56 protein-coding genes and 1 pseudogene (2 of these 57 cut by a window edge) are annotated in these 57671 nt (G+C 29.5%); 36 read left to right on the top strand and 21 right to left on the bottom strand.

All coding sequences use genetic code 11. From position 1 onward, the window contains the following. Positions 1–224, bottom strand: partial view of a protein-disulfide reductase DsbD gene (gene dsbD, locus ACOTU8_RS03140; protein WP_422341760.1) — the 5' portion only. 1480 nt of this gene lie to the left of the window's left edge; the window shows 224 of its 1704 coding nt (coding positions 1–224); it begins with the start codon at positions 222–224; its stop codon lies off the left edge, out of view. A 321-nt stretch (positions 225–545) separates the two neighbouring features. Here dsbD and ACOTU8_RS03135 point away from each other — a divergent pair, with 321 nt between their 5' ends. The 3 genes from ACOTU8_RS03135 to ACOTU8_RS03125 are packed head-to-tail and all read left to right on the top strand — an operon-like array spanning position 546 to position 5000. Continuing rightward, positions 546–1718, top strand: coding sequence for an efflux RND transporter periplasmic adaptor subunit (locus ACOTU8_RS03135; RefSeq protein ID WP_422341759.1), 1173 nt, complete (start codon positions 546–548; stop codon positions 1716–1718). Continuing rightward, complete coding sequence (locus ACOTU8_RS03130; RefSeq protein ID WP_422341809.1) at positions 1718–3646, top strand: ABC transporter permease; 1929 nt, start codon at positions 1718–1720, stop codon at positions 3644–3646. Before ACOTU8_RS03135 ends, ACOTU8_RS03130 begins: the two co-directional genes overlap by 1 nt. A gap of 1 nt (position 3647) precedes the next feature. Next, the gene (locus ACOTU8_RS03125) at positions 3648–5000 is read left to right on the top strand and encodes a TolC family protein (protein WP_422341758.1); all 1353 of its coding nucleotides are present in this window, start codon (positions 3648–3650) and stop codon (positions 4998–5000) included. 11 nt (positions 5001–5011) lie between these two features. On the opposite strand, the gene ACOTU8_RS03120 is transcribed toward ACOTU8_RS03125, so the two are convergent. From ACOTU8_RS03120 to ctf, 4 genes are read right to left on the bottom strand one after another with little or no spacing between them, the layout of a single operon-like run. Further along, positions 5012–6190, bottom strand: a complete 1179-nt coding sequence (locus tag ACOTU8_RS03120; protein ID WP_422341757.1) for an SGNH/GDSL hydrolase family protein — start codon at positions 6188–6190, stop codon at positions 5012–5014. Beyond that, entirely contained in the window at positions 6177–7187 is a 1011-nt protein-coding gene (locus tag ACOTU8_RS03115) for a GDSL-type esterase/lipase family protein (protein ID WP_422341756.1), read from the bottom strand. Before ACOTU8_RS03115 ends, ACOTU8_RS03120 begins: the two co-directional genes overlap by 14 nt. Next, entirely contained in the window at positions 7188–8564 is a 1377-nt protein-coding gene (locus ACOTU8_RS03110) for an MBOAT family O-acyltransferase (protein WP_422341755.1), read from the bottom strand. 42 nt (positions 8565–8606) lie between these two features. Further along, positions 8607–9110, bottom strand: a complete 504-nt coding sequence (gene ctf / locus ACOTU8_RS03105; RefSeq protein WP_422341754.1) for a non-heme ferritin — start codon at positions 9108–9110, stop codon at positions 8607–8609. A 252-nt stretch (positions 9111–9362) separates the two neighbouring features. On the opposite strand from ctf, the gene pstS reads away from it, so the two are divergent. The 14 genes from pstS (at position 9363) to hypA (ending at position 24781) form a co-directional block, all read left to right on the top strand. Beyond that, on the top strand, positions 9363–10358 hold the full coding sequence (gene pstS / locus ACOTU8_RS03100; RefSeq protein ID WP_422341753.1) for a substrate-binding domain-containing protein: 996 nt from the start codon (positions 9363–9365) through the stop codon (positions 10356–10358). 9 nt (positions 10359–10367) lie between these two features. Beyond that, a complete protein-coding gene (pstC, locus tag ACOTU8_RS03095; RefSeq protein WP_422341752.1) occupies positions 10368–11282 on the top strand; it encodes a phosphate ABC transporter permease subunit PstC in 915 nt (304 codons plus the stop codon). Then, positions 11279–12367 (top strand): phosphate ABC transporter permease PstA, encoded by a 1089-nt coding sequence (pstA, locus tag ACOTU8_RS03090; protein WP_422341751.1) that lies wholly within the window; start codon positions 11279–11281, stop codon positions 12365–12367. The genes pstC and pstA overlap by 4 nt, the downstream gene beginning before the upstream one ends. Beyond that, positions 12364–13104 carry a phosphate ABC transporter ATP-binding protein PstB gene (gene pstB, locus ACOTU8_RS03085; protein WP_422341750.1) on the top strand — a complete coding sequence of 247 codons (741 nt, stop codon included), beginning with the start codon at positions 12364–12366 and terminating at the stop codon, positions 13102–13104. Before pstA ends, pstB begins: the two co-directional genes overlap by 4 nt. Before the next feature lie 67 nt (positions 13105–13171). Next, positions 13172–15616, top strand: a complete 2445-nt coding sequence (locus tag ACOTU8_RS03080; protein ID WP_422341749.1) for a hypothetical protein — start codon at positions 13172–13174, stop codon at positions 15614–15616. A gap of 2 nt (positions 15617–15618) precedes the next feature. Continuing rightward, positions 15619–16935 carry an MATE family efflux transporter gene (locus ACOTU8_RS03075; protein WP_422341748.1) on the top strand — a complete coding sequence of 439 codons (1317 nt, stop codon included), beginning with the start codon at positions 15619–15621 and terminating at the stop codon, positions 16933–16935. After that, on the top strand, positions 16911–17558 hold the full coding sequence (locus ACOTU8_RS03070) for a M48 family metallopeptidase (protein ID WP_422341747.1): 648 nt from the start codon (positions 16911–16913) through the stop codon (positions 17556–17558). Before ACOTU8_RS03075 ends, ACOTU8_RS03070 begins: the two co-directional genes overlap by 25 nt. 41 nt (positions 17559–17599) lie before the next feature. Next, a complete protein-coding gene (locus tag ACOTU8_RS03065; protein ID WP_422341746.1) occupies positions 17600–19120 on the top strand; it encodes a hypothetical protein in 1521 nt (506 codons plus the stop codon). After that, positions 19101–21290, top strand: a complete 2190-nt coding sequence (gene hypF, locus ACOTU8_RS03060) for a carbamoyltransferase HypF (protein ID WP_422341745.1) — start codon at positions 19101–19103, stop codon at positions 21288–21290. Before ACOTU8_RS03065 ends, hypF begins: the two co-directional genes overlap by 20 nt. A gap of 76 nt (positions 21291–21366) precedes the next feature. Further along, on the top strand, positions 21367–22110 hold the full coding sequence (gene hypB, locus ACOTU8_RS03055) for a hydrogenase nickel incorporation protein HypB (RefSeq protein ID WP_422341744.1): 744 nt from the start codon (positions 21367–21369) through the stop codon (positions 22108–22110). Continuing rightward, complete coding sequence (hypC, locus tag ACOTU8_RS03050) at positions 22110–22391, top strand: HypC/HybG/HupF family hydrogenase formation chaperone (protein WP_143725807.1); 282 nt, start codon at positions 22110–22112, stop codon at positions 22389–22391. Before hypB ends, hypC begins: the two co-directional genes overlap by 1 nt. Then, the gene (hypD, locus tag ACOTU8_RS03045) at positions 22375–23466 is read left to right on the top strand and encodes a hydrogenase formation protein HypD (protein WP_422341743.1); all 1092 of its coding nucleotides are present in this window, start codon (positions 22375–22377) and stop codon (positions 23464–23466) included. The genes hypC and hypD overlap by 17 nt, the downstream gene beginning before the upstream one ends. Next, positions 23463–24437 (top strand): hydrogenase expression/formation protein HypE, encoded by a 975-nt coding sequence (hypE, locus tag ACOTU8_RS03040; RefSeq protein ID WP_422341742.1) that lies wholly within the window; start codon positions 23463–23465, stop codon positions 24435–24437. Before hypD ends, hypE begins: the two co-directional genes overlap by 4 nt. Next, complete coding sequence (gene hypA / locus ACOTU8_RS03035; RefSeq protein ID WP_422341741.1) at positions 24437–24781, top strand: hydrogenase maturation nickel metallochaperone HypA; 345 nt, start codon at positions 24437–24439, stop codon at positions 24779–24781. The genes hypE and hypA overlap by 1 nt, the downstream gene beginning before the upstream one ends. A 23-nt stretch (positions 24782–24804) precedes the next feature. Here the strand turns inward: hypA and ACOTU8_RS03030 are convergent, their stop codons facing one another. From ACOTU8_RS03030 to ACOTU8_RS03020, 3 genes are all read right to left on the bottom strand, one after another. Beyond that, a complete protein-coding gene (locus tag ACOTU8_RS03030; RefSeq protein ID WP_422341740.1) occupies positions 24805–25848 on the bottom strand; it encodes a type I restriction endonuclease in 1044 nt (347 codons plus the stop codon). A 93-nt stretch (positions 25849–25941) separates the two neighbouring features. Next, positions 25942–26907, bottom strand: coding sequence for a DNA polymerase III subunit delta (gene holA / locus ACOTU8_RS03025; RefSeq protein ID WP_422341739.1), 966 nt, complete (start codon positions 26905–26907; stop codon positions 25942–25944). After that, entirely contained in the window at positions 26900–28834 is a 1935-nt protein-coding gene (locus ACOTU8_RS03020) for an RNB domain-containing ribonuclease (protein ID WP_422341738.1), read from the bottom strand. The genes holA and ACOTU8_RS03020 overlap by 8 nt, the downstream gene beginning before the upstream one ends. A gap of 118 nt (positions 28835–28952) precedes the next feature. Between ACOTU8_RS03020 and ilvC the strand changes: the two genes are divergently transcribed. From ilvC to ACOTU8_RS02995, 5 genes are read left to right on the top strand one after another with little or no spacing between them, the layout of a single operon-like run. Further along, positions 28953–29975 (top strand): ketol-acid reductoisomerase, encoded by a 1023-nt coding sequence (gene ilvC, locus ACOTU8_RS03015; protein WP_422341737.1) that lies wholly within the window; start codon positions 28953–28955, stop codon positions 29973–29975. 3 nt (positions 29976–29978) lie between these two features. Next, on the top strand, positions 29979–31061 hold the full coding sequence (locus ACOTU8_RS03010) for a divergent polysaccharide deacetylase family protein (protein WP_422341736.1): 1083 nt from the start codon (positions 29979–29981) through the stop codon (positions 31059–31061). After that, positions 31051–31824 carry a DNA-processing protein DprA gene (gene dprA, locus ACOTU8_RS03005; protein WP_422341735.1) on the top strand — a complete coding sequence of 258 codons (774 nt, stop codon included), beginning with the start codon at positions 31051–31053 and terminating at the stop codon, positions 31822–31824. Before ACOTU8_RS03010 ends, dprA begins: the two co-directional genes overlap by 11 nt. Beyond that, positions 31821–32204 (top strand): Holliday junction resolvase RuvX, encoded by a 384-nt coding sequence (gene ruvX / locus ACOTU8_RS03000; RefSeq protein WP_422341734.1) that lies wholly within the window; start codon positions 31821–31823, stop codon positions 32202–32204. Before dprA ends, ruvX begins: the two co-directional genes overlap by 4 nt. Positions 32205–32232: 28 nt before the next feature. Then, positions 32233–33072, top strand: a complete 840-nt coding sequence (locus tag ACOTU8_RS02995) for an RsmB/NOP family class I SAM-dependent RNA methyltransferase (RefSeq protein WP_422341808.1) — start codon at positions 32233–32235, stop codon at positions 33070–33072. A 175-nt stretch (positions 33073–33247) separates the two neighbouring features. On the opposite strand, the gene msrA is transcribed toward ACOTU8_RS02995, so the two are convergent. From msrA to aspS, 4 genes are read right to left on the bottom strand one after another with little or no spacing between them, the layout of a single operon-like run. Then, positions 33248–33745, bottom strand: coding sequence for a peptide-methionine (S)-S-oxide reductase MsrA (gene msrA, locus ACOTU8_RS02990; protein ID WP_422341733.1), 498 nt, complete (start codon positions 33743–33745; stop codon positions 33248–33250). A 40-nt stretch (positions 33746–33785) separates the two neighbouring features. Next, entirely contained in the window at positions 33786–34304 is a 519-nt protein-coding gene (gene ppa, locus ACOTU8_RS02985; protein ID WP_002871349.1) for an inorganic diphosphatase, read from the bottom strand. A 9-nt stretch (positions 34305–34313) separates the two neighbouring features. Beyond that, a complete protein-coding gene (adk, locus tag ACOTU8_RS02980; RefSeq protein WP_422341732.1) occupies positions 34314–34892 on the bottom strand; it encodes an adenylate kinase in 579 nt (192 codons plus the stop codon). Continuing rightward, positions 34889–36640 (bottom strand): aspartate--tRNA ligase, encoded by a 1752-nt coding sequence (gene aspS, locus ACOTU8_RS02975; RefSeq protein WP_422341731.1) that lies wholly within the window; start codon positions 36638–36640, stop codon positions 34889–34891. The genes adk and aspS overlap by 4 nt, the downstream gene beginning before the upstream one ends. A 90-nt stretch (positions 36641–36730) precedes the next feature. Between aspS and ACOTU8_RS02970 the strand changes: the two genes are divergently transcribed. The 12 genes from ACOTU8_RS02970 (at position 36731) to mrdA (ending at position 47508) form a co-directional block, all read left to right on the top strand. Beyond that, positions 36731–37591 carry an NAD(+) kinase gene (locus tag ACOTU8_RS02970; protein ID WP_422341730.1) on the top strand — a complete coding sequence of 287 codons (861 nt, stop codon included), beginning with the start codon at positions 36731–36733 and terminating at the stop codon, positions 37589–37591. Further along, positions 37591–39114, top strand: a complete 1524-nt coding sequence (gene recN, locus ACOTU8_RS02965; protein WP_422341729.1) for a DNA recombination protein RecN — start codon at positions 37591–37593, stop codon at positions 39112–39114. The genes ACOTU8_RS02970 and recN overlap by 1 nt, the downstream gene beginning before the upstream one ends. A gap of 105 nt (positions 39115–39219) precedes the next feature. Continuing rightward, positions 39220–40464 (top strand): bile resistance response regulator CbrR, encoded by a 1245-nt coding sequence (cbrR, locus tag ACOTU8_RS02960; RefSeq protein WP_422341728.1) that lies wholly within the window; start codon positions 39220–39222, stop codon positions 40462–40464. Then, a complete protein-coding gene (locus ACOTU8_RS02955) occupies positions 40455–41270 on the top strand; it encodes a TatD family hydrolase (RefSeq protein ID WP_422341727.1) in 816 nt (271 codons plus the stop codon). Before cbrR ends, ACOTU8_RS02955 begins: the two co-directional genes overlap by 10 nt. Beyond that, complete coding sequence (locus tag ACOTU8_RS02950; RefSeq protein ID WP_422341726.1) at positions 41270–42388, top strand: transglycosylase SLT domain-containing protein; 1119 nt, start codon at positions 41270–41272, stop codon at positions 42386–42388. The genes ACOTU8_RS02955 and ACOTU8_RS02950 overlap by 1 nt, the downstream gene beginning before the upstream one ends. After that, positions 42348–43175 (top strand): septal ring lytic transglycosylase RlpA family protein, encoded by an 828-nt coding sequence (locus ACOTU8_RS02945; protein ID WP_002855093.1) that lies wholly within the window; start codon positions 42348–42350, stop codon positions 43173–43175. The genes ACOTU8_RS02950 and ACOTU8_RS02945 overlap by 41 nt, the downstream gene beginning before the upstream one ends. A 5-nt stretch (positions 43176–43180) precedes the next feature. Next, complete coding sequence (locus ACOTU8_RS02940) at positions 43181–43669, top strand: HAD-IIIA family hydrolase (RefSeq protein WP_422341725.1); 489 nt, start codon at positions 43181–43183, stop codon at positions 43667–43669. Continuing rightward, on the top strand, positions 43660–44175 hold the full coding sequence (locus ACOTU8_RS02935) for a hypothetical protein (protein WP_422341724.1): 516 nt from the start codon (positions 43660–43662) through the stop codon (positions 44173–44175). The genes ACOTU8_RS02940 and ACOTU8_RS02935 overlap by 10 nt, the downstream gene beginning before the upstream one ends. After that, positions 44157–44618, top strand: a complete 462-nt coding sequence (locus ACOTU8_RS02930; protein WP_422341723.1) for an LptA/OstA family protein — start codon at positions 44157–44159, stop codon at positions 44616–44618. Before ACOTU8_RS02935 ends, ACOTU8_RS02930 begins: the two co-directional genes overlap by 19 nt. Continuing rightward, positions 44615–45211 carry a ribosome biogenesis GTP-binding protein YihA/YsxC gene (gene yihA, locus ACOTU8_RS02925; protein WP_422341722.1) on the top strand — a complete coding sequence of 199 codons (597 nt, stop codon included), beginning with the start codon at positions 44615–44617 and terminating at the stop codon, positions 45209–45211. Before ACOTU8_RS02930 ends, yihA begins: the two co-directional genes overlap by 4 nt. After that, positions 45208–45702 (top strand): hypothetical protein, encoded by a 495-nt coding sequence (locus ACOTU8_RS02920; RefSeq protein WP_422341721.1) that lies wholly within the window; start codon positions 45208–45210, stop codon positions 45700–45702. The genes yihA and ACOTU8_RS02920 overlap by 4 nt, the downstream gene beginning before the upstream one ends. Next, the gene (gene mrdA / locus ACOTU8_RS02915; protein ID WP_422341720.1) at positions 45703–47508 is read left to right on the top strand and encodes a penicillin-binding protein 2; all 1806 of its coding nucleotides are present in this window, start codon (positions 45703–45705) and stop codon (positions 47506–47508) included. Positions 47509–47629: 121 nt separating this feature from the next. On the opposite strand, the gene ACOTU8_RS02910 is transcribed toward mrdA, so the two are convergent. From ACOTU8_RS02910 to argG, 9 genes and pseudogenes are all read right to left on the bottom strand, one after another. Next, complete coding sequence (locus ACOTU8_RS02910; RefSeq protein WP_422341719.1) at positions 47630–49420, bottom strand: aminopeptidase P family protein; 1791 nt, start codon at positions 49418–49420, stop codon at positions 47630–47632. Next, positions 49417–50916: pseudogene (locus ACOTU8_RS02905) on the bottom strand (peptide MFS transporter). The gene ACOTU8_RS02910 and the pseudogene ACOTU8_RS02905 overlap by 4 nt, the downstream one beginning before the upstream one ends. Before the next feature lie 198 nt (positions 50917–51114). Beyond that, the gene (locus ACOTU8_RS02900; RefSeq protein WP_422341718.1) at positions 51115–51663 is read right to left on the bottom strand and encodes a hypothetical protein; all 549 of its coding nucleotides are present in this window, start codon (positions 51661–51663) and stop codon (positions 51115–51117) included. Beyond that, a complete protein-coding gene (locus tag ACOTU8_RS02895) occupies positions 51656–52762 on the bottom strand; it encodes a hypothetical protein (protein WP_422341717.1) in 1107 nt (368 codons plus the stop codon). Before ACOTU8_RS02895 ends, ACOTU8_RS02900 begins: the two co-directional genes overlap by 8 nt. Further along, positions 52749–53624, bottom strand: coding sequence for a GTPase Era (gene era, locus ACOTU8_RS02890; RefSeq protein ID WP_422341716.1), 876 nt, complete (start codon positions 53622–53624; stop codon positions 52749–52751). The genes ACOTU8_RS02895 and era overlap by 14 nt, the downstream gene beginning before the upstream one ends. Then, positions 53621–54940, bottom strand: a complete 1320-nt coding sequence (gene hslU / locus ACOTU8_RS02885; protein ID WP_084762808.1) for an ATP-dependent protease ATPase subunit HslU — start codon at positions 54938–54940, stop codon at positions 53621–53623. The genes era and hslU overlap by 4 nt, the downstream gene beginning before the upstream one ends. Then, entirely contained in the window at positions 54937–55479 is a 543-nt protein-coding gene (gene hslV, locus ACOTU8_RS02880) for an ATP-dependent protease subunit HslV (protein ID WP_075455880.1), read from the bottom strand. The genes hslU and hslV overlap by 4 nt, the downstream gene beginning before the upstream one ends. Further along, a complete protein-coding gene (rplI, locus tag ACOTU8_RS02875) occupies positions 55479–55922 on the bottom strand; it encodes a 50S ribosomal protein L9 (protein ID WP_422341715.1) in 444 nt (147 codons plus the stop codon). The genes hslV and rplI overlap by 1 nt, the downstream gene beginning before the upstream one ends. A 14-nt stretch (positions 55923–55936) precedes the next feature. Next, complete coding sequence (gene argG / locus ACOTU8_RS02870) at positions 55937–57157, bottom strand: argininosuccinate synthase (RefSeq protein WP_422341714.1); 1221 nt, start codon at positions 57155–57157, stop codon at positions 55937–55939. Positions 57158–57311: 154 nt separating this feature from the next. On the opposite strand from argG, the gene ACOTU8_RS02865 reads away from it, so the two are divergent. Then, on the top strand, positions 57312–57557 hold the full coding sequence (locus ACOTU8_RS02865; protein ID WP_422341807.1) for an RNA-binding S4 domain-containing protein: 246 nt from the start codon (positions 57312–57314) through the stop codon (positions 57555–57557). Beyond that, on the top strand, positions 57554–57671 hold the beginning of the coding sequence (gene tsaE, locus ACOTU8_RS02860) for a tRNA (adenosine(37)-N6)-threonylcarbamoyltransferase complex ATPase subunit type 1 TsaE (RefSeq protein ID WP_422341713.1). The gene runs 290 nt beyond the window's last position; 118 of the gene's 408 nt are visible here — the first part of the coding sequence; the start codon lies at positions 57554–57556; its stop codon lies beyond the right edge, outside the window. Before ACOTU8_RS02865 ends, tsaE begins: the two co-directional genes overlap by 4 nt.

Genomic DNA, 57671 nt, shown 5'->3' with positions numbered 1-57671 from the left:
CCCCTTATAGAGCTTTGAGGTAGATTAATTAATGAGCTTACATCGTTTTCATTTATATATAATTTAAGCTTATTAGAATAAAGATAAATATCTTTTCCAAGTTCAATATCAATCGAGATAGAATCACTATAAGAATTTGATTTTACATTAAAAGCTTCATTTAAGGGTAATACAGAAGCAAAACATAAATAAAAGTTTAATAAAATAATACTAACAATACGCATAAATTTCCCAAAAAGTTGTTTCCCTTTTTTTGTTCTTTGGTTTTAATTATAATTTATTATAGTAAATTTGCTTTAAATATTTTACAGGATAAAAATGTAAAAAATAATTTTTAAAGATATAAATAATTGTAAAAATAAAATTTTGTATTTTTTATCATTATAGAATATGAAAAATTATAAATTGAACTTAAAAAATAATAAAATTGATATTAAGGTAATGATAGCTTTAGAATTTTAAATTTGAAAAGTGAAAAATTCACAAAAAATTCACAAAAAACGAATAGAATTTAATCTTTGATTTTTCCTTAGGATTTGTTATTTATGAAAAAGAAGATGATTTTATTTATTTTAATTGTGATATTTGGAAGTATTGGGGTTTATTTTATTTTTTTTAATAATGATGAAAAAATTAGCTATTTAACTCAAAAAATACAAAAAAAAGATATATTTCAAACTATAGAAGCTGTAGGAAAAGTGTATGCTAAAGATCAAGTAGATGTAGGTGCTCAAGTTAGCGGACAAATTATAAAGCTTTATGTGGATGTAGGTGATTATGTAAAACAAGGTGATTTGATTGCTCAAATTGATAAAGATAAACAACAAAATGATTTAGATATTACAAAAGCACAGCTTGAGAGTGCTAAAGCTAACTTAGAGAGTAAAAAAGTTGCTCTTGATATTGCTAGCAAACAATATCAAAGAGAGCAAAAGCTTTATGCAGCTAAAGCAAGTTCGCTTGAAAATTTAGAAACTCAAAAAAATAATTATTATACTTTAAAAGCTAATGTTGCAGAACTTAATGCTCAAGTAGTTCAGCTTGAGATTACGCTTAAAAATGCACAAAAGGATTTAGGCTATACGACTATTGTCGCACCTATGGATGGCGTTGTGATTAATGTAGCAGTAGATGAAGGACAAACGGTTAATGCTAATCAAAATACGCCTACTATAGTTCGCATAGCTAATTTAGATGAGATGGAAATAAGAATGGAAATAGCAGAAGCTGATGTAAGCAAGATAAAAGTAGGAACGGAGCTTGATTTTTCTTTACTTAATGATCCTCAAAAAACTTATCATGCTACTATTGCAAGTATAGATCCTGCTGATACTGAAGTGAGTGATTCTAGCACAAGTTCAAGTTCTTCAAGTTCAAGTTCTTCAAGTTCAAGTTCATCAAATGCTATTTATTATTATGCAAAATTTTATGTACCTAATAAAGATGATTTTTTGCGTATTGGCATGAGTATACAAAATGAAATTGTTGTAGCTAGTGCAAAAGCTGTCTTAGCTGTGCCAACTTATGCTATTAAAAGTGATTCAAGAGGTTATTATGTTGAAATTTTAGACAATCAAAAAGCAGTTAAAAAGTATGTTAAGCTTGGTATTAAAGATTCTATTAATACTCAAATTTTAGAAGGTGTGAGTGAAAATGAAGAACTAATTGTAAGCTCAAGTGCTGACGCTTTAGCTCCTAAAATGAAGTTGAGATTTTGATGATTTTTCTTAAAAATATTTGCAAAAAGATAGGCGAAAATACCATTTTAAAAAATGTAAGTTTAAGTATTGAAAAAGGTGAATTTGTCGCTATCATAGGACAAAGTGGGAGTGGTAAAACTTCACTTTTAAATATCATAGGAACACTAGATATGCCAAGTAGTGGGACTTATGTTTTTAATGAGTATGAGGTGACAAGGCTTAATCATGATGAAAAAGCAAGACTAAGGCGTGAAAAAATAGGTTTTATATTTCAAAGATATAACCTTTTAAATTTGTTTAGTGCCAAGGAAAATGTTTCTTTACCTGCGGTTTATGCAGGAAAAAATATACAAGAAAGAAATCAAAACGCTAAAAAGCTTTTAGGTGATTTAGAATTAGCTCATAAATTAGATTCTAAGCCTAATGAATTAAGTGGAGGACAACAACAACGCGTTTCTATAGCAAGAGCTTTGATAAATGGTGGTGAACTTATTTTGGCTGATGAGCCAACAGGAGCTTTAGATAGTAAAAGTGGTATTATGGTGCTTGAAATTTTGCAAAAACTTAATGCACAAGGTCATACTATAATTTTAGTAACTCATGATCCAAAAATAGCAGCACAAGCTAAAAGGGTTATAGAGATTAAAGATGGAGAAATTTTAAGCGATACTAAAAAGGAAAAAATACAAGAAGAAAAAAGTATTTTAAAGGCAATGCCTAAAGAAAAGAAAACGCTTGCTTTACTTAAAAATCAAGCCTTTGAGTGTTTTAAGATAGCTTATTCTTCTATACTTGCACATAAACTTCGTTCTATTTTGACTATGTTAGGAATCATCATAGGCATTGCTTCTGTAGTTTGTGTGGTGGCTTTAGGACTTGGTTCTCAAGCTAAAGTGCTCCAGTCTATTGCAAGACTTGGAACAAATACTATTGAAATTCGTCCTGGAAAGGGTTTTGGAGATTTGCGTTCAGGTAAGACAAGGCTTAATTTTAGTGATTTAGAGACATTAAGATCTTTAGAATATTTAGAAGCCGTCGATGCTCACTCAAATACTTCTGGAGTAGCAACTTATACTAATATTTCTTTAAGTGCAAGGGCTGAAGGAGTGGGAGTAAATAATTTTGCTATAGAAGGTTTAAACATAGATGCAGGAAGAATTTTAAACAATGATGATGTTAAAAATAGTGCCAATGTTGCTGTATTGGATTTTAATGCTAAGAAAAATCTTTTTCCTGATGAAAAAAGTGAAAATATATTGGGTCGTGTGGTGCTTTTTAATTCTCAACCTTTTAAGATAATAGGGGTTTTGCAAAAAGATACAGATAAACCTATAGAAGACAATGTAGTGCGTCTTTATATACCTTATACAACGCTTATGAATAAACTTACAGGGGATAGAAAATTGCGTGAAATTATTGTTAAGGTAAAAGATGATGTGAGCTCTACTTTAGCTGAAAATGCTATTATAAGAATTTTAGAAATTAAGCGTGGTCAAAAAGATTTTTTTACTTTTAATTCTGATACTTTTAAACAAGCCATTACAGCAAACAAGCGTACTACAACTATACTTACTGCTTGTGTGGCTGTGATTGCTTTGATTGTTGGAGGCATAGGAGTAATGAATATCATGCTTGTTTCTGTAAGTGAAAGAACAAGAGAGATAGGTATTCGCATGGCTATAGGGGCTAGAAGAGAGGATATTATGATGCAGTTTTTGATCGAAGCAGTTATGATTTGTACTATAGGAGCAATTCTAGGTGTGATTTTGTCGATTTTTGTTATTTTCGCTTTTAATACTTTAAGCACAGATTTTCCTATGGTTTTAAATATTTATTCTGTACTTTTAGGGCTTTTGAGTTCTATATTTATTGGAGTAATTTTTGGTTTTTTTCCTGCAAGAAATGCAGCAAATTTAAATCCTATTAGTGCTTTATCAAAGGAATAAAATGAAATTAATACTTGGTATTTTTTTAGCCTTTTTTTTAAATGCTTGTGGTGTAAAACTTAGCTTACCTAAGGAAGTTGATTTAAAGCAAGAAGAAATTAAAGATTTAAATATTACTTATGATTGGTATAAATTTTATGATAATGCAAAATTAAATGAGTTTTTAAATTTTGTTTTATTGAATAATAGTGATATTAATATTGCTAGAAACGCTTTGCTTTCAGCTTTGGCCAGAGCTGATTTAATTGATTATGATTTCTATCCAAGTTTAAATGCAAATTTAGGTTTTAGTGGGGATAAAAATTTAAATTCAGGTATACAAAGTAAAAGTTTTAATAATACTTTAAATTTAAGTTATGAGCTTGATATTTATGGAAAGTTAAGAGATAGTTCAAGCGCGAGTGAATTTAGTGCAAAAGCAAGTGCTTATGATCTTGAAAATTTAAAAATAAGCATGATTAATACTGCTTTAAATGATATTTTTGAATTAGCTTATTTTAATGATGTAGATAAATTACTTCAAGATTATCTTATAAATTTAAAGCAAATGAAAGAGCTTTATAGTTATAAGTATAAACTTGGAAAAATAGAAGAATTAGATCTTTTAAATATAGATCAAAACTTATTAAGAGCTAAGCAAAATTTATTAAGCAATGATCAAAATCGTAATTTACTTATAAAAAATTTACAAGATTTATTAGGAAAGCAAGAAGGTTTTGCTTATATAGAGTATTTTAAAACCTTATCTTTGAATGATTTTAAAATTTTAAATCCTAATTTTAACATACCTTTAAAAGCCCTTGTGTATCGTGCTGATGTAAGATCTAAATTTAATAGTCTCAAATCAGCCTTTAAAGATTATTCTTCAATGCAAAAATCTATTTTACCTAGTATTTCTTTGGGTGGAGCATTAAGCGGAAATGATAAAAATTTTGATGATAGTTTTAAGTTTGAAATTTTAAGTGGCAATGTTAAGATTTCTTTACCTTTTTTAGACTATGGTAGGGTAAAACAAAATATTAAAATTTCACAATTTACTTATGAACAACTTTTAATTTCTTATGAGCAAGCTTTACAAAGTGCGATGAATGAATTTGTATTAAATTACAAAGATTATCAAAGTAATACTTTGCTTTTGCAAAATTTGCAAAATATCAATGCTAAACAAAAGCTTATTACTAAGGCGTATTATGAAAAATACATTTTAGGAAAAAGTGAATTAAAAGATTATTTAGATGCAAATAATACTTTAAATTCAACTCAGCAAGAATTTTTAAAAGCTAGGTTTAATCTTTTAAAAACAATCAATATCTACTATCAAATCACAACCTTAAGTTTGAATGACGAAAATTAAACCACTTTAGGTTAATAGTTGATGATATTTTTTAAATCTTCAAGCAATTTTTTGGCCATAAGTTCGTAGCCTTTTATAGTAAGGTGTACATCATTGAGTGAAAGTTTTTGTTTTATCCATTTGTTTTTTCCTCCACTATCTTGCATAAATTTATGCATATCAAAGATAAGAGTTTTTTCTTCTTTAGCAACTTCATATAGTGCTTGGCGTATAGTAAAAAAATCAGGAGCAAGCTTATAGTTTTTACCTTGTTTTTGTACTACAGTTGGTGGAGAGATTAGCATGATAACAGCGTTTTTGTTATAAGTTTTTAAAATACTAATCCATTTTTTTAAGTTGTTTTTAAATTTTTGTTTTTCAAAGCCTTTAAAGAGTGCGTCATTAGAGCCATAGGCAAGAATGATTAAATCATTGTGTAAAAGTTGTAATTCTTTTTGAACAACTGCTTGATTCCAAGAAAACCAAAGATTACTTTTAGCACCATTGATTGCAATGGTATCTAAGAAAATATTGTTATTTTTATTTGTAATAAAGTATCCTCCTAGTTCAGCATCTTTTTGTAGGGCTGAAATTTGTAAAGGAAAATCGAGTTCTAGTTCTTTATAAGACCATTTGTTGGTTTGTGTAGTCCTTAATTCATAACTTTGATTTTTTGCATCTTTGATATTAAAAGCATTGGTATTTTGTTTGGCTTTAAATAAAAATCCTATTTTAAAACCCTTTTTATCTAATGTTGTATCAAGGTTGATTTTTGCGTCTTTGATTTTTGCTCTTGCTATAATTCCTCCTAATGGAAAATTATACCCAGTATTAGTAGGATTTCTTGAATTTAAGATTTCAAAGTTTTTATAAGAATAAGTAAGATTAAGATTTTGTTGATATTTAGGTTGCAAAGGAAAAGCAAAACCTATGGAATTAGATCGGATTAAATATCCTCTTATAACACGAGGAAAAAAATCAGCTGCCATATGAGAATCTCCATAAATTCTAATTCCTATATTTTGATTATTTTCTAGTTTTTTTTCTAAAATTTTAAGATCTTTTTTTGATACATAACTTGTTAAAGCAGGATAATTTTTGTTTTGATTAAGTATGGAATCTATTGTATCATTGGTATTTAAATTTTGTGCGTAAGAGTTAGTAAAAATAATAAAAACCAAGAAGATAAATTTAAATTTATTTACTAGCATTTTCTTCCTTAAGTTTTATGTGTTCTAGTAAAAGTTTAGACATTTCTTTTGCACCACTTGGGGTAAAATGAATTCCATCATCTGTTCTTACTTTAACGCTTTTATTGTTTTCATCTTTTATGTAAGCTGAATATTCATCATTGACACTAAAAAATAGCTTAGTGTTGATAAAAATTTCTTTATTTTTAAGAATTTCATCGCTATAAATTTTATTGAGCACTTGTATTTTTTTATTTAAGTCTTCTTTTTTTACAGGAGGAATTTCAAACCAAAAAACTTTAACTTTATGCTTTTTAGCGATTTTAATGATTTCATCTACACGATTTGTGTAAATATCTATCCAAGAAAGGGAGCCAAAACGATGGTAATTTCCTCCTTTTTTAATATCCCAAGGATCGTTAGCACCAAGAAGAACAACAAGATATTTAATATTTGAGTTTTTAACAAAAGCTTCATTAGTTGCTTTTGACCAGTCAAAATAGGATTTGTAAGAAAGTCCTGTATTTTGTTTGCTAAGATCGGTTGCTTTAAGATTTAAATTTCTTAAGTCTTTATTTAAAGCTATTGCAACACCTTGCATTAAAGAATCTCCGATAAATAAAAACTCATCCCCTTTCTGTAGTTCTAATTTGGTATTGTCGATAAAACTAATATTTGCATCTTGGATTAAGGTTAGATTTGTTTCTTTATGAGAAGTGTTTTCATCATTTTCTAAGGTGTTTGAAACTTTATCTATTTTGCTTGAGTTTTCATCTGTTGATTTATTTTCTTGATTTGTAGTTTCTTCATTGGTTTGAGGCAAAGGTTCGTTGCTTAAAATTGCACGGATTTGTTCTAATTTGATTTTAAAACTATTAGCTTCTTTTAAAAGATCGTTATGAGGATAGAATGCAAAGTGATATTTTTGTTCTATATAAGAGCTAATACTCTGATTCATAACTACAACAACCAAGCCAAGCACTATAATCAAAATAAAGAAAAATCTAACTACATTCATCTAAAAACTCGAATAAATAAAATCAGGAATTCCATCTGGCATAAAAGCAAAAACCAAAAGCAAAATAAAAGCTATAATAAAAGGTTTTAATAAAAATGGGGTAAGATTTAAAATCTTAATACAATATTCTTTGAAATTCACAAATAAAGGATAAATCATAAAAAGAATTCCAAAAGCAACTAACATATAAATATCATTATAAGATGGAATTTGGAAAAAATTATAATAACAAGCTTTAAAGTATTCTATTGCATCATCTAAATTTTTACTATAATAAAAGAAAATCCAAGTAAAACATATAAATTGAAAAGTCAAAAATCTTCCTAAGGCTGGAATTTTTTGTAAATTAATTTTGCTTAAGGTTAATAAATGTATAAAAACTATACCAATACCATGCAATAAACCCCAAGCAATAAAAGCAAGTGTATTACCATGCCACATGCCTGATAGTATAAAAGCGATGAGTATATTAAGTATGGTGCGTGGCATCCCTTTTTTGTTACCCCCTAAAGGTATATAAATATAATCTTTTATAAAGGTTGAAAGGCTGATGTGCCATCTAGCCCAAAATTCTTTAAGATTTTTTGCTAAATAAGGCATATTAAAGTTAGGTGGTAAGGTAAATCCTAGCATTAAGGCAAAAGCACAAACTAAATCAACATATCCACTAAAATCACAATATATTTGAATTGCATAGGCATAAATTGCACTTAAAAGTTGTATAAAATTATAAGATTGCGGAAAATCTAAAATACTTTTAGCATAAATTCCAAGATAATTAGCTATTAAAACTTTTTTAACTATACCAAAAACAAGTAAAATGATAATTAAATTTGTATGCTTAAATTCACGTTTTTGATAAGCTTGTTCAAAGAAAAAAGAACTCCGCATGATAGGTCCTGAAAGTAGTGTTGGAAAAAACGATAAAAAAGTTGCTAAATTTAAAAAGCTTTCTAAACGACGTTTTTGATAAACTTCAACAAGGTAAGTAATGGAAGCAAAAGTATAAAAACTAATCCCTATTGGCAATACTAAATCAATATTTAAAAATTCTAAACCGAAAAAATTTAATATCTCATCAATACTTCCTTTGATACTAGGAAAATACTTGAAAAAACATAAATTTAAAACAACAAAAGCCATACAAGTGGCAAAAATATAACATTTGCGACGCACAAAAATCAGTAAGGCAAAATAATGTATAAAAAAAGTATATATAAACAAAACTAAGGCAAAATAAGGATTGATTAAAATATAAACAATATAAGAAAAAATTAAAATTAAAATATTTTGTGTTTTATAACTATTTTTAAAAGTCCAATAAATAGCAAAAAAAGTTATCATTAAAATGCTAAATTCTAGAGAAAAATAAGTCATACCTTTAATCCAAAGCGAGATTTGCCCATAACAGGGCAAAGATTATTTTTTTCTGTTTAATGCAAGATTTTTGATATATTGATCAGCTAGATAAAGTCCGTTTCCATTATCTCCAATTAATTTAATTTTATCAACTATACCACGGAAAAGTGCTTCTTCTTCGTGTTGTTCGCTTACATACCATTGTAAGAAATTAAAAGTAGAATAATCTTTATGTGCTAGCATATGTTCAACCAAGGTATTAATCGATTTTGTGATAAATTGTTCGTGTTCATAAGTTTTTTCAAAAACATCAAGCAAAGATTTGAAATTTTGTTCAGGCTGTTTTACTTCTTGAAGTTCTACATGAGAATCTGTTTCATTAAGATAAGTGATAAGTTTTTTTGCATGATCACTTTCTTCGCTTGCATGTGCAAATAAAAAGGCTCCAGCACCATCAAGGCTGTTTTCATAGCACCAAGAACTCATACTAAGATATAAGTTTGCTGCATACATTTCTTTATTGATTTGTTCATTGAGTAATTTTACAACTTCTTTAGAAAGCATTCCTATCTCCTTATTAAAATTTAAAAAGTATTTTATAATGATATATTATTTTTTTAAAAAGAAGCTAAAACTTTAAAGGATTAAGGTCAAAATGCATGAAATTAAAGATAAAAATAAATTTTTAAATTAAGTTTAAATAGTTTTATTTTTCTTAATATAAAATAGAATTTTTCAATACCAAGCTAAAAATGTTTCTAAAATGTTTCCAAGTTTTTTTAAACTTTCATTATTTTTTAAAGCTAAGGAGAAAAAATGAAAAAAAAATTATCTTTAAGTGCTATAAGTTTTATTCTAGTAGGTATTTTAAATGCAGCCGATTTAAAAATCGCAGGTAGTTCAACTGTGTACCCTTTTACTTCTTTCGTGGCTGAAGAATACGCTTCGATTAAAAATGCAAAAACCCCTATAGTAGAGAGCCTAGGAACAGGGGGTGGATTTAAAGTATTTTGCGAAGGAACTACTGATATTTCTAATGCTTCAAGACCTATGAAATTAAGCGAATTTGAAACTTGTAAAAAAGCAGGAGTGACTGATATAGTAGGGATTATGATAGGTTATGATGGTATAGTTTTAGCTCAAAATAAAACCAATACTCCATTAAATATTACTAAAAAAGAACTTTTTTTAGCATTGGCAAAAGAAATTCCACAAAATGGAAAGCTTATACCAAATCCTTATACAAACTGGAATCAAATCAATAAAAATTTACCAAATCGTAAAATCAGTATTTATGGTCCGCCATCAAGTTCAGGAACAAGAGATGCTATAGAAGAGCTCGTAATGAACGATGTGTCTAAAAAAATTCCTGAGTATAAAGGCAAGTATAAAACCTTGCGTCAAGATGGTGCTTATATCCCAAGTGGTGAAAATGATAATCTAATCGTTTCAAAACTTACTATTGATAAAGATGCTTTTGGAATTTTTGGCTATAGCTTTTTAGTGAGTAATTCAGACAAAATCAACGCTGCTAATATCGATGGTGTTACACCAAGTGAAGAAAGCATCGCAGATGAAAAATACGAACTTGCAAGAAGTTTGTTTATTTATATCAATGCTAAGAAAAACCCAAAAGAAGTTTTTGATTTTGCAAAAATTTATATGAGTGATGATTTGGCAAAAAGTGGTGGAGAGCTTGAAAAAATAGGACTTGTTCCTTTAAGTGATGATAAATTAAAAGCTTCTCAAAAACATGTAGAAGATAGACAAATTTTAAATGATGAACTTGTAAAAGCTGGAAAAGTTTTTTAAGGAAGAACTTTGCTAAAAGAAAAAATAATCAAATTTGCACTTTTCTTATGTGCTTTTGTAAGTGTGATAGTAAGTTTTGCTATTATGCTTACAATTTTAATTGAAGCTTTGAGATTCTTTCAAAAAGAAAGTGTTATTACTTTTTTATTTTCAAGTCAGTGGGCAGCTGATGCAGCTTTTATGAATGCAGATGGAACGAGCAAACAAGGTGTTTTTGGGGTGCTCTCGCTTTTTTGGGGAACTTTTTATATCTCATTAATTGCCATGCTAACAGCTTTGCCTTTGGGGGTTATGTGTGCTATATATTTAGGTGTTTTTGCTGGTAAAAAATCTAAAAATTATTTAAAACCTATTTTAGAAATCATTGCAGGAATTCCTACTGTTGTTTTTGGATTTTTTGCGGCTATAGTTGTAGCACCTTTTATAGTATGGTTTTTTTCTTTATTTGGCATACAAGCAAGTTTTCAAAGTGCTTTAGGAGTAGGTTTTATCATGGGGATTATGATAGTACCTATAGTGGCTTCTTTATCACAAGATTGTATAGAGTCGGTGAGTGAGAAAAGGATAAATGGAGCTTATGCTTTAGGTATGACAAAAAAAGAAGTGGTTTTTGCCGTGATTTTACCTGAAGCTATTCCTGGTATAGTTGCAGCTTGTCTTTTAGGTCTTTCAAGAGCTTTGGGTGAAACCATGATAGTGGTAATGGCAGCTTCTTTACGTCCGAATTTAACAATGAATTTTTTAGAAGATATGACAACAGTAACAGTAAAAATCGTAGAAGCTTTAAGTGGCGATCAAGCTTTTGATAGTTCTTTGGCTTTAAGTGCTTTTTCTCTAGGTTTGGTGCTTTTTCTCGTTACTTTAATTATCAATGTATTTAGTGTTTATCTTATTAATGGCTTTCACAAAAGGAAAAATTTATGAAAAAACTTTTTAAAAAAAGACAAAAAGCTTCAAAGTCTTTTAAAAGACTTTGCAAAATGGGGCTTTATATTAATTTAATTTTTCTTTGTATTTTTTTAGGAAGTGTGGCTTATCTTGGAATTGGAGCTTTTAAACAAAGTTATATTTTTGTAGAAGCTAGCAGAAATTCTCCTGCTTATGAACTTTTATCTCGTGCAGAGCAAAGAAAGATAAGAACGGGACAACTTACTGAAAAATCTTGGCTTTTGGCAAATTCAGAAGTAGATCAATACATGAAGCAAAAGTATAATCGTCTAAGTGAAAAGCAAAGAGCTTTAGTTGATGATCTTGTGCAAAAAGGCGAGATAAAATTGAAATTTAATAGTAATTTTTTCTTAAACGGGGATTCAAAATCACCTGAAAATTCAGGAATTTTATCTTCAGTTGTGGGGACTTTGTTTGTGATGCTTGTTTGTATGGTTGTGAGTGTGCCTATAGGGGTTGCAGCGGCGATTTATTTGGAAGAATTTGCGCCGCAAAATGTCCTTACGCATTTTATAGAAGTATGCATTAATAATCTTGCAAGCATTCCTAGTATCTTATTTGGACTTTTAGGACTTGGAGTGTTTATCAATTTCTTTGGAATGCCACGTTCGAGTGCTTTAGTAGGCGGGCTTACTTTAGCGATTATGAGTTTGCCTATTATCATTGTTTCAACAAAAGCAGCTTTAAAAAGTGTGGATATTAACATGAAAAATGCCGCTTATACCTTAGGTATGACAAAGGTTCAAATGGTAAAAGGTGTCATGCTACCTTTAGCTATGCCTATGATTTTAACAGGTTCTATTCTTGCTTTAGCTGGGGCTATAGGAGAGACTGCACCTTTGATGATTATTGGTATGATAGCTTTTATCCCTGATGTGGCTAGCTCGATCTTTGATCCAACTAGTGTTTTACCTGCTCAAATTTACTCATGGTCGGCTATGCCAGAGCGTGCATTTTTAGAAAGAACCGCAGCGGGTATTATGGTGCTTTTAGGACTTTTAGTCGTGTTAAATCTTAGTGCGATATTATTAAGAAAATATTTTCAAGGAAAATTAAAGTGATAGCAAAAACAACAAATTTAAATTTATTTTATGGAAAAAAACAAGCCTTATTTGATATTAACATGCAAATAGAGCAAAACAAAATCACTGCATTAATTGGTGCTTCAGGATGTGGTAAATCCACTTTTTTGCGTTGTTTTAACAGGATGAATGATAAAATCGCAAAAATTGATGGTTTGGTAGAAATACAAGGAAAAGATGTTAAAAATCAAGATGTAGTAGCCTTGCGTAAAAATGTAGGTATGGTTTTTCAACAGCCTAATGTTTTTGTAAAAAGCATTTATGAAAATATCTCTTATGCGCCAAAACTTCATGGTATGGTTAAAAACAAAGATGATGAAGAAGCTTTGGTGGTGGATTGCTTACAAAAAGTAGGGCTTTTTGATGAGGTTAAAGATAAATTAAAGCAAAATGCCTTAGCTCTTTCAGGCGGACAACAACAACGCCTTTGTATCGCAAGAGCTTTGGCGATAAAACCTAAGCTTTTGCTTTTAGATGAGCCTACTTCTGCACTAGATCCTATTAGCTCGGGTGTTATAGAAGAGCTTTTAAAGGAATTAAGTCATAATCTTTCTATGATTATGGTAACGCACAACATGCAACAAGGCAAACGCGTGGCGGATTATACTGCATTTTTTCATCTTGGTAAGCTTATAGAATTTGGTGAAAGTAAAGAATTTTTTGAAAATCCAAAACAAGAAAAAACCAAGGCTTACTTAAGCGGTGCTTTTGGGTAAGATTTATACAAAAAAAAGTATATTTTTATTAAAATCATGTCTTTAAAATATTTTTTAAGGATATGATTTGTTTGAGGAGCTTTTAAAACTTAGCGAAGAACCTTTAAAAAGTAAGATTAAGGATTTGTATTTTTCTAAGTTTAATTATGTAGGTACTAAGATTGATTTTTGTATCACTCAAAATTTAGGACTTTTAGGCGAAGTTAATTTACTTTGGGCTGAAGCTAAACAAGGAAAAAGCGAGCTTAAAAAGTCTTTTGTTCAGCTTGTGCTTACCATAGGAAAGTATAAATTTTATACAGAGCAAACTCCCAATTTGCTTTGTGCTTTTGACGCTGAAAAGATGGCCTTTTTACCTTTTTCTTCTTTGCAAGAAATTTTTTATCAAAGCGATATAGACTTTAGTGTAACACCTAGCAATCATAAAAGTGAGCAGTTTTTAAAACTTCTAAAAGATCTAGATAGCATTTTAAATACAGCACAAATTTTTTATTATGAAAAAAATGATGAAGAATTAAAAAATTTCATAAAAGAAAATCTTACAAGTGAAAATATAAGTAAATTTAAAATCGATAAAAATAATTTTGTAAGTATTTATCACAAATGGAACAAAATGGTTAAAGATACCATCAGTATTAATTGGAATTTAGCTAAAGAAAGCGGGATTATAGATGCTGATTTTTATTTGGCTGATTTACTTTCAAATGAAAATGAAACTATCAGTCAAAATTTATTTGCCATTCTTAAAAAAGATTATTATGAATTTAATAAAACAAAAAGTGATTTAGGTTTTATCATCAACAAACACACTTCATTTAAGGATAATCAAAAAGCTCATCATGAGTTTTGGGCGATTTATGAGCGTCCTCCAAGAAAAGAATTTTGGGACTATATCATAAAGCGTAGGGATTTGCTTGTAGATCAAGATATAAGAGAGCGAAAAGGAGCTTTTTTTACTCCTAGAATTTGGGTGGATAAGGCTTGTGAGTATTTATCAAAAACTTTTGGTGAAGATTATGAAGAGGAGTATTATATATGGGATTTAGCAGGTGGAACAGGGAATTTGTTAGCAAATTTTACCAATGCAAAAAATATCTTTTGCTCTACTCTTGATAAAGCCGATATAGATGTTATACATGAGCGTATCAAAAATGGTGCGAATTTGTTTGAAAATCATGTTTTTGAGTTTAACTTTTTAAATGATGAATTTTTTGATGAAGTGGATGATAAGGGTAAAATCATCCAAAAATCAAAATTACCTTTAAATTTACAAAAGATTTTAAAGGATGAAAATAAACGCAAAAAATTAATAATATTTATCAATCCACCTTATGCGGAGGCTACAAGTGCTACACAAGTTACAGGAACTGGAAAAAATAAAGAAAAAGTAGCTAGGGAAAATAAAATTTGTGAAAAATATAAAGACATTTTAGGAAAAGCGAACAATGAGCTTTTTGCACAATTTTTTATCAGAATTTATTGTGAGATAGAAGATTGTTTAATGGCTAGTTTTTCGACTTTAAAATATGTAAATTCTACCAATTTTATAAAATTTAGAAAGAATTTTAAGGCTAAATTTTTAAAAGGCTTTATGGTGCCTGCTAATACCTTTGATAATGTAAAAGGAAATTTTCCTATAGGATTTTTGATATGGGATACAAGTAAAAAAGAAGAAATTAAAAAAATAAAACTTGATACATTTAATAAAAATGGGAGTTTTTTAGGAATAAAAACTTTTTATAATGATCAAAAAGAAAGTATTAATAAATGGATCAAGATTTTTGATGATAAAAAATCACAAGAGAAATTTGGATTTATGGGAAACCCAAGCCCAGATTTTCAACATAATAGCCAATTATATCTTTCTCTTAACAAAGGAATAGAGCATTTTAATTTTTACATATTCTCGCTAAAAAACCTTTTAAATGGTGCTGTATATTTCTCTGTTCGTCATGCTATAAATGCTACTTGGATAAACGATAGAGATCAGTTTTTATATCCTAATGATTTATATAAAAATGATAATGAATTTAAAAGCGATTGCTTAGCTTTTATGCTCTTTCATGGACAAAATAAAATAAGCTCTAAAGAAGGGATAAATCATTTCATACCTTTTAGTGAAAAAGAACTAGGTATCACAAAAGAAGCTTTTGAGAGTGATTTTATGTATAAATTTATAAGGGGCAAGATAAAAGATGAAAACTCACTTTTTGATGATGAATTAGCAAGGATAGAATTTAGCTCCCAAGCAAAAGAGCTTTTAAAGGCAGCAAAAGAACTTTTTAAATACTATCATACCCATAGCGAAGATAAAAACTATCTAGTCAATGCTTCACTTTATGATATAAAAGAATTTTTTCAAGGTAGAGATGAAAAAGGCAGGATGAAGCATCCTAGCCAAGCAAAAGATGAGTATTATAAAGCCTTGCTTAGTGATTTAAATGAGGCTTTAAATATTTTAGCCAAAAAGCTAGAACCAAAAATTTATGAATACGGCTTTTTAAAGGAATAATCATGGCAAAAAAACAACTTTCTTTAACAAGACTTAGTTTTCCTATATTTTGGGATTTGCTTTCTAAGTATTTAACTGTGATTATCAATACTACTATGGTGTCGCATTATTCTAATTTTCTTGTGGGTGCTATGGGGGCTGGAAATCAAATTTTAGATCTTTTTATCACTATTTTTTCATTTTTAAGTGTGGGTTGTAGTGTGGTGATAGCTCAAGCAATTGGTGCAAAAGATCATGTTTTAGCAAGAAAAGTGATTCATCAAAGTTTGTTTTTAAATGCACTTTTAGGCTTTGTGTGTGGTGTGCTTATTTTGTGGCACGGGGAGTATTTGCTTTATCTTTTAAAAATCCCACAAGAACTGCTTAAAGATAGCGAAATTTATTTACATATGCTCGCAATTTGTTTGTTTTTTGATGCCATAGGCATTGTTTTAGCTGCTATTGTAAGGGTTTATAATATGGCTTATTGGGTGATGCTTATAGGTTTTTTGATGGACATAGTAGTGATTGGGGGAAATTATTATGTTTTACATTATACAAAATTAGAACTTTTTGGAGTAGGGCTTAGTAATATTTTTGCTCGAATTGTGCTTATAATTGCCTTGCTTGCGATACTTTTTTATAAGCTTAAAATTCATCTTAAAATCAAAGAAATGATGAAGTTTGAAAAAGAGGTTTTGAAAAAAGTTTTAAATATAGGGGGATTTTCAGCAGGAGAAAATCTTTTATGGATAGTGCAATACACCATAGCTTTTGCCTTTGTGGCAAGCTTAGGTGAGGCAAGTTTGGCTGTGCAAACGATTTATTTTCAAATTTCAATGCTTATTATGCTTATAGGACAAGCTACGAGTATAGCTAATGAAATCATAGTAGGTAAATTAGTCGGTGCTAGATATGAAAATATCGCTTATAAACACGCTTGGCGTGCTTTATATTTTAGCGTTATAGCGAGTGCTTTAGTGGCACTTTTAAATTATCTTTGCCAAGATTTTACCATGGAAGCTTTAGGGTTAAAAGAAGATTTAAAAAAAATAATGATACCTTTGTTTGTTCTTTCAATCTTTCTTGAAATTTCACGTACTTTTAATATAGTCATGGTTAATTCCTTGCGTGCAAGTGGTGATGCAAAATTTCCATTTTTTAGTGGGCTTGTTTTTATGATGGGAGTATCTTTACCTGTGGGTTATGTGCTTTGTTTTCATTTTAATCTTGGAATTTTAGGTGTTTGGATAGGTTTTTGTGCAGATGAGTTTTTGCGTGGAATAGTAAATTCATATAGATGGAAAAGTAAAAAATGGCAAGGAAAAATTCTAGTTTGAAGTCTTTTATTTACAAAGATGAATGCTATTTTTACTCTAAAAAACGTATAAAAACTTTAAGATTAAGGCTAAATGAAAGGGGTGAATTTATTCTTAATATCCCTTATTTTTGCACTTTTAAAAATGTTTATGAGTTTTTAGATAAATCAAGTTTTTGGATGAATGAGGCTAAAAAAAGATTTTATCAAAAAGTTTTAAAAGAGGATGATTTAATTTTTTTAGCTAAAAAATATAAAATTATTTTTGATGAAAATGCTAAAAAAACTTATTTTGATAAAGATGAAATTATTTGTAAAAATAAAGCAAAATTAGATTTATTTTTAAAGCAAAATGCTAAAAAGATTTTTACTTTTTATCTTAAAAAATGGAGTAAAAAAACAGGTTTATGTTATACTCACTTAAGTATTAAAACTATGAAAACACGCTGGGGTTCGTGCAATCACAATAAAGCTTATATTAATTTAAATTTAAAACTTTTGCAAAAGAGTTTAAGAGGTATTGAATATGTAATTTTACATGAAATAAGTCATTTAAAATTCCCCAATCACTGCAAAGAATTTTATGATTTTATTGGGCATTTTATGAGTGATTTTAGGCAAAGAGAGAAAGAATTTTTAAGTTAAAAATGCTATATTTATAATCTATTTTTCAAAAAAGGCATAATATGACTTTAGATTTTGATTTTATGTATAATGCAGATAATGATATTTTTGAATATTTATTACGTTTTTATGCCAGAGATTATAATTACACCCTTATAAAACAAGATAATATTTATCATTTTTCTATCGATGCAGATGAAATAAATCTAAAGACTTTTTGTGATTCTTTAAATTTGATGAGTCATAGTGTTTTTTTGAAAAAATTTGATGTAAAAACGGGTCAAAATTTTAACCCTTGTATGCTAGAAGATAAAGAATTTTTTAAATTTTCTTATATTACACATTTAAATTCTAGTGCTTATCAAGAAAAAAAACTTTTAAGCAAAAACGAATGGGGTGTGTTTTGCGAGTGTGAATTTTCAAAAGATTTATCAAAATTTGAAAAAATCAATGAAGAAAATTTCAATGCTTTTTTAAACCTTGCCTTTGATTTTTTAAGTCAAGAAAAAAAGATTTATTTAAAAGATAAAAATGGTATTTATGAACTTTCTTTATTTAAGAATGATTTTATAGGAGATTTTTTATTTCCTTGTGATATTAAGGCTATAAATTCAGTTTTTGTTTGTTCAAATGAAAATTTAAAACTTCTTGCAAGTTTAGAAAAACCCTTGATGAAACTAAGATTTAATGCTATGTTTAGAAAAAATCATAATCTTAATTTTAATGATTTTAAAATAAGACTTGCTAGAGATTTATTTTGCTTTGCTTTAGGGTTAAAACTTTTTGAAAATAAGTATAAATTTTTAAATGTGAAAAAGATAGAAGAATATCAAAAAGATTTTTATATCAGTACTTTAGATGAACAAATAGTAGTTTTAGAAGGTTTTGAATTTATCAATACTAAGGCGAAAGAACTTATTTTTTCTAAAGAAGATAAAAATATGGCAAGAATTTCTTATCTTATTAGCCGTTATAAAGAAAAGGCTTTTATTTTAGAGCTTAGTAAAGATTATGAAGATGTTTTACTTATCAATAAAGAGTTTAATTTGCTTAATCTCTCCTTGCCAAAACATAGTAAAGAATTTTATGATGAGATTAAAAAAGATGAAATTGGTGCAAGGCTTTTAGAAAATTTTGCTAAGGAATTTCCTCTTTTAAATGAAAGTTTTGAACTTAAAAACAATTTTTATTCTTTGCTTGGTTTAATAGGTAGGGTGTTAAATTTAGGTAAAAATTTACAAGAGGCTGCCAGTGAGCTTTTAAAAATCGTTGATGAGTTAAAAATGCCTCGTGGAGTGAAGATTGATTATCGTTTAAGAAAAGATAAAAGCTTTGATTATACTAGAACTTTAAGATCTGTTATGAGTTTTATGCTAGCAGGGGTAGATAGTGCAAATATTGCTTATGGAGCAGTAGAAAGTTTAGCTTATTTTTTGCGTGATACTTATGATGAATTAAGAGAGAAAAAACAAAGCGAATTAGCACTTATAAGTGGGTCTTTGTTTGAGCATAAATCTTTGCTTAAAAATACTCTAAAACATCTTAAAAATTGTCACTTAAGCGATGTACCACTTAGGGTATAAGATCAAAATTTCAGGCCTAGTTCAAGGAGTGGGTTTTCGTCCCTTAGTTTATGAACTAGCTTCGAAATTACAGCTTTTTGGCGAGGTAAGAAATGATGGTTTTGGGGTAGAGATCATTCTTGCTTGCACTCAAAAAGAATGCGAAAATTTCATAGAAAATTTAAAAAACCATCTCCCGCCTTTAGCAAGGATAGATCAACTTGTATATACCCAAATTCCTATTTCAAACTATAAAAAATTTAGCATCACCCCTTCTTTAGAGAATGCAAAAAGCACTCCTATACTTAGTGATTTTGCACTTTGTAAAGAGTGTAAAAAAGAATTTTTTGATGAAAAAAATCCACGTTTTTTATATCCTTTTATCACTTGTACGCATTGTGGACCGCGTTTTAGCATTATAAAAAGTCTCCCTTATGATAGGGTTAATACTTCTATGCAAGATTTTATTATGTGTGAGTTTTGCAAAAATGAGTATGAAAATCCTAAAAATAGGCGTTTTCACGCTCAGCCTATAAGTTGTCCTAAATGCAAGATTAGCGTTTTTCTTAAAAATAAAAAGGGTAAAATTTTAGCCAAAGATCAAGAAGCTTTTATACAAAGTGCAAAATTTTTAAAAGAAGGTAAAATTTTAGCTATCAAAGGTATGGGTGGATTTCATTTGATGTGTGATGCCTTTAATGAAGAAACTTTAAAAATCCTAAGGCTTAGAAAAAATCGCCCTAAAAAACCCTTTGCTTTGATGTGTAAAGATTTAAAAAGCGCTAAAGAACTTGCTTTTATAGATCAAAAAGAAGAAGCTTTATTAAGTGGAGTTTTAGCTCCTATTGTAATTTTAAAGGCAAAAAAAGCCTTTTCTTTAATTGCACCTGATGTTGATAAACTTGGTATTATGTTAGCTTATACGCCTTTGCATCTTTTGCTTTTTGAGTATTTTAAAGGAAGTCTTGTGGCAACGAGTGCAAATTTAAGCGGAGAAAGCATTGTTAAAGACGAGTTAAATTTACGCCAAAAACTTAGTGAAGTATTTGATTTTTATTTAGATTATGATAGAGCTATTATCAATGCAAGCGATGATAGTATTGTTCAAATTGTAAATGGAAAAACTATGTTTTTACGCACTTCAAGGGGCTTAAATCCTTTTTATTTAGAAAGAAATTTTAATAAAAAAGGCGCTTTTTTAGCTTTAGGTGCGGAGCTTAAGAATGAATTTGTGATTTTTTATGAAAATAAGCTTTTAATTTCTCCTTATATAGGGGATTTAAAAAGTCTTGATGTGCATGAAAGATTTTTTAAACTTTTGGAATTTTTTAAGCAAAATTATAATTTAAAATTTGATGTGATTTTATGCGATAAACACCCCCATTTTAGTTATGCAAAAGAGTTTGAAGAAAGGATTAAAATTTCTCATCATTACGCGCATTTTTGTGCAGCTTATTTTGAATATGAAAAAGAATTTTTAAAAGATGAAAAGGCTTTAGCTTTTATATGCGATGGAACGGGTTATGGAGAAGATGGTAAAATTTGGGGTGGAGAAGTTTTTATAGGAAATTTAAAAGAATATAAAAGAATAGCTCATTTTGAAAATTTTACTCTTATAAATAGTGATATTAAAAATATACAAAATTTAGCCCTAAGTTTGATTTGGCATTATGATTTAGAAAAAGAAGCTAAAGAATTTTTAGTAAAAATTCCAAAAATAAAACTTCAAAATCTTAGAAAAATTTATTTTCATTCTAGTTTGCAAACAAGTTCTTTAGGGCGTATTATCGATGCTTTTGGAAGTATTGTTTTTAACTTAGAAAAAAGCTCTTACGAAGCTCAAGTTGGCTTGATGTGTGAAGCTTTTTATGATGAAAATCTTGATTTTTCTTATGAGCTTTTTGTAGAAAAAGGTCAGATTAATTTTAAAAATTTGATTTTAGGGGCTTTGCAAGATGAAAAAAGTAAGGCAATTACAGGCATGTTTAACGCCTTGGCAAATTTTATCATAGATTTTAGCAAAGATTATGATTTAAAAGTGCTTTTAAGCGGAGGAGTTTTTCAAAATAAAACTTTGCTTGAAATTTTAAAAGCTAAAAATTTTGATTTTTTTGTACCTTTGAAATTTCCTTGCAATGATAGCTCTATAGCTTTAGGACAAATGGTACATTATTTAAATTTACAAAAATAATAAAACATTCCAAAAACTCATAATTTTTTAATACTTTTAAGGTTAAAATGAGATAAAAAATTATAAAAGGAAAAAAATGTGTAAAGATTGCGGTTGTTCTATAAATTCAACTCATACACATGATCATCATCATAACCATCACCATGAAAATCCAAGTTTAAAAGAAGGTAAAACTATAGAAGTGATTTCTAAAATTTTAAGTAAAAATGATGAAGAGGCTAAGCATAATAGAGCCCATTTTAATGAAGCTAATACGCTTTGCATTAATCTAATGAGTTCTCCAGGTAGTGGAAAAACCACACTTTTAGAAAATACTATCAAAGCTTTAAAAGATGAGTTTAAAATCGCTGTGATTGAAGGGGATTTAGAAACCAATAACGATGCTTTAAGAGTAAAAAATGCCGGAGCTTTGGCATATCAAATCACTACAGGACAAAGTTGTCATTTGGACGCTTTTATGGTGCATGAGGCTTTACATCATTTAGATATCAAAGATGTAGATTTGCTTTTTATAGAAAATGTAGGAAATTTAGTTTGTCCTGCAAGTTATGATTTAGGGGAACATATAAATGTAGTTTTACTTTCTGTAACAGAGGGTAGCGATAAGCCACAAAAATATCCAGTGATGTTTAAAAAAGCAGACATTGTTTTAATTACAAAGGCGGACTTAGCGCATCATTTTGACTTTGATATAAAAGAAGCAAGCAAACTTATCAAAGAATTAAGCCCTAGAGCTGATATTATCGTTCTTGATGCAAAAAATGGTACCAATATGGAGCTTTGGTATAAAGTACTTAAACTCAAAAAGGAGCTTTTTTAATGTGTTTGTCTATACCTTCTGAAATTTTAGAAATTGATGAGTTAAATAATGCTTTAGTGCAGACTTTGGGCGTAAAAAGAAAAGTAAATTTAGATTTGATTGATGAGCCTTTAAAACAAGGTGATTATGTGTTAATACATGTAGGTGTTGCTATGGAAAAAATCGACAAAGAAGCTGCATTAGAAAGCATTAAAACCTATCAAGAAATAGTAGAAAAAATGAATACTGGAGAGATAAAAAGTGATGAAGGAGATTTAGGTTTAAATGAATTTCATCGATGAATTTAGAGATAAGCAAAATATTTTAGCTTTAAAAAAACTTATAGAACAAGAACTTAAAAATCCTATCAATATAATGGAAATTTGTGGCGGGCATACGCATAGCATTATGAAATTTGCTTTACCTTCTATTTTGCCAAAGGAAATAAATTTTATCCATGGGCCAGGATGTCCTGTTTGTGTAATGCCTAGAGTTCGTATTGATACGGCTATTAAACTTGCTTCTATGAAAGATACGATTTTTTGCACTTTAGGCGATCTTTTAAGAGTACCAGGAAGTGAAATTTCTTTGCTGGATTTAAGAGCAAAAGGAGCTGATGTTAGAGCACTTTACTCACCGCTTGAAGTTTTAGAGATTGCTAAGCAGAATTTAAATAAAAATATCATCTTTTTTGCTATAGGTTTTGAAACCACTACGCCCATGAGTGCCTTACTCATCGAAAAAGTGATAGAAGAAAATTTAAAAAATGTTTTTTTTCATATCAATCATATCACCGTTCCAGCACCCATAGAAGCGATTATGAATGATGAAAATGTAAAAATCAATGCTTTTTTAGGTCCTTCTCATGTGAGCGTGATTACAGGTTATGGTATTTATGAGCCTATAGCTGCCAAGTTTAAAACCCCTATAGCCGTGAGTGGCTTTGAACCTGTAGATATTTTAGAAAGTATTTTAAACATTATAAAACAAAGCAACGAAAGCACTTTTAAAGTGTATAATCAATACAAAAGAGCTGTAAGCAAAGAAGGTAATATTAGAGCACAAAATTTAGTAAAAAAGTATTTTCAAGTGTGCGATTTTGAATTTCGTGGCTTAGGGCTTGTCAAAGATGGGGGCTTGGAACTAAAAGAAGAATTTAGTGCCTATGATGCGAGTAAAAAATTTGATTGTGTAGTGCAAAGTAAAAATGAAAGCAAAGCCTGTATTTGTGGACAAATTTTAAGAGGCTTGGCTAAGCCTTATGATTGTAAAGTTTTTGGTAAGGCTTGTACTCCAAGAAGTCCTATAGGAAGTTGTATGGTTTCAGGCGAGGGTGCTTGTGCAGCGTATTATAAATACTCAAAGGTGAATGTATGAAAAATATTTCCTTAGCCCACGGAGGTGGTGGAGAAGAGATGAATGAGCTTTTAACTAAGCTTTTTAAGATCTTTGATAATGAAATTTTAAACGCAAATAATGATGCGGCAATTTTAGGAAATTTGGCTTTAAGCACGGATTCTTTTGTTTTAAGTCCAATTTTTTTAGATGAAGAGGTTAATATCGGCAAACTTTGTGTTTGTGGTTCTATTAACGATATTTTGATGGTGGGTGCTAAGCCAAAGTATCTTAGCTTAGGACTTATCTTAGAAGAAGGTTTTGAGCTAGAAAAACTAGAACGCATTTTAAAAAGCATTAAAGAAGAGTGTGAAAAATGTGAAGTTTTGCTAGTTTGTGGCGATACTAAAGTTGTTCCTAAAGGCAAAGGGGATGAAATTTATATCAACACTACAGCCTTAGGCGAAATTATCTCTAAAAAAGAAAGCAAAAATATCAAAGCAGGTCTTAGCATACTTGTCTCAGGTGATATAGGAAGACATGGGGCTAGTGTTTTGATTAAAAGAAATGAGTTAGAAGCTGATATAAAAAGTGATTGTAAGGCTTTGAATAAAGAAGTTTTAGAGCTTTTAGAAAAGAATATAAAGGTTGTAGCTATGCGTGATGCTACTCGTGGCGGACTTAGTGCGGTGTTAAATGAGTGGGCAAAGCAAAGTGGAAATGATCTTTTAATCTTTGAAGAAAAAATCATCGTGCAAGATGAAGTCTTAGGACTTTGTGAGCTTTTTGGTTATGAGCCGTATGAGCTTGCAAATGAGGGCACTTTTATACTTTGTGTAGAAAAAGAAGACGAGTTAAAAGCCTTAGAAATTCTTAAAAAATACAACAAAAACGCCAGCATCATAGGAGAAATTTTAAAAGAACAAAAAGCACGTGTGATTTTACAAAATGCTTATGGAGCCAAGCGCTTTTTAGAAAGCCCAAAAGGCGAACTTTTACCAAGAATTTGCTAATGCACGAATTAAGTATAGTAGAGTCTTTAATCACACTTTGCGAAGAAAATGCCTTAAATAATAACGCTCAAAATGTGCAAGAGATTTATGTAAAAATAGGGCGTTTAAGCGGTATAGAAGTAGATCTTTTTAAGCGTTGTTTTGAAACTTTTAAAGAAAACTCAAATATTTGTAAAAATGCTAAACTTTTTATAGAACTTGCTCCGCTTGAAATTTTATGCTTAAAATGTGATCAAATAAGCATTTTAGAAGAAAATGTTTTTAAGTGTCCTAAATGTCAAAGTATAGAATATAAAATCACACAAGGTGAGGACTTACACCTTATGCGACTTGTAATGGAGTGAAAGTAAAAATCAATAAATGATTTTTACTTTCTGCTTTCAAAATGTTTGATAATATCTGCTTTATATTGATAAATATCTTCTAATTTTTCTATATTATAACTTGTTCCATCTGGAAAACTAATAGATTTTTTGCTTGTATTAAAATATAATCTACATATCCACTTAGTAACTTTCCCTTGATATAAAATACTAAAATAGCTTAAAGTATCTTTGTAGCTTACATCTTCAAGATGGGCACTGACGCTAGCAAGAATTGATTTTACTATATAGAAACCTTGTAATTCTTCTTCTGTTGTGACAATATCCTTACTTTCATCAATTTGCTCATCATTTTCATCATCGTTTATGTTTTGAAGATTGTTTTTAATACTTGTGATTTTTTCATAAGCTAAATCATTAATAATTTCTTTAAAAGATTTTTTAATGTAATTTTTAAATTCTTCTAAAACAGTACTAGTCATTCTTTTTTCTGTCATTTGCTTAGCAAAAAAACTTGTAAATTCATCGCTTGGATTTTCTATTTCACTTTTAAAAATTTCTTGTATACTTCGGTAATATTTTTTCTCCATAGCAATGCTTAGAATTTCATCTAAATTTAAGTCAGTGCAAATAAAACGTTTTAAATCTTTAATATCTCTAGGTTTAAGTTTTTCAAGATTAACAACTAAAAATGGTATTTTATCCATAAGATTTTGTTGTTCAATATCTGTAAAAAATCTATATTCAATACCATTGGTAAGAATAGCAAATTTAATACTAGGATTAGTGTTAAAATATCTTACAAGTTGATTGTTATGATTATCTAAATTTTCAGTATGATTTTTAGCTTCAATTAAAATAAAAGGTTTTGAATCTTTGAAAATAGCATAATCCACTTTTTCACCTTTTTTAGTCCCTATATCTGCGGTATATTCTGGCACAACAATACTAGGGTTAAAAACATCATAACCTAATGTTTTTAAAAAAGGCATTATAAAAGTCATTTTTGTAGCTTCTTCAGTATTGACAAGTGTTTTGCGTTCAGCTATTGTTTCAACGATGCCATTTAATTGATTTTCAAAATCCATTTTTATTCCTTTTGTTTTTGTTAAAAGTATTATAGCAATATTTTTTTAGTTTTATAATAAAAAAAGTGATTTTAATTTTTATAATTTTACTATTTAGCTTTTCAAAATCCTTGCAAGTTTAAGCAAATTTGAAATCAAAAATTCTTTTTTTACGAGCTTAGAATTGGTTTTAAGTTCGTATTCGCTTTTAAGTAAGAGAGTGAAAATTCCTTTATATTGTTCGATTTTTAAACTAAAGGCTTGAGTGCTTAAATTCTGTCCTATTTGAGGAGGCGGGGTATAACCTAAAAGTTCTTTAAAATCAATTTTACCATTAACTTTAGCATAAAGTGCGATTTTAAATAAGCGATAAAAAGAATTATGCAAAGAGTTGATTAAAGCAATTTCATTAAAATTGTCTAAAATTTTTTCAAGCTCGCTTTTAAAGTCTTGTTTTTTAAAAATTTTTTCAAAAAAGCTTTCAAAACTTCCTGTATTCAAACTATAACAATACTGCTCTATAGTTTTTTCATCTACTCTTAAACCGCTAAATTTATTAAGCTCACTCGCAGCAAGATATAAATTTTCATCAAAACTTGTAAAAAGGGTAAATAAAGCATTTTGAGTGATTTCAACTCCTAGTTGTTTTGCTTTTATACTTAAAAGCTCCACGCCTTCTTTAGCTCCATTAGCTTTAAAAAATCTTACAAAATAAGGAGAGAAAATTTTTTCTATATCGCTTTGCTTTGAACTTTCATCATAAAGCTCTAAAAGAAAGAAATTATCCATATTGTTTTTGCAAAGATCTACTAAAATTTTAAGATCTTTTGTTGGAATTTTTTTAGAAGTTTTAATCTCTAGTAATTTTTTTTCACTAAAAAGCGATCCTGTGCTTAAAAAATCACTCGCACGAGTGAAGTTGTATTCTTCAAAAAAAAGTTTTAAAGTTTCATCGGGCTTATATTTTTCTTTTATAAATTCAGCATAAAGTTCGCTTTGAAAATTATCCGCTCCATAAAGAAAGAAAAAATTAGGTATTGAACCTTTAGAAAGTAGGGTTTGAAGTTCTTTTTTATACATTTTCTTCCTTTGTAAGTCTTTGGGTGATTTTAGCATAAATTTTTGCCATAACTATATCCGCTTCCATAATTTGTACTTCAACACTTTCTAGTAAATTGGCACGTGTATCATAAAGGATTAGATCAGCCCCTTTAATTTCATCATCTAGTTTAGCTATACAAACTCCATCATTTTGTACAACTAAAGCTTTAAATTTTTTACCTATATTTTTAGCTGCCCATCTAGCAAATTTTCTATCTATAAAATCAAAAGCAACCTTATCTGCTTCTCTTTCAAGCGTACTAAGGCTCTCGCAGGTGCTTTCTATATTTAAAAGTAGATAATTAAAAAGTTTTTCATCATTTTTTTGTTTGGCTTTTAAAAGCCTGTGTAAAATAAGATCAGAATATCTTCTTATAGGACTTGTAAAATGTGAGTATTTGTCAAAACCCAAGCCAAAATGTCCCGCATTTATACTAGAATATTCTGCTTTTTTTTGTGCTTTAATGATGAGTTTATCTACTTCTGCTCTTAAATTTAACTCATTGGCTAAGGCTTGTATGTCGCGTATGAGTTCAGGAAGATTGGCTTTGAAGTTTACATCGATTCCAAGTTCACATAAATCATTTAAAAGCTTATCGATTTTTCTTGCATCAGCGCTTAAGTGATTTCTAAAAATACCTATATCTATGAGTTTTGCTGCAGCTTTATTGGCTAAAAGCATACAATCTTCGATTAAATTATGCGAAGGTGTGTCTTTTTCAAAAACTGTACTTTTTAGACTAAGTTTTTCATCTAAATTTATTCTAAGTTCTTCAGTGCGAAATTCAAAAGCATTTTTAAGACGCATTTTACGTAAAATTTTTGTGATTTCAAAAAGTTCATAAAGCCATGAAAGCTCTTTTAAATCAGGCTTTTGCACTAAAATTTCATCAACTTCATCGTAATTAAAACGGCGTTTTGAGTTGATAATACCTTCAAAAAGTTCTTCTTTTATGACTCTATTTTCATGATCGAGTGTGATTTTAAAACAATACGCTAAGCGATCTAAATGGGGTTTTAAAGAACAGATATTTTCACTTAAAGGACGAGGCAGCATAGGTATAGCAATATGTGGAAAATAAATAGAAAATCCACGATTTCTTGCTTCTTTATCTATAGCACTATAAGCATAGACATATTCGCTAACATCGGCAATGGCTATATAAATTTCTCGTTTTTGAGTATCAAAATAAATCGCATCATCAAAATCTTTTGCATGCACAGGATCTATGGTGCAAAAAGGTAAAGCTCTTAAATCTGTGCGATTTTCATACATATTCGCATCAACACTATCGCCATTTGCCAAAGATTCTTTAACACAAGCGTCACTAAATTCGCTATTTTTATTAAAAAGAGCTAAAGAGATTTTTTCATCTACACTTTCATCATCAATATGCCCTAAAACTTCTATGATGTTGTTGTTTTCATTTTCTATTTTTAAAATTGTTCCTAAAGGTAGTGCTTTTAAGGATTTTTGAGAAGCTTTTAAGACGGTGCTTAATCCTGATTTAATGTTCATTCCAAGTATAGCTTCGCCGTATCTTTTGGTGATCACTAAAGAGGTTTCATTAGCTCTTTTTAAAACCAAAATCACTTTTGCACTGGGGCGTTTTCTCTTTAAAGGTAAAAGCTTTACCGCAACTATATCTTTATAGTTTGCTCCTTTTAGATTTTTATTTTCTATTAAAAGATCTTTTTTAAAACTTTCATCAAAGCATTGTAAAAAACCTGTGCCTTTGCTTGAAATATCAAGTATTCCAAAGGTAAAACCATTGTTAAGATAATATTTGTTTTTATATTCTTTGATGATATAATTAGCTAAAAGTTCTCTTAAAATTTGCTTAAATTCATTACTTACTTCGCAAGGATTGATGCCATAATTAAGACTATTTAAAAATTCTTTCACTTTTTATACTTTATGATTTTTTGTAAAATTCTTACATAAAGTTTATAAAAAAAATATGAAATTTATACTTTAATTGCTATAATAATACCTTTAATTTTTTGAATTTAAAGGAGTGATTATGGCTATTACAGTATATTATGATAAAGATTGTGATTTAAATTTAATCAAATCAAAAAAAGTAGCAATTATAGGCTTTGGCTCTCAAGGACACGCTCATGCAATGAATTTAAGAGATAATGGCGTAAATGTGATTATCGGACTTCGTGAAGGTAGTGCAAGTGCTATTAAAGCAAAAAATGCTGGTTTTGAAGTAATGAGCGTAAGTGAAGCTTCTAAGACAGCAGATGTGATTATGATCTTAGCTCCTGATGAAATTCAAGCAGATATTTTTAATATTGAAATAAAACCAAATTTAAGTGAAGGTAAGGCTATAGCTTTTGCGCACGGTTTTAATATCCACTATGGTCAAATCGTTGCTCCAAAAGGTATAGATGTTATCATGATAGCACCTAAAGCACCAGGACATACAGTAAGAAATGAATTTAGTTTAGGTGGTGGAACACCTTGTTTAATAGCCATCCATCAAGATGAAAGTAAAAATGCTAAAAATTTAGCCTTAAGTTATGCAAGTGCGATTGGGGGTGGACGTACAGGCATTATAGAAACAACCTTTAAAGCCGAAACAGAAACAGATCTTTTTGGTGAACAAGCCGTGCTTTGTGGTGGACTTAGTGCTTTGATTCAAGCAGGTTTTGAGACTTTGGTTGAAGCAGGTTATGAACCTGAAATGGCTTATTTTGAGTGTTTGCATGAAATGAAACTCATTGTGGATTTGATTTATCAAGGTGGTATTGCAGATATGCGTTATTCTATCTCAAATACTGCAGAGTATGGTGATTACATCACGGGGCCAAAAATCATCACTGAAGAGACTAAAAAAGCGATGAAAGATGTTTTAAAAGATATACAAAATGGTGTTTTTGCAAAAGATTTTATCTTAGAACGCCGTGCAGGTTTTGCTAGAATGCATGCAGAACGTAAAAATATGAATGATTCTTTAATAGAAAAAACAGGACGTAATTTGCGTGCTATGATGCCTTGGATCAGTGCTAAAAAATTAGTAGATAAAGATAAGAACTAAACATTGTCAAAGAAAAAATTAGTTCAAATTCAGCGTTATTTAATCATAGCTATACTTTTTTTACTTTGTATAGCTTTAGCTTTGGGAATTTTAATAAAATATCAAAATTCCCAAGACGTTTCTTCTGCTAAGCCGGATTATTTTATTGATAAACAAGAAGATTTAATTTCATCAAACAAAGATCATTATGAAATTGGTATTTTTCAAGAGAATGAGTTTGATAATAATAAATCTGTAAGTATTTTAGAGCAAAAAATTCAAGAAATTGATGATTTAAATGCAAATTTAAATGAGCAAAATTTAAGCAGTGTGGATCAGAATTTAAGTTTAGAGCAAAATCAGAGTTTAGAGCAAAATTTTATTCCAAAAGATACAAATTTAACCCAAGAACAAAATTTAACTTTTAATAAAGATATTAATTTAAATAAAATTTCTAAAAAACCAAAACTTGCTATTATTATCGATGATATGGCAAATGCAAGTCAGGTTAGAGGTTTAAAAGCTTTAAATTTAAAGTTAAATCCTTCTTTTTTCCCGCCAGATAAAAACCATAGCGAAACGCCAAAACTTGCTTTAAAATTTGATTTTTATATGGTGCATTTACCTTTAGCGGCAATTAATTACAATAAACCCGAGCTTGATACTTTAAATCCAAATGATAGCAAAGAAAGAATTTTTAAAAAAATCAAGCAAATTAAAAAAGATTTTAAGGATTTAAGATACATCAATAATCACACAGGAAGTTTATTTACAAGCAATGAAGAAGCTATGAGAAAGCTTTATGAAGCTTTGAGAGCTGAAAATATATCTTTTGTGGATTCTAAAACCATAGGAAACTCCAAAGCAAATAAAGTAGCTAAAGAATTTGACATGCCTTATATACAAAGAGATGTGTTTTTAGATAATGAAGATGATGTTAATTATGTTAAAAAACAACTCGAAAGCGCAGTAAAACTCGCACAAAAAAAAGGTTTTGTTATAGCCATAGGACATCCTAAAAAAAATACTTTAAAGGCTTTAGAACAAAGTAAGGAATTGTTAAAAAGTGTAGATCTTGTGTATTTGAGTGAAATTTATGGCAAGTGAAATTTTGCCTGATGAATTTTTAGAACTTTTTAAAGATTTAAAAAAGTCTCCTAAAAAATTACACTATAAAGGAAATTTATCTTTATTAAAGCAAGATAAAATCGCTATTATAGGTTCAAGACGTATGAGTGTTTATACGAAAAATTGCGTTTTTTCTTTAGCGAGTATGCTTAAAAATGCTCATCTTTGCGTGGTAAGTGGTGGTTCTTTGGGTGTGGATATCACCGCAAGTATGGCAGCTATGCCAAATACTATAGGTATTTTTGCTAATGGTTTAGATCAAATTTATCCAAGAGCTAATGAAAAAATCATTAAACAAATTTATGAAAATGCTTTAGCTTTAAGCGAATACGAAGATGATTATTTGCCAAAAAATTATGACTTTTTACTAAGAAATCGTTTGGTTATTGCTTTAAGTAAGGCTGTTGTGGTTGCACAAGCAGATATTAAAAGTGGTTCTATGCAAAGTGCAAAACTTGCTTTAGGACTCAATAAGCCTTTATATGTTTTACCACAAAGACTAGGAGAAAGCACAGGGACTAATTTGCTTTTAAAGGAAAATAAAGCAAAGTTAATCTGTGATTTTAAAGAATTTGTAAGTGAGTTTGCAAGTATAGATACAAATCAAGATGAGTTTTTAGAGTTTTGCAAAAAAGGTGTGAGTGTTGATGAGGCTTTAAAAATTTATGGACAAAAAGTTTATGAATACGAACTTGAGGGAAAAATTTCCATAGAAGGGCTTTTTATAAGGGTTTTAGTATGAGAGCTTTGGCTTTAGATGTAGGTTTAAAACGCATAGGTATAGCGCTTTGCTTAGATAAAAAGATCGCTTTGCCTCTAGATGCAGTTTTAAGAAAAAATCGCAATCAAGCCGCCAACGAAATCAAAAATTTACTTAAAATACATGAAATTTCTTTGCTCATTGTAGGCATTCCTAAGGGTGGATCAAGTGAAGAAGAAATGACAAGACGCATTAAGCATTTTGTTTCTTTGCTTGAATTTGATAAAGAAATTTGCTTTGTAGATGAAAGTGGGACAAGTAAAGAAGCTTTAGAATACGGCGTAGCAAATACATACAAAAAAGATGGTAAATTAGATTCTTTATCCGCTTTTATCATGATAAAGGATTATTTTGCTCTCTAGAATAGAAAAACTTTATACCAAAGATGAAATGCAAAATATTTTATCTTCTTTTACTCAAGAAAAAAATGTTTGTGTATTTGCAAATATTTTAAAAACCAGCATTGAAGAATTAGAAAAAGAATTTTTAAAACAAAATTTAAAATTTAAAAAGATCAATGCTTATTGTTATTTGTTTGATGCCAAAGATAAGGCTATCTTAAGTTCTATGAAAGCTTTTAATGAGGCATACTTTTATATACAAAATTATTCTTCTTATTTGTGTGCTTTAAATTTAGAGGTCAAAGCAGGGCAAAGTGTTCTTGATATGTGTGCAGCTCCGGGTGGCAAAAGTATCAATCTTGCAAATTTTATGCAAAATACAGGTTATTTAGCTTGTAATGAGATGAGTAGGGATAGATTTTTTATTTTGCAAAAAAATCTTAAAAATTACGGCGTGAATGCTAAAGTTTTTATGAAAGATGGTAAAAATATAGGCAATTTATGTCCTTTAAAATTTGATAAAATCTTACTTGATGCACCTTGTTCAACTTTTGCTAAAATAGGTTTTGATTTGGAAAAAAGTTATAAAGAAATCAAAAATATTGCAAAAACCCAAAAAAAACTTCTACATTCTGCTTTAAAGGCATTAAAAATAGGCGGAGAACTTATATATAGTACTTGTACCTTTACCAAAGAAGAAAATGAAGAAGTTATAGAAAATGCTTTAAAAAGCGAGTTTAAATTAGAGCTTTTAGATATTGATTTGGAAAATGTTGAGGCTAAAGCAGGGCAAAGTGAAGAATTTGCTGAAATTTCAAAATGTAGACGGATTTTACCAAGCTTAGACTATGATGGATTTTTCATAGCTAAGTTTAGGAAATTATATTAATTAATAAAATTATTCACATTTAAATATAAATTCATAAAAAAACTTAAAAAACAATAAATAATTTTTTATTTATTTTAAAGCTTAAAGTTCTATTTTTAAGTACTTTGAAAAGAAAATCACAGCGTGAAAAGGCTGTGAATAAAGTTGAAAATTTTTTAATCTTAAAAAGATGAAATTAGTCTGATTGTATTTTTTGTAGTTTTGGAGCTATTACAGCTTGACAATATCCTTGATCGGGATTATTTATAAAATAATGTTGATGATAGTTTTCAGCTTTGTAGTAAGTTTGCAATCTTGAAATTTTAGTAACTATTTTTTTACTAAATATTTTTTGTTGTTCTTGGATAAATTTTTGAGCCAAGATTTTGTCTTCTTCATTGTCATAAAAAATTATAGATCGGTATTGCATACCTATATCTGCACCTTGTTTATCTATACTTGTTGGATCATGAATTTTAAAAAAGAGTGTTAAGATTTCAAGGAGAGAGATTTGTTTTTCATCGTAATTTATTTTGACAACTTCTATGTTACCATCACCATTGCACACGCTTTCATAGCTAGGATTTGGATTTCCTCCACTATACCCAACTTCAGTATCGATTACACCTTTTAGGCGTTCAAATACGGCTTCAACACACCAAAAACAACCACCACCTAAAACGATATTTTTCATTGTGAGTTTTCCTTGAGTTTAGCCCTTTGAAGGGCTAAGATTATTTGTAGTTTTTGATTGCTTTTTCTAAAATTTCAATTGCAGCTTTTTCATCTTTGAAATCTTGCACTTTAACCCATTTGTTTGGTTCTAAAATTTTATAAGTTTCAAAGAAATTTTTGATTTTATTTAAAGTTGCTTGTGGTAAATCTGTGTAAGTTTTTATATTGTCATATCTTGCATCTATTTTTGAATTTGGAACTGCAAGAAGTTTTTCATCCATTCCGCTTTCATCTTCCATGATTAAAACACCGATTAGGCGGCAAGGAATCACGGCTCCAGCTTGGATAGGATATTCATTAAGCACTAAAATATCCACAGGATCACCATCATCAGCCAAAGTATTGGCGATAAAACCATAGTTTGCTGGGTAAAACATCGCACTAGCCATAACGCGATCTACCATGATAGCACCACTATCTTTGTCAATTTCATATTTTATGTTTGAGCCATATGGAATTTCAATTACAGCATTGATTTTATTTGGAATATCTCCGATTTTGATTTTGCTTAAATCCATTTTTTCTCCTTATATACTTTGAATTTTTTTAATCAGTTCTTTCATGTCTGCAACGATAGGTTCGATAGTGCGTTCCCCATCGATAATAAAATGAAGTTTTTTCTTTTGATAAAAATCTAAAATTTCATTTAAAGGTTCTGTATAAACTTTCATTCTGTTGTAAAACACTTCTTCATTATCATCTGCACCACGATTTCTGCCTAAAACTCTTTCTTTAGCAACTTCTTCACTTACTCTTACTTCTATGACACCTTTAAGACAAATTTCATTTTGCTCACTTAAAACCTTGTCAAATTCTATCATTTGCTCTACACTTCTTGGATAGCCATCGATGATAACAGTTTTAGTTGGAGCAGCTTTTAGAGCACAAACTATAGTATTTACAACAACATCTAAAGGAACAAGATTACCTTTGGATATAAAACTATCTATAGTTTTTCCAAGCTCACTCCCACTTGCTACTTCAGCTCTTAAAAGATCGCCTGTTGAATAGTGTGTGATATTTGTCACATCTGCTTGTGCGATTAAACTAGCATCGGTAGTTTTTCCACTACCTGGTGCACCTATGATTAAAAACAATTCTTTCATTTTATATTCTCCCTTAATTTGATTCCTAATTCTCTCATTGCTTCATTGCTAGCAGGCGATGGTGCATCTGTCATTAAGCATTGCGCTCTTTGGGTTTTTGGAAAGGCTATAACCTCTCTTATGCTGTTTGCTCCTGTAACTAGCATGATGAGTCTATCAAGTCCTATAGCGATACCTCCATGTGGCGGAGCGCCAAAACTTAAAGCATCAAGCAAGAAGCCAAATTTTTCTTTTTGTTGTTCTTCATCGATATTTAAAAGTTTAAATACTTTTTGTTGAATATCGTTTTTATGGATTCTTATACTACCTCCACCTAGCTCAACGCCGTTTAATACTACATCATAAGCGATAGATGAAATTTCTTCTAAATCAGTCTCATCGATATTTTTTGGCATGGTAAAAGGATGGTGCATCGCAGAATAACTTCCATCATCATTTTGTTCAAACATAGGAAAATCAACAACCCATAAGAATTCTAAGGCATTTGGATCTATAAGATTTAACTCGTTGGCTAAGAAAATTCTAAATCTTCCCATATAATCAAGTACGATTTTTTTAGCCCCTGCACCGAAAAATACCACATCTCCTACTTCAAGTTCACAGCGTTTGCTTAGCTCATTTAAATCTTCTTCGCTAAAGAATTTGCAAAGCGGTCCTTTAAGCCCATCTTCTTTAACTTGCATAAAAGCTAAGCCCTGAGCACCAAATTTACGCACAAATTCTTCAAATCTTTGCATTTGTCTTTTTGAAAAAATAGTATCGCCTTTTGGAACGCGTATGGCTTTGATGCGATTTTTCTTTGTATCTTTGGCAATATTTGCAAAAATTTCATTATTTGACTTAGCGAAAATATCAATCACATCAATAAATTTAAGATCAAATCTTAAATCCGGCTTATCAGAGCCATAATTCTCCATAGCATCTTTGTACTGCATTTGTCTAAAAGGGGTTTGAATTTCTTTGCCGCAAGCTTTGAAAATATCTTTTAAAAAAGTTTCAGCTACATTGATCACATCTTTTTGTTCGCAAAAACTCATTTCAACATCAATTTGTGTGAATTCAGGTTGGCGATCAGCTCTTAAATCTTCATCTCTAAAACATTTTGCGATTTGAAAATAACGATCAAAACCGCTACACATTAAAAGTTGTTTGAAAAGCTGAGGGCTTTGTGGAAGAGCATAAAATTCACCCTGATGTACACGAGAAGGTACCAGATAATCTCTTGCACCTTCAGGAGTAGCTTTGGTAAGAATAGGGGTTTCAACTTCTAAAAATCCCATATTTGCCAAAGAATTTCTAGCTGCTATACAAGCTTTAGAACGCAAGGCAAAATTTTCATAAAGTTTAGGATTTCTTAAATCTAAAAAGCGATATTTTAAACGTAATTCTTCATTTACACTTTCATCAGCGATAGCAAAAGGAGGTACGGCGCTTTCATTTTCTATGGTAAGTTTAAAAACAACTACTTCGATTTCTCCTGTTTTTAATTTAGGATTTGCAAGTCCTTCGCCACGCGGACGAATAGTACCTTCTGCAATAAGTACAAATTCATTTCTTGCATTGGAAGCGATTTCATGAGCTTCTTTGCTATCATTCGGATCGCAAACAAGTTGGATAATACCACTTCTATCTCTTAAATCTATAAAAATAACTCCACCATGATCGCGGTAGCTATTTACCCAACCGCAAAGTTTAACGCTTTGACCAACATGGGAAATTCCCAAGTCTGTATTATAATGACTTCGCAAATTTATTCCTTGAAAAAGATTTTTTAAGATAATGAGCAAAATTATAGTATTTTTATTCTTTTGCTTTGCTAAGATTTGATATAATTTTTTATGCAAAATAAAATAGATTATAAAAATATTAAAAAAATTGGACTTGTTGCACGACCCAATGTGAGTTTAGATAAGGAAATTTTAAAACTTCAATCGATTTTATCTAAATATAGGGTTGAACTTATATTGTTTAAAGAAAGTTCTAAAAAATTAAATTTATTAAAGTATGAATTGGATGATTTGTTTAAAATATCTGATTTTGTTATTTCTTTAGGTGGTGATGGAACTTTGATTTCTTTATGTCGTAAGGCTTGTGAATATGATAAAGCAGTTTTAGGAATTCATGCTGGACGTTTGGGTTTTTTAACAGATTTTAAAGTTGATGAAGCTGAAAATTTTTTTCAAGCTTTTTTTCAAGGAGAATTTAGAATAGAAAAGCCTTATTTATTAAGTGTTTTTTTAGAAGATAAGCAAGGAAAAATTTTAGAAAAATTGGCTTTTAATGATGTGGTTATTAGTAAAAACAATCAAGCTTCTATGGCTCATATAGAAGTTTTTAGAAAAGAAAAGAAATTTAATGAATATTTTGGAGATGGGCTTATTGTTGCAACTCCTGCGGGTTCAACAGCTTATAATTTAAGTGCAAATGGGCCTATAGTTTATACTTTAGCTCAAGCTTTTATCTTAACTCCTGTTTGTTCTCATTCTTTAACACAACGCCCTATTGTCTTACCAAAAGGTTTTGAAATAGAGATTATGGCAAAGGATTGCATACTTTGTATTGATGGGCAAGAAAATTATAAAATGAATGATTTTAAAAGTATAAAAGTGGGTTTAAGTGATAAAAATGTAGCTTTAATTCACCCAAAAAATAGGGATTATTTTCAAATTTTAAAAGAAAAATTACACTGGGGAAATTGATGATAAATAGAATTTTTATGAAAGAAAATCTTGGTTTTAAAAAGGCTGAGCTCGAAATTTCTAAAGGACTTACCGTTTTTACAGGGCTAAGTGGAGCTGGAAAATCGGTCTTGTTTAAAGGAATTTTATCCGCATTTTCTTTGAGTGAAAGTGAGGCTAAAATTGTCGAAATAGAACTGGATGATAAGTTAGATTTAGAAAGTTTTGGTATAGAAAGCGAAGAGGAAAATGTTTTTAAGCTTTTAAAAGAAAAAAACACAAAATATTTTATTAACAATCAAAGCATAGCGAAAAAAAGTTTGCAAAATTTAAGTAAAACTTTTATTAGGTATTTAAGCGCAAAGGAAAATAACGAATTTGGAAATGAAAAATTTTTAAATCTCTTAGATGCCTTGGAAATGCAAGAAAATACAAATTTTATTTCCTTTTTAGAAGATTTTAAAAAAGATTTTAATACTTATAGCCAAATTTCTAATGAGCTTAATGCAATTTTAGAAGAAGAAAAAAAAGTAGAAGAATTAAAAGAATTAGCTAGGGTGCAAATTGAAAAAATTTCAAGCATTAATCCTAAAATAGGTGAGTATGAAGAGCTTTTAATACTTAAAAAAAAGCTTTCTAAAAAAGATAAATTAGAAGAAGCTTGGAGTAAGGCAGAGCGTATTTTTGAGCTTGAAAAAGTTGTTATTGAAGCTTTAAATTTAAGTGAAGTTGATGCGAGTTTTTTTAGTGAATGTTTAAATGATTTGCGCGTGATTTGTGAAAATCAAAAAATGGAAGATTTGGATTTTGATGTGGAGACACTTTTAGATCGCATTGAAAATTTATCCTATCTTATTAAGCGTTATGAAAGCATAGAAAATGCTTTAGAAGTTTTAAAACAAAAAAAACATGAACTAGAACATTATGAAAATTTAAGCTTTGAAAAAAAAGAACTTGAAAAAAAATTTCAAGAATTAAAACAAAAATTAGAAGAAAAAGCACAAATTTTAACTCAAACAAGAAAGAAAAACCTTAAAAAATTAGAAAAATGTTTAAATAATTATCTCAAAGATCTTTATATGAAAGATGCAAGTTTGACGCTTAAAGAAAATGAAAAAATTTCAATTTTAGGCAAAGATGAGATAATGTTAGATATTAATTTAGCTCATTTAAAAAATTTAAGTTCGGGTGAATTAAATCGCTTAAGACTTGCTTTTATAGCCACAGAATGTAAAATTTTAAATGCAGGTAAAGGGATATTATTTTTAGATGAAATCGATGCAAATTTAAGCGGAAAAGAGGCTATGAGTATAGCTAAGGTTTTAGAGGAGCTTTCTAAGTTTTATCAAATTTTTGCTATTTCTCATTTACCTCAACTTTCCTCTAAGGCACATAATCATTTTTTAGTTGAAAAAAATGGTGAAGAAAGTAAGGTAAAAAAGCTTGATCAAGAAGAAAGAATCAAAGAGCTTGCTAGGATGGTGAGCGGGGAGCTTGTTAGTGATGAAGCAATCGAATTTGCTAAGACATTGTTTAAGAATTAAGCGGATTTTTTATTTTACTATGTTAGAATATATAACTATAAGATTTCCTTTCTTTATGAAACAAATATATTAAAAATTTTTAGATATAAAGGTATTTTACACGCTATGAATAAGAAAATTTTAATTATTGATGATAATAAAATGCTCGGCAAACTTTTAGCTAAAAAAATTCAAATGACTTTGGATTATGAGGTAGATATTGCTTTTGGTTTTGCTGAAGCTAAGGAATTAATGAATAATGATTATTTTTTAGCTTTTGTGGATTTATGTTTGCCAGATGCCCCAAATGGTGAAGTTGTGGATTATGTTATAGAAAAGAAAATTCCTGCTATTGTTCTTACGGCTAGTGGTGATAAGGCTACTAAAGAAAAATTTATGGATAAAGATATATTAGATTATATTTTTAAAGAAAGTGAAACTTGCATTGATGAGATTGTTAGTTCTATTATAAAACTTAATCAATATGCAAAAACTAAAGTGATTTTAGCTATGAGCAAGCTACCTGAGCGTAATGAAATTAAAAAAATACTCACTCAAAGACAATTTAATGTTTTAGTTGCAGCTCATGGTGAAGAAGCAATGAGTTATTTAAATGATAATAATGATGTTAAGCTTATTATAGCAGATGTCAATATGCCAGTAATTAGCGGTTTTGAGCTTTTGACTCAAGTAAGAGAACGTTTTAGTGATGATGAATTAGGTGTGATTCTTTTGGGGGATTATAATGATTCATTTGAAGCGAATTCTTTTAAAAATGGAGTTAATGAGTATTTGTTTAAACCTTTAAGCAAAGAAAGTTTTAATTGTCGCTTAGATCGTTGTTTATCTTACATGGATGATAAAAAATTTTTAAGCACTTATAATGTTTTAGATCCTGTATCTGGGGTTAAAAATTATAATGCTTTAATTGATGGAATAGATGATTATTTTAACGAAATAGCGACAAAAGATGAGGAATTTGCTTTTGCTTTCTTAGATATAGATAATCTTCAAATGATTAACGATGAATACGGCCGTGAAGTTGGTGATGAAGTAATTAAAATCTGCGCTAATGAAATAGTCAATGAAACTAAAGGAAGAGATCTTGTAGGTAGATATAGTGCAGAAAAAATTTGTATTTTGCTTAAAAATATAACCCAAGAAAGAACGATTAAAATCTTTTCTCGTATACGAGTAAATATAAAAAAGGCTGGTGTTTTAGTTAATTTAGATGAAGTCTTTTTTACAGCTTCTATAGGCGTGGTTTTTGGAAAAAGTGGAGATAAGATTGATTCTTTGGTTGATAAAGCAAGTAAAATATTGTCTCAAGCAAAAGATAATGGCAAGGATAGAGTTGAAGTATGTTCTTAAATCTTGATTTTCAAGATGGTTTAAGGATTGTTGATACGCATTGCCATCTAGACAGTGAAGCATTTAAAGATGATTTAGATGAAACTTTAAATCGTGCTTTTAAAAATGGCATAGAGAAAATCATCATACCTGGTGCTGATATAAAAGACTTGCCTTATGCAGCTACAATTGCTTATAAATATAAAAATATTTTTTTTGCAGCAGGGGTGCATCCTTATGAAATTGATAATTATGATGAGAAAATTTTAAGGCAGTATTTATGCGATGAAAAGTGTGTAGCTATAGGTGAATGTGGGCTTGATTATTTTCGTTTTAAAAGTGATCTTGCTGAAGAAATTCAAAAAGAAAAAGAAAATCAAAAAAAGATTTTTATCGCACAGCTCGAACTTGCTATTGAATTTAAAAAACCTGTTATCATCCACTCAAGAGAAGCAAATCATGATACCTATGAGATTTTACATGAGTATTCTAAAGAACTTATAGGAGGAGTTTTACACTGCTTTAATGCAAGCGAACATTTACTAACTCTTTTTGAAGAGGGGTTTTATTTTGGTATCGGGGGAGTTTTAACTTTTAAAAATGCTAAGAAATTAGTTGAGATTTTGCCTAAAATTCCAAAAGATAGATTACTACTTGAAACTGATGCTCCATATCTTACTCCAGAGCCTTATCGTGGTAAAAGAAATGAACCTTTGCTAACTCAATTTGTAGCAAACAAAATGTGTGAAGTATTGAATTTATCAAGAAAAGAGCTTCTAGAAATTTGTTTTAACAATTCTGAAAAATTATTTTTTAAAGGTTATTAATGAAAAAAATTTTATTGTGTTTTTTAATATGTTTTAATTTTCTTTTTGCACAAATTAATACTCCTGAATTTTACGAAAGACAAATGAATGTTTTAAGAAATTTAGATATTAATCCAAGTTTTATTAGTGATTTGATTTTTGTGCAAACTCAGCAAGATATAAAATCAAAACACGCTCAAACTTTAATAGATAGTATGCAAAATTTTTCAAAAGTTACTCCTATGATAAGAAAAATTTTAGCTCAGCAGGAAGTTCCTGATGAGATTTTGTATCTAGCTATGGTTGAATCAGGATTGAAAACTCATAGCGTTTCTAATGCCAAGGCTGTAGGGGTTTGGCAATTTATGCAACCAACAGCTAGAAATTTGGGTTTAAGAATCGATGCTTACGTTGATGAAAGGCGTGATCCGGTCAAGTCAACTTATGCCGCTGCAAATTATTTAAAAGAGTTAAAAGAAGAATTTGGCAAATGGTATTTAGCGCTTTTAGCTTATAATTGCGGAAATGGTAAACTAAGACAAGCTATTAAACAAGCAGGAAGTGATGATTTAAGCGTTTTATTGAACCCCGATAAGAAATATCTTTCTTTAGAAACTAGAAATTTTATAAGAAAGATTTTAACGCTTGCTTTTTTAGCCAATGATAGGGATTTTTTACTAGATAAAGATGCGTCTTTAATGAATTATGCTTTAAGCAACGAATTTGCAAAAGTTGATGTGCCTTCTTCTGCATCTTTAAAAGAAATAGCTAAAAATTTAAATATGGATCTTGCAACTTTTAAGAAATATAATCCACAATTTAAACATAATTTTACGCCTCCTGGTAAAGGGTATTATATGTATATACCGCTTAATAAAGTAGCATTTTTTGATAAAAATTTTAAAGCAGAAAAACTTGCGAAGGTTGATACAACTATACCTATGACAAGAACTTATACCGTTAAGTCTGGTGACTCTTTATATAAAATAGCAAAAAATTATAATATCAGTGTTGATGAAATTCGAGAATTAAATAAAATAGCAAAAAATCATCTTAGCATTAATCAAAAATTAATTATACCAATCAAGGAGAATAAAAATGCAAATAAAAACAATTACACTAAAGTTGTCAGCCGTTAGTCTAGGGGTTTTATTTTTTAGTGGTTGTTTAGGCACTAGTTTTTTTTCTAGCTTGGATAATGCTCAAGTGTATTATCCTTCAAATGATTTTAAAAGTAGTCCTAGTTCTTCAGGGACTAAAGGAACGATGAAGCCTTATACTATCAACGGCAAAACTTATTATCCTACTGTTGTAGCAGTAGGCGAAACTGCTGATGGTATTGCGAGTTGGTATGGGCCAGGCTTTCATGGCAAGAAAACCTCTAATGGTGAAACCTATAATCAAAATGCTTTAACCGCGGCTCATAAAACTTTACCTATGAATACCATCTTAAAAGTAACCAATCTAAATAACAATCGTCAAGTTACTGTTCGTGTAAATGATAGAGGTCCTTTTGTGAATAATCGTATTATAGATTTATCAAAAGGAGCTGCCAGTCAAATTGATATGATTGCTTCAGGAACAGCTCCAGTAAGGCTTGAGGTTATAGGGTTTGGATCAAGTAATTCGGGTAATAATATTGTACATTCTAATGTAAACTATGGAAATAGCGGAGAAATTGCAAATAATGGACAAATTTATGAAGGTGGAAATTTCATGGTTCAAATTGGAGCCTTTAAAAACCCAGCTGGAGCACAAACGATAGCAGCAAGATATAAAACTTATAGAACTTATAGCTCTACTATACGTACGAGCTCAGTGGATGGGTTAAATCGCGTTTTCTTAACAGGCTTTAGAAGTGAAGATGAAGCAAGAGATTTTGCTGCAAGTGGCGCATTTGCGGGCGCATTTGTTGTAAGAGAGTAGAAATTATGACAGAATTGATTTTTTTGGATGTAGATGGTTGTTTAACTGATGGAAAAATTATTTATACTTCTAATGGAGAATTTATTAAAGAATTTGATGTAAAAGATGGAGCGGCTATCGAGGCTTGGCTAAAGCTTGGTAAAAAAATTGCTATTATTACAGGCAGAAATTGTCCTTGTGTTGAAAAAAGAGCTAAAGATTTAAAAATAGAAATTTTATATCAAGGCATCAAGGATAAGTTAGCTTGCGCAAAAGAAATTTTACAAAAACTTGACTTAGATTTTTCTCAGTGTGCGGCTATTGGGGATTATTTTAACGATAAGGCTTTACTTGAAAGTGTAGGGCTTAGTTTTAAGCCAAAAGATGGTCATAAAGATTTAAATGTAGATATAGTGCTTAGCAAAAAAGGTGGCAAGGCTGCTGTAGCACAGATGATAGAAATTTTAGTAGAAAAAAATCATCTAGAAGAAGAATGGAATAAGCTTTGGCTATAAAAATTTTTGGAATTTTAATTGCTCTTTTTACGATTACTTTTACGATTTTAAGTTTACAAGATCCGTATTCTTTGAATTTACAAACTAATACTTTAAATTTTAAAAATATTGAGGCTAAAAATTTGAAAGCTTATGAGAGTAATGCTAGTACAATTAAGGCATATTATAAGGCAAATTCTTGGGTGAGATATGCAGATAGAGATGAATTTAATGATTTTATTACTTTAAATTTAGATTTTAATCTTAGTGCGAATCGTTTAGAGTTTTTCAATAAAGATATGAGTAAGGTTTTATTTGAAGGAAATGTTACTTATATAGGTACTAATAATGTCAAAATTATTTCTCAAGAGGTAGAATACCAACCTAAGGATAAAATTTTACACACAAATACTAATTTTAAAGCTCTGATCAATGGAAGTATAATTAACGGAAATACTTTAAACTATGATGTAAAAAACAAAATTTTAAATATCCAAGGAGTAAATGCGTGGTTGCAAGACAAATAATTTTATTGTTAGCTTGTGTAAGTGTAACTTGGGCAACTCAAATTGAAGTAAAAGCTTTAAATTTTTACTCAGATGAAAATAAGGGTGAAAGTGTTCTTAGTGGAAATGTAGAAGTAATCAGAGGTGATGATATTTTAAATTCTGAAAAATTGATTATTTATACGGATAAAAATCGCAAACCTATTCGTTATGAAGCAATGCAAAATGCTAGGTTTAAGATTGTTTTAAAAGGTAAAACTTATAAAGGTAGTGGAGATAAATTTATTTATAATGTTATTAAAGACACTTACGAGATTAATGGTCATGCTTATATAAATGAACTTGGAAGCAATCAAAAGCTTTTTGGTGATAAAATAATAGTCGATAGAAAAGCTAATATTTATCGAGCAGAGAGTAAGGATCAAAAACCTGCTCGTTTTGTATTTGATCTTAAAGACAAATGATAATTAGTGCTAAATTTATCACTTCTTTAGTGAAATTTGATGAGAATTTGGGCTCAAATTTTAGTGAAGTAGCATTTTTAGGGCGTTCTAATGTCGGAAAAAGTTCTTTAATCAATTCTTTGTGTAAACAAAAAAAATTAGCTAAAAGTTCGGCAACTCCTGGAAAAACTCAGCTTATAAATTTTTTCGAAGTAACTTGTAAAAGAAATGAAGAAAAATTTAATATCAATTTTATCGATTTGCCAGGGTTTGGTTATGCAAAGGTTTCTAAAAATTTAAAAGAAATATGGAATCAAAACTTAGATGAATTTTTAAAATTTAGAACCTCGATAAAGTTATTTATACATTTAATCGATTCAAGACATGCTCATTTAGAGATCGATGTAAATTTAAATGACTATTTGAAAAGATTTTTACGACCTGATCAAAAAATTTTAAAAGTTTTTACCAAATGTGATAAATTAAATCAAAGTGAAAAAGCTAAGTTAAAAAATGAATTTAAAGACTCTATTTTAGTTTCAAATTTGAATAAATTTGGCCTTGATTCTTTAGAAGATATTATTATCAATCAAACTTTAGGTCTTGATAAATGAGAAGAAATTTAAGTGCTTATAAAGCAAAATTTAATGGAGCTTATGTCTTTTTAGGATTTTTTTTTCTAATCTATCAGATTCTTGGTTCGACTTTTGTATATGCTCCGTTACTTTATGGGATTTTTTTCTGTTATATGTTTTGCTTATTAGAAGAGAGAGAAAGAACTTTTTCAAAGCTTGATTTTAGATGGTATTTTTCTTTATTTTTTTTATTTTTTACTGATATAACTTATAATTTTTTTATTTTTTCATCTTGGTTGGCATTTTTTATTTTTTATTATCTTTGTGCAGGTTGGATTAAGACAAATTTAAAAATTGGTAAATTTATCCCTGTTGTTTTTGTGCTTTGTGCTTATGGCATTATTTTGTTTTTGGATATGATATTGTCTTATATTGGAGATGAGAAAATTAAAATTTTAGGATGGGAATATCTTATTTTAGTTTTTATAGAATGTTGTTTAGCTTATGTGTTTTTTAAGGGTAAAATTTAAATGAGAATGCGTTTAGTTGTTGGATTTATACTATTGTTTTTTATATTTTTATTAAGTCGTGTGTATTATTTGAGTATAAAATCAAATGTATATTATGAAGAGCTTGCTAAACAAAATGCCATAAAAACCGAATTTTTACCACCTGTTAGGGGTCAAATTATGGATAGAAATGGAACTTTATTGGCTATTAATGATTTGGGTTTTAGTATTTCTATTAAACCTTATTTAAGTATTAAAAAGTCAAATAAAGGAATTTTAGATAAAGAATTATCTGAACTTACAAATTTATTTCCCGATTTAAATGCTAGTAAATTAGCGGAAATTTATAGAAGAAATGATTCTTACTATAATCAAGATTTTATTAAAGTTGTAGATTTTATACCCTACGATGAGATTATTCCGCATTATTCAGAGTTAAATCTTAATAAAACAATAAAAATAGATCCTGTTGTAAAAAGAAAATATCCTTTTGGAAAATTGGCTTCGCATATTATTGGGTATGTAGGTAAGGCAAATTTGCAAGATGTTCAAGAGAATGAAATAGCAAAACTTTCTAACTATACGGGAAAAAGCGGTATAGAGCGCTATTATAATGATATTTTACAAGGAGAAAAAGGAACTAGAGTTTATAAGGTTAATGCCTTAAATCAAGAAGTAGAACAGCTTTCTTACACTCCTACTATGTCTAATGATATAGAACTTACGATTGATATAGAACTTCAGTCTTATTTAACTTCGTTATTTGAAGGCAATGCTGGAGCTGCTGTAATTATGAATGTAAATGATGGATCTATTTTAGCTGCAGGGAGTTTTCCTGAATATGATCTTAATCCTTTTGTAACAGGGATTTCTTTTAAGGATTGGGATGAGCTTTCAAATAGTCTTGATCATCCTTTTACAAATAAACTTATAAATGGATATTATCCTCCAGGTTCTGTTGTAAAAATGGGAGTAGGGCTTTCTTTTTTAAATTCTAAAAATATTAGCCCATCGACTCAATATGTTTGTAATGGAAGCATTGAGCTTGGAGGCAGGTTTTTTAGATGTTGGAATCGATCAGGCCATGGACCTGTGGATTTAAAACATGCGATAAAATATAGTTGTGATGTTTATTTTTATAATGGCAGTTTGCAAGTTGGAATTGATCAAATAAGTGAAACTTTGTCTCGTATTGGTTTTGGAGCAAAAACTGGGGTAGATTTACCTAGTGAATTTGTAGGAACTTTACCAAGCAAAGAATGGAAGATGCAAAGATATAGACAATCTTGGTTTCAAGGTGATACTTTAAATACAGCTATAGGTCAAGGTAATTTTCTTGCAACACCTATGCAAATTGCTAGATATACAGCTCAAATCGCAAAAGGTGGAGAAGTTATACCTCATTTTTTAAAAAGCATAGAAAATAATAACACAATCATAGAAAATCAAATGGATGAAAATAAAAAAGAAATTTTTACTTTGTTTGAAAAGAGTCAATTGCCTTATATAAGAGATGCAATGTATGCTGTTGCTAATGAGCAAGGAGGAACCTCTTATCGTTATTTGCATAATCTTGATGTGAAAGTTGCAGCAAAAACAGGAACTGCTCAGGTTGTGGGATTTTCACAGACAGATAAAAATAGGGTCGATGAAAAACAATTTGAGTATTATACTAGATCTCATGCGTGGCTTACTTCTTATGCTCCTTATTCTAAGCCAAAATATGTAGTTACCGTTCTTTTGGAACATGGTGGGAGAAATATTACTTCAGGGGCAACTGTAGCTAAAATTTATCAAAAAATGATTGAACTTGGATATTTTAAATAATTTTTAGTTGCAAATTGAGTTTTTCAAAAAAACTTTTTTAGCAATTGGTTTAAAAACCTTGTATTAAACAAATTATAAGTTTAATACAAGGGAAATTTTATCTATATTAACAAAAAGCATCTTAAAAGATGGCTTTTGTTCTTTTTTCAAGCCAAACTAGAGCTTTTGGATAATCACCTAGCTTAGGAGAAAGTTTTTCAAATACTTCTTTGTGGTAATTGTTTAACCATTCTTTTTCTTTTTCATCTAACATTTTTGTATCAATACAAGATATTTCAAAAGGACAAAGAGTAACAGGTTTGAAGTATAAAAACTCTCCAAAATCTTTATTTTTAGGATTTTCTACTTTGGTATGAATAACTAAATTTTCAAGTCTTATGCCCCATTTGCCTACTTTATAAATACCTGGTTCTATGGAGGTTAGCATACCTTCTTTGGCTTTTGTTTTTTCAAGCGCAGGGGATAGATAAGATAAAACTTGTGGACCTTCATGGACGTTTAAAAAATATCCCACGCCATGTCCTGTACCGTGAATATAGTCAATTTGTTCTTTCCATAAAGGTACGCGTGTGATTGCATCAAGTAGAGGCATAGCTATATCTTTTGGAAAAATTGCACTAGAAATGGCAATATGCGCTTTCAAAACCAAGGTATAGTCATGAATTTGTTCTGTATTAGCCTTTCCTATAGGTACAACGCGTGTAATATCTGTTGTGCCATTTTTATATTGTCCACCAGAATCAATAAGTAAAAGCCCATCTTTTTTAAGATAAGCAAAACTCTCTTTTGTGGCTTTATAATGTGGATATGCTGCGTTTTCATTAAAGCCTGCTATAGTGGCAAAACTATCACTTATGTAATATTTGCTTTGTGCTCTAAATTCACTTGCTTTAGTATCTATATCCAATTCGCTTATTAATTCTTTATTTTCTATCGCTTCTTCAAGCCAGGCAAAAAATTTACATAAAGCCACCCCATCTTCTATCATGGCATCTTGTATATGCGCTATTTCTTTTGTATTTTTAGCTGCTTTTAAGTGAGTGCTTGGATTAATTTCTTGAATGATTTTTACGCTTTTATCTAAAGAATTCATGAGTAAAGCGGTCATTTTTGAAGGTTCAATAAGCAAATTTGTATTTGCAAGTTTTTCAAGCTCTATGATAATTTCATCATAATTTTTAAGCCAAAACCCATCTAAATTTAAATTTTTTTCGAGTTCTGAATCTACTTTTTTCTGATCAACAAAAAGTAAAGCTTTGTCTTCCAAGATTAGTAAATGACTTAAAAATACAGGATTGTAATTTACATCATTCCCCCTTAAATTTGTAAGCCAAGCTATATCATCAAGACTGGAGATTAAATGAGAAGTAGCATTTAAATTTTTCATTTTTTGACGCACTAATGCTAATTTTTCTTTTCTTGAGTAAGAGCAGTATTCTAGTTCGTGTTCATAAATTTTTTCTTGTGGTAAAGTGGGACGATCTTTCCAAAGTGGACTTATCAAGTCTATATGTTTTAAATTTGCCTTGCAGTTAATCTGTAAATCTTTTTGCAAAGATAAAGGTAAAAGTGCAAAATCGATGCCTAAAATTTGTTCTTTACTTAAATTTTTTTCTAACCATTTGGTAAAAGTATTTTTAGCATCTTGCTTTTGTAAAAGTATGCCACTACCTTCTAATTCTTTTTGTGCTTGAAGCCAATATCTTCCATCCACCCACAAAAAGCCCTCTTCTTGTGTGATAAGAACTGTTCCAACAGAACCCTTAAAGCCACTGATAAAGACTCTGTTTTTGTAATATTCTGGTAAATATTCGCTCAAATGCGGATCTGCACTTAAGATGAGATAGGCGTCAATATTATTTTCTTTCATTAATCTTCTAAGTTCTAATACTCTTTGTTTGTAAATACTCATATTTTCTCCTTAATATTAATTTTTAGTATTTTATTGATAGGTTTTTTGAGTATAAGTAAAATTATAACAGCACCAAGTAATATCTACATACATTGGTAAAATAAATTTGGCAAATAAGCTATATTTTCTTCACTTGCTTTACCGCCTATGAATCCAGCTAAAGCATTGCCTAATGCACTTGCTACAAACCAAAGTCCCATGACTTGAGATTTAATTAAATTAGGTGCAATTTTTTTCATTATAGAAAGTCCCACAGGGGAAAGGCAAAGCTCTCCTAAAACCATAAGCAAAAAGCTACTGATAAGCCACCAAGGTGAAACTAAAATAATTTGTGATGAAATTTCTAAATTTTCTCTTAATGTATTGGCATCACCATTTAAACTAATTGCATGATTTGGAGCAGAGCCATTATTAAAAATGCTAAAGCTGCACCCAAAAGTCCTAATGCAAATTTAATAATAGATGAAATTTCTTTATTATTTTTAGCACATATAGTCCATATAAAAGCACTAAAAGGTGCAAAAAGTATGACAAATAAACCTCCAAGAGATTGAAACCATATTGTAGGAATTTCATAATTTAATATGGTTTTATCTGTTAATTTTTCCGCAAAAAAAATTAACAGAAGTGTATTGTTGCTCATATACTGACCAAAATAACGCAGCCGCTAAAAATAAAACAATAAAAATAATTAAATTTCTTTTTTCTTCTATTTTTAAAGAAGTAAAAGCAAAAAGATATAAAAAATAAATTCCAGCACAAGCTAAGATAGTTAAAATAATATTTTTATTAATAACTTGTGCATCTAATTTTATAAAACCACCAAGGATTAAAAATATTGCTCCAAGTAAAACAATACCTGATACAATGATGATGTAAAATGCGTTTTTGTTTTTTTTGCTTGGTCTATCCCAAGTAGAGTCTATGCCAACTTTTTCATCAAATTCTTTTAAATCAGGCAGAGTTTTTAGGTAGAAAATAATTACTGCTAAAAGTATACTAATCCCACCTGCACCAAAACCAAAATGCCATCCGTATTCTTTTTGTAAAAAGCCGCAAATTAAAGGAGCTACAAAAGCACCAAAATTAAAACACATATAAAAAAGAGTAAAACTAGAATCACGCCTTGCATCATTTTTTTATAAAGCATTCCAACCATTACAGAAGCACAAGTTTTAAAAAGTCCTGTACCTATAACCAAAAAAACCATACCAACAAAAATTATTTTATTGTTAAAATAAGAAAAGGCTATACACAAATGTCCAAATGCTATAGTTAAAGCACCTGGTAAAATTGCTCTTTTTTGACCTAAATAATTATCAGTAATCCAGCCTCCAGGAAGTGCTGCTAAATACAAGCATTCTGCAAAATGCCATAATTGCCGAGGCGTATTCAGTGCTTATTCCAAGTCCACCTTTGCTTATGGTTGTTGCCATGAAAAGTACAAGTAAAGATCGTATGCCATAAAAAGCAAATCTTTCCCAAAGTTCTACCATTGATAAAGAAAATAAAGGCTTGAGATGACCTAGGAAATTTGTATCGAGTTTTTGTATTTCTTGTTTAGTCACTTTCCCAATATCTTTCTTTTTTATGCTTAAAATATTTTAACTAATAGTAATAGAAAAATAATTAAATTGCAATATTTTTAAATATTTTTTTATAATAATATTTAAAAATATAACATTTTAATATTATTATAAATTAACAAATTTAAACATTAAATCAAGCTTTAATTTTAAACCCTGTGTATTGTATAGTTTTATTTTATCAATTTTTAAAGCTATAGGAAGATTTTCTAAATTTTGTATAAAATTGAACAAGTCTTTAAAGTCGCCATTTAAACTTAGAGAAACATGATTATAGTGGATAAAATTTTTGTTTTCTTGGGAAAATTTTATTTCATTAATGGTTAAATTTTTGGATAAATTATTGATTTTTTTATTGAAAAAATCTTTATCATAAGAAAATAAATGCAATTTTTCTTTATAGTATTTTAATTTTTCTTCCTCTGTTTTAATCTGTTTTGTTAGTTTTATCTCTATTTCTTTAAGATGTGAATTTTCTATTTTTGCTTCATTTAATGCAAGGTAATTATGTTCTACTAATGTTTTTTGAAAAATATTTTCCAAAAAGCGATCGTGAATTTTAAAAGCTAAAAACAAAGCACAAAGGCAGATAAAAGAAATAAAAAGAAATTTTTCCCTAGAATTTAAATTTTGCAAAAATACTTCTATTTTATTCATGTATGACTTCTAATACGATATTAAATGTTTCTTCATTTTTATCAAGAATTTTAAAAGCTGAATTTAGATTTTCTAATGCTCTTTTAAAGTAGTTTTCATCGATAAAAGAAAGAATGATTTTTGTTTGTTCAAATTCAAGATTTGTGATTTTAAGTTCATTGGAATTAAGCCATGATATGATTTGATTTAGAATGATTGCTTTATTTTTGTCTAAATTGATTTCTTTTGTTATGGTGGATAAAATATGAAATTGTTGTTGCGTAGATGATATTTTATTAGAAAGAGTAAAGTTTAAATCTTGTATGTTTGTTAATAATTTTTGCTTATCTTGTTTTAGTTTAGAAATTTCTTCTTGTATGATAAAATTTTTATTTTGAATTTCCTTATTTTGTTTGTACTCTATAAAATCTTTAAATAATAAAATCATCATGCTAAGACTAAAGCTAAAAATAAATAATAATATAATTTTAAAAGAAATAGATATTTTTATTTTATTATGCTTGATAAAATTACAATTTTGATCTAGATTTTTTATACTATATGAACTTAATTTCAAAAAACTATTTTTATCAAGAATATCATTTAGATTTAAACATTTTATTTGAGATGAGAAGTAATGTTTGATTGTATCCAAATCTTGATAAAGTAGCAATTTGCTTTCATAGTGTTTTAAAAGTTCTATAAATCGATTTTGTTTAAAAAATAAATCAATATTACTTGGGTTAAAATTTTCGATTTTTTTAAGATTGCTAAATTTTCCTTCTTGGTAAAAATATAAATATAAAGTTTGATCATATAAATTTAAAACACAATAATCACTTTCCTCAATAAATCTTTCATCAAATAAAGCTTGAAAAATTAAAGGTTCAGGAAAGCAAAAACGACTTTTTTTCAATTTGCAAACAGGTGCTAAAAAACAATGATAAATTTCACTATGTTTAAAAAAGGCTATTTGATAGTCAAAGGGTTTGCTTAGCTTAAAATCTGCGGTTAAATTGTTAAAAAGTTCGTCTTCTTTGGATATTCCAGTTTTTTGAGTATAAAACAAATCTGTAGATTTTATAAAATTTATTTTATTTAATGAATTAATTTTCATCATTTAAAAGTTTTTTTAAAAATTCTTCATCTTTTTGCCAGTTTTTTTTCACTGTTACGAAAAGCTTTAAAAGTACCTTTTTTTGTGCAAGTTTTAAAATTTTAAAGCGTGCATCTTTGCCTATTCTTTTTAAAGTTGCCCCTTCTTTTCCTATAAGCATACCCTTGTGAGAGTTTGTATCTGTGATGATATTGGCTTCTAGGATCAAAAGATTGGGTGTGTCTTTAGTGCGATTGATAAGCACTTCGCTACTATAAGGAAGCTCATCGTTTAAATTTTCATAAATACTTTCAAGTATGAAATCTCTATAAAGTTCTTTTTCGCTACTCACACTTAAAAATTCAGGATCATAAAAATACTCATGTTCGTCAAGGTATTTTACTATTTCATTTAACAAGCTTTTTTTATAGCTTTTTTTCTTGGAGGAATAAGGCAGTATAGCCTTAAAATGTTCGCTAAATTTTGCATATTCGCTAAGTTTTTTTAAAAGCGTAGCATTGTCGGTTAAATCTACTTTATTTAAAGCGATGATATGTGGTACTTGTGGGTTTAGACTAAGAAATTTTTCATAGTCTTTTGTGCTATCAAAAACACTTGCCACAAATAAAATCACATCACAATCCCCCATGGATTTAATAGCACTTTGGACAAGCAGTTGATTAAATGTAGCACCGCTTTCGTGAAGTCCTGGGGTATCGATGAAAATGATTTGATTTTTTTCATGCATCACTATGGCTTTGATTTTACGCCTTGTGGCATTTTGTTTGTGAGAAACTAGGGCGATTTTTTCTTCTAATAAGGAATTGATTAAAGTACTTTTTCCTGCATTAGTACGTCCTATGATGCTAACAAAGCCACTTTTCACAAAATATACCTTGCAAGATCTTTATTTTCTATGATATCTCCGAGTTTTTCTTCTACCATTTTTTTATCAACTACGAATTTTTTACCCGCATACTCATCAGCTTCAAAGCTTAGATCTTCAAGTAATTTTTCTATCACAGTATGCAAGCGTCTAGCACCTATATCTTGCATTTCTTCATTAGCTCTTGAAGCTATTTTTGCTATTTCTTTAATTGCTTCATCGTCAAAATCAAGTTCTAAATTTTCAGTTTTTAAAAGCTGAGAGTATTGTTTTAAAAGTGAATTTTTAGGGCGTGTTAAAATTTCATAAAGAGCTTTATCATCAAGACTATCTAATTCCACTCTTAAAGGAAAGCGTCCTTGAAGTTCAGGGATAAGATCGCTTGGTTTGCTAAGATGAAAAGCCCCTGCGGCAATAAAAAGAATATGATCAGTTTTTAAAGTACCTATTTTTGTTTGTACATTTGATCCCTCGACTATAGGAAGTAAGTCTCTTTGTACTCCTTCTTTGCTTGGATCTTGGCGGTTTGAATTTCCACTTGAAACAGCGATTTTATCGATTTCATCAATAAAAATAATCCCTTCATTTTCTGCTCTTTTTAAGGCTTCGCTTTTAATACTTTCTTGATCTAGGATTTTTTCTCCTGCTTCGTTTTTTAAAGCATTTTTAGCATCTTTAATTTTCATTTCTTTTTTGACTTTTTTACTGCCAACGCCTATAACCTTAACTATATCTTGCATTGCACCCATTTCAGGAGGTAGGTTAGGATTAGTATCGAACATATTTTGTGAAATTTCTATCTCTATGGTGCTTTCATCAAGATCGCCATTTCTTAGTTTAGTTCTCATTTTTTCAAGACTGTTTTTATATTCTTCTTGTTTTTCATCGCTGATACCTTTTGGTAAAGGTGGTAAAAGTTTTTCTAAAATTTTATTTTCTATAAATTCATCGATTTTATCTTTGTTTTTTTCCCTTTGTTCGTTTTTTACTAAATTTAAAGCCGCATTGGCAAGATCTCTTACCATGCTTTCTACATCACGACCTACAAAACCTACTTCAGTATATTTACTCGCTTCAATTTTGATGAAAGGAAAGCCCATCATTTTAGCTAAACGCCTAGCGATTTCTGTTTTGCCTACGCCTGTAGAACCTATCATTAAGATATTTTTTGGTACGATATCATCTTGCAACTCAGGGCTAAGTTGCATTCTGCGGTAGCGATTTCTTAAAGCTATAGCTATGATTTTTTTAGCTTTTTTTTGTCCTATAACATAATCATCTAAAAATTTAACAATTTCTTTTGGAGTTAGATTCATTTCTCATCCTCGATTATATAAGTTTTGATATTGGTATTAGTATAAATGCAAATTTCACCTGCGATTTGAAGACTTGATTTTACAAGTTCTTCTTCATCTAAATTGGCATGTTTTGCTAGGGCTCTAGCAGCTGAAAGTGCATAGTTTCCACCACTTCCTATGGCTGCGATTTGCCCGTCTTCAGGTTCAACCACATCGCCTGTACCAGAAAGTAAAAAAATGTGATTTCTATCAAGTACGAGCATCATAGCTTCAAGTTTTCTTAGGTATTTGTCTTTTCTCCATTCTTTAGAAAAGTCAATCGCTGCTTTTAAAAGATCGCCTTTAGAGCTTTGAAGAAGATTTTCAAACATATCAAAAAGATTAAAAGCATCAGCTGTTGATCCTGCAAAACCTGCTAAAACTTTGCCATTATTAAGTTTTCTAATCTTTACAGCATTGCCTTTTAGTACCGTATTTCCAAAGCTTACTTGTCCATCTCCGCCGATTACAGATTTATTTTTACCTTTGTAAGCTAAAATCGTTGTTGCGTGAAACATTATTCTGCCTTTATGTTTATGTTAAATTTAGCATGGATTGCGTGTCCAAGTTTTATGCTTACTTCGTGGATTCCTAAGCTTTTCAAGGTGTCGCATTCTAAACTTTTTTTATCGATTTCTATATGGCTTTGTTCTTTTAGAGCGTGAGCAATTTCATCTTTGGTTACACCACCAAACAAACTTCCATTTGCACCTACGGGTTTTGAAATTTCAAGAGTGATTTTGCTAAGTTCTTCTTTGAGTTTTTCTAAATTTGCGATTTCAAAGCGTAAATTTTCAGCCTCTTTTTTCTTATCGCTTTCATATTTTTTTAAAACTTCATTAGTAGCTGCTTTAGCAAAGCCTTTAGCGATTAAGAAATTTTGTCCGTAGCCGTCTTTTACTTCTTTTACTTCGCCTGCTTTTCCAAGTGCTTTTACATCTTTGATTAATAATACTTTCATTTTATTCCTTAATATTAAAATTTTCTTCCATTTTTTCCTGCGATGATAAAACGCAAAGCATTAAGCTTGATAAAGCCTGCTGCATCCTTTTGATTATACACTTCATCTTCTTCAAAAGTACAATACGCGGCATTAAACAAGCTATCATTTGCACTTTCGCGTCCTATAACCATCACATTGCCTTTATAAAGCTCGAGTTTTACTCTACCATTGGCGTGAATTTGAGACTCATCGATTAAGGCTTGAAGCATCATTCTTTCAGGCGAGAACCAATAGCCATTGTAAATTAAACTCGAGTATTTTGGCATGAGTTCATCTTTTAAGTGTGCTGCTTCTCTATCAAGCGTGATGCTTTCAAGAGCTCTGTGTGCTTTTAAAAGTATAGTACCACCTGGAGTTTCGTAACAACCACGGCTTTTCATACCTACATAGCGATTTTCTACTATATCAAGGCGTCCTATACCGTGTTTGCAGCCTAGTTCGTTAAGTTTGGTTAAAAGTCCTGCAGGACTTAGTTTTTCTCCATTTATCGCTACTAAATCTCCTTTTTGGAAATCAAGTTCTATAATTTCACTTTCATTTGGAGCGTCTTTTGGGCTTTTACTCCATCTCCACATATCTTCTTCAGGTGCGTGCGCAGGATCTTCTAAAACAAGTCCTTCGTAAGAAATGTGAAGTAAATTTGCATCCATAGAATAAGGGGATTTTCCTTTTTTCTTAGAAATATCAATACCGTGTTTTTGTGCATAAGCAAGGAGTTTTTCACGACTGTTTAAATCCCATTCACGCCATGGAGCGATGATTTTTAAATCTGGGTTAAAAGCAAGATAGCCAAGTTCAAAACGCACTTGATCATTTCCTTTGCCTGTGGCACCATGACTTACCGCATCAGCACCTGTTTGCAGAGCAATTTGTGCTTGAGTTTTTGCTATAAGTGGTCTTGCTATGCTTGTTCCTAAAAGATATTCTCCTTCATAAATTGCATTGGCTCTAAACATAGGAAATATATAATCTTTAACAAATTCATCTCTTAAATCTTTAATGAAAATATTTTCTTCTTTTATGCCTAAAGAAAGGGCTTTTTTTCTTGCAGGTTCGAGTTCTTCACCTTGACCAATATCTGCTGTGAAAGTTACAACTTCACAATTATACTCATCTTGAAGCCATTTTAAAATAATGCTCGTATCAAGCCCCCCAGAATAGGCTAAAACTACTTTTTTTACTTCATTTTTCATAAGATATCCTTTGTTAAAATAGATTTGAAAATTATAAAATTGTATCCAAATTTCATTAAAGAAAAGTTTTTACTTGCTATTTTCTTAAAAAATAAAGCAAAGGCGTAAGCAAATTTTGTTCCAAAAATTGATTTTTTTTGCTAAAATTGCTTTTATGAGAGTAGATAAATTTTTAAATATAGTTAATATCACGAAAAGAAGAGCTATTTCTGAAGATATGTGTAAAAGTGGTGTAGTGGGGATTAATGGTGTTATTGTTAAAGCGAGTAAAGAGGTTAAGGTAGGCGATATTATCACTTTACATTTTACTGAATACACTCAAAAATATAAAGTACTAGCTCTACCTAGTACGAAAAGCATTCCTAAAACCGCACAAAATGAATATGTGGTAAAATTATGAAAGAATTTATTTTAGCAAAAGATGAGATCAAAACGATGCTTCAAATAATGCCTAAAGAAGGTGTTGTTTTACTTCAAGGAGATTTGGCTAGCGGAAAAACAAGCTTGGTGCAAG

Source organism: Campylobacter jejuni (assembly GCF_049221745.1).
In the GTDB taxonomy this organism is placed as follows: domain Bacteria; phylum Campylobacterota; class Campylobacteria; order Campylobacterales; family Campylobacteraceae; genus Campylobacter_D; species Campylobacter_D jejuni_E.
This window is presented reverse-complemented; position numbering and strand designations above follow the sequence as displayed.

Excerpts from the sequence above, each read along its gene's own strand:
- ACOTU8_RS03135 (WP_422341759.1), top strand. The coding sequence starts at position 546 with ATGAAAAAGAAGATGATTTTATTTATTTTAATTGTGATATTTGGAAGT.
- ACOTU8_RS03130 (WP_422341809.1), top strand. The coding sequence starts at position 1,718 with ATGATTTTTCTTAAAAATATTTGCAAAAAGATAGGCGAAAATACCATT.
- ACOTU8_RS03125 (WP_422341758.1), top strand. The coding sequence starts at position 3,648 with ATGAAATTAATACTTGGTATTTTTTTAGCCTTTTTTTTAAATGCTTGT.
- ACOTU8_RS03120 (WP_422341757.1), bottom strand. The coding sequence starts at position 6,190 with ATGCTAGTAAATAAATTTAAATTTATCTTCTTGGTTTTTATTATTTTT.
- ACOTU8_RS03115 (WP_422341756.1), bottom strand. The coding sequence starts at position 7,187 with ATGAATGTAGTTAGATTTTTCTTTATTTTGATTATAGTGCTTGGCTTG.
- ACOTU8_RS03110 (WP_422341755.1), bottom strand. The coding sequence starts at position 8,564 with ATGACTTATTTTTCTCTAGAATTTAGCATTTTAATGATAACTTTTTTT.
- ctf (WP_422341754.1), bottom strand. The coding sequence starts at position 9,110 with ATGCTTTCTAAAGAAGTTGTAAAATTACTCAATGAACAAATCAATAAA.
- pstS (WP_422341753.1), top strand. The coding sequence starts at position 9,363 with ATGAAAAAAAAATTATCTTTAAGTGCTATAAGTTTTATTCTAGTAGGT.
- pstA (WP_422341751.1), top strand. The coding sequence starts at position 11,279 with ATGAAAAAACTTTTTAAAAAAAGACAAAAAGCTTCAAAGTCTTTTAAA.
- ACOTU8_RS03075 (WP_422341748.1), top strand. The coding sequence starts at position 15,619 with ATGGCAAAAAAACAACTTTCTTTAACAAGACTTAGTTTTCCTATATTT.
- ACOTU8_RS03070 (WP_422341747.1), top strand. The coding sequence starts at position 16,911 with ATGGCAAGGAAAAATTCTAGTTTGAAGTCTTTTATTTACAAAGATGAA.
- ACOTU8_RS03065 (WP_422341746.1), top strand. The coding sequence starts at position 17,600 with ATGACTTTAGATTTTGATTTTATGTATAATGCAGATAATGATATTTTT.
- hypF (WP_422341745.1), top strand. The coding sequence starts at position 19,101 with ATGTACCACTTAGGGTATAAGATCAAAATTTCAGGCCTAGTTCAAGGA.
- hypB (WP_422341744.1), top strand. The coding sequence starts at position 21,367 with ATGTGTAAAGATTGCGGTTGTTCTATAAATTCAACTCATACACATGAT.
- hypC (WP_143725807.1), top strand. The coding sequence starts at position 22,110 with ATGTGTTTGTCTATACCTTCTGAAATTTTAGAAATTGATGAGTTAAAT.
- hypD (WP_422341743.1), top strand. The coding sequence starts at position 22,375 with ATGAATTTCATCGATGAATTTAGAGATAAGCAAAATATTTTAGCTTTA.
- hypE (WP_422341742.1), top strand. The coding sequence starts at position 23,463 with ATGAAAAATATTTCCTTAGCCCACGGAGGTGGTGGAGAAGAGATGAAT.
- hypA (WP_422341741.1), top strand. The coding sequence starts at position 24,437 with ATGCACGAATTAAGTATAGTAGAGTCTTTAATCACACTTTGCGAAGAA.
- ACOTU8_RS03030 (WP_422341740.1), bottom strand. The coding sequence starts at position 25,848 with ATGGATTTTGAAAATCAATTAAATGGCATCGTTGAAACAATAGCTGAA.
- holA (WP_422341739.1), bottom strand. The coding sequence starts at position 26,907 with ATGTATAAAAAAGAACTTCAAACCCTACTTTCTAAAGGTTCAATACCT.
- ilvC (WP_422341737.1), top strand. The coding sequence starts at position 28,953 with ATGGCTATTACAGTATATTATGATAAAGATTGTGATTTAAATTTAATC.
- dprA (WP_422341735.1), top strand. The coding sequence starts at position 31,051 with ATGGCAAGTGAAATTTTGCCTGATGAATTTTTAGAACTTTTTAAAGAT.
- ruvX (WP_422341734.1), top strand. The coding sequence starts at position 31,821 with ATGAGAGCTTTGGCTTTAGATGTAGGTTTAAAACGCATAGGTATAGCG.
- ACOTU8_RS02995 (WP_422341808.1), top strand. The coding sequence starts at position 32,233 with ATGCAAAATATTTTATCTTCTTTTACTCAAGAAAAAAATGTTTGTGTA.
- msrA (WP_422341733.1), bottom strand. The coding sequence starts at position 33,745 with ATGAAAAATATCGTTTTAGGTGGTGGTTGTTTTTGGTGTGTTGAAGCC.
- ppa (WP_002871349.1), bottom strand. The coding sequence starts at position 34,304 with ATGGATTTAAGCAAAATCAAAATCGGAGATATTCCAAATAAAATCAAT.
- adk (WP_422341732.1), bottom strand. The coding sequence starts at position 34,892 with ATGAAAGAATTGTTTTTAATCATAGGTGCACCAGGTAGTGGAAAAACT.
- ACOTU8_RS02970 (WP_422341730.1), top strand. The coding sequence starts at position 36,731 with ATGCAAAATAAAATAGATTATAAAAATATTAAAAAAATTGGACTTGTT.
- recN (WP_422341729.1), top strand. The coding sequence starts at position 37,591 with ATGATAAATAGAATTTTTATGAAAGAAAATCTTGGTTTTAAAAAGGCT.
- cbrR (WP_422341728.1), top strand. The coding sequence starts at position 39,220 with ATGAATAAGAAAATTTTAATTATTGATGATAATAAAATGCTCGGCAAA.
- ACOTU8_RS02955 (WP_422341727.1), top strand. The coding sequence starts at position 40,455 with ATGTTCTTAAATCTTGATTTTCAAGATGGTTTAAGGATTGTTGATACG.
- ACOTU8_RS02950 (WP_422341726.1), top strand. The coding sequence starts at position 41,270 with ATGAAAAAAATTTTATTGTGTTTTTTAATATGTTTTAATTTTCTTTTT.
- ACOTU8_RS02945 (WP_002855093.1), top strand. The coding sequence starts at position 42,348 with ATGCAAATAAAAACAATTACACTAAAGTTGTCAGCCGTTAGTCTAGGG.
- ACOTU8_RS02940 (WP_422341725.1), top strand. The coding sequence starts at position 43,181 with ATGACAGAATTGATTTTTTTGGATGTAGATGGTTGTTTAACTGATGGA.
- yihA (WP_422341722.1), top strand. The coding sequence starts at position 44,615 with ATGATAATTAGTGCTAAATTTATCACTTCTTTAGTGAAATTTGATGAG.
- ACOTU8_RS02920 (WP_422341721.1), top strand. The coding sequence starts at position 45,208 with ATGAGAAGAAATTTAAGTGCTTATAAAGCAAAATTTAATGGAGCTTAT.
- mrdA (WP_422341720.1), top strand. The coding sequence starts at position 45,703 with ATGAGAATGCGTTTAGTTGTTGGATTTATACTATTGTTTTTTATATTT.
- ACOTU8_RS02910 (WP_422341719.1), bottom strand. The coding sequence starts at position 49,420 with ATGAGTATTTACAAACAAAGAGTATTAGAACTTAGAAGATTAATGAAA.
- ACOTU8_RS02900 (WP_422341718.1), bottom strand. The coding sequence starts at position 51,663 with ATGAATAAAATAGAAGTATTTTTGCAAAATTTAAATTCTAGGGAAAAA.
- ACOTU8_RS02895 (WP_422341717.1), bottom strand. The coding sequence starts at position 52,762 with ATGATGAAAATTAATTCATTAAATAAAATAAATTTTATAAAATCTACA.
- hslU (WP_084762808.1), bottom strand. The coding sequence starts at position 54,940 with ATGAATCTAACTCCAAAAGAAATTGTTAAATTTTTAGATGATTATGTT.
- hslV (WP_075455880.1), bottom strand. The coding sequence starts at position 55,479 with ATGTTTCACGCAACAACGATTTTAGCTTACAAAGGTAAAAATAAATCT.
- rplI (WP_422341715.1), bottom strand. The coding sequence starts at position 55,922 with ATGAAAGTATTATTAATCAAAGATGTAAAAGCACTTGGAAAAGCAGGC.
- argG (WP_422341714.1), bottom strand. The coding sequence starts at position 57,157 with ATGAAAAATGAAGTAAAAAAAGTAGTTTTAGCCTATTCTGGGGGGCTT.
- ACOTU8_RS02865 (WP_422341807.1), top strand. The coding sequence starts at position 57,312 with ATGAGAGTAGATAAATTTTTAAATATAGTTAATATCACGAAAAGAAGA.